The organism is Aeromonas popoffii, from assembly GCF_037818705.1.
Classification (GTDB): Bacteria; Pseudomonadota; Gammaproteobacteria; order Enterobacterales; family Aeromonadaceae; genus Aeromonas; species Aeromonas popoffii.
The window spans coordinates 642,672-699,880 of sequence record NZ_CP149129.1; the positions used below are offsets into that span (position 1 = coordinate 642,672).

General features: G+C 60.7%; 49 protein-coding genes, 1 pseudogene and 1 riboswitch (2 of these 51 cut by a window edge). Of the genes and pseudogenes, 28 read left to right on the forward strand and 22 right to left on the reverse strand.

Features of this window, described 5'->3' with window-relative positions; all coding sequences use genetic code 11:
• The 8 genes from WJM78_RS03055 to WJM78_RS03090 form a co-directional block, all read left to right on the forward strand.
• A protein-coding gene (locus WJM78_RS03055) for an N-acetylmuramoyl-L-alanine amidase (RefSeq protein WP_275929291.1) crosses the window boundary here: on the forward strand, positions 1 to 572 show its final stretch. The gene continues 970 nt to the left of window position 1, outside the view; only the last 572 of its 1,542 coding nucleotides appear in the window; its start codon lies off the left edge, out of view; the stop codon is at positions 570 to 572.
• A gap of 138 nt (positions 573 to 710) precedes the next feature.
• Complete coding sequence (gene mutL, locus WJM78_RS03060) at positions 711 to 2,594, forward strand: DNA mismatch repair endonuclease MutL (RefSeq protein WP_339013475.1); 1,884 nt, start codon at positions 711 to 713, stop codon at positions 2,592 to 2,594.
• A 98-nt stretch (positions 2,595 to 2,692) separates the two neighbouring features.
• Positions 2,693 to 3,610 (forward strand): tRNA (adenosine(37)-N6)-dimethylallyltransferase MiaA, encoded by a 918-nt coding sequence (gene miaA / locus WJM78_RS03065; RefSeq protein WP_084204585.1) that lies wholly within the window; start codon positions 2,693 to 2,695, stop codon positions 3,608 to 3,610.
• Between the two features lie 71 nt (positions 3,611 to 3,681).
• The gene (hfq, locus tag WJM78_RS03070; protein WP_005311664.1) at positions 3,682 to 3,945 is read left to right on the forward strand and encodes an RNA chaperone Hfq; all 264 of its coding nucleotides are present in this window, start codon (positions 3,682 to 3,684) and stop codon (positions 3,943 to 3,945) included.
• Between the two features lie 63 nt (positions 3,946 to 4,008).
• Entirely contained in the window at positions 4,009 to 5,295 is a 1,287-nt protein-coding gene (gene hflX / locus WJM78_RS03075) for a ribosome rescue GTPase HflX (protein ID WP_339013476.1), read from the forward strand.
• 92 nt (positions 5,296 to 5,387) lie between these two features.
• Positions 5,388 to 6,536 (forward strand): FtsH protease activity modulator HflK, encoded by a 1,149-nt coding sequence (gene hflK, locus WJM78_RS03080; RefSeq protein ID WP_042035138.1) that lies wholly within the window; start codon positions 5,388 to 5,390, stop codon positions 6,534 to 6,536.
• A 3-nt stretch (positions 6,537 to 6,539) separates the two neighbouring features.
• Positions 6,540 to 7,424 (forward strand): protease modulator HflC, encoded by an 885-nt coding sequence (gene hflC, locus WJM78_RS03085; RefSeq protein ID WP_042035123.1) that lies wholly within the window; start codon positions 6,540 to 6,542, stop codon positions 7,422 to 7,424.
• A gap of 100 nt (positions 7,425 to 7,524) precedes the next feature.
• Entirely contained in the window at positions 7,525 to 7,713 is a 189-nt protein-coding gene (locus WJM78_RS03090) for a DUF2065 domain-containing protein (protein ID WP_042035122.1), read from the forward strand.
• 89 nt (positions 7,714 to 7,802) lie between these two features.
• On the opposite strand, the gene ispB is transcribed toward WJM78_RS03090, so the two are convergent.
• Entirely contained in the window at positions 7,803 to 8,774 is a 972-nt protein-coding gene (ispB, locus tag WJM78_RS03095; protein ID WP_042035121.1) for an octaprenyl diphosphate synthase, read from the reverse strand.
• A gap of 242 nt (positions 8,775 to 9,016) precedes the next feature.
• Here ispB and rplU point away from each other — a divergent pair, with 242 nt between their 5' ends.
• The 5 genes from rplU (at position 9,017) to WJM78_RS03120 (ending at position 14,640) form a co-directional block, all read left to right on the forward strand.
• Entirely contained in the window at positions 9,017 to 9,328 is a 312-nt protein-coding gene (rplU, locus tag WJM78_RS03100; RefSeq protein WP_005304210.1) for a 50S ribosomal protein L21, read from the forward strand.
• A 17-nt stretch (positions 9,329 to 9,345) separates the two neighbouring features.
• On the forward strand, positions 9,346 to 9,603 hold the full coding sequence (gene rpmA, locus WJM78_RS03105; protein WP_005311678.1) for a 50S ribosomal protein L27: 258 nt from the start codon (positions 9,346 to 9,348) through the stop codon (positions 9,601 to 9,603).
• A gap of 192 nt (positions 9,604 to 9,795) precedes the next feature.
• Positions 9,796 to 11,001, forward strand: a complete 1,206-nt coding sequence (gene cgtA / locus WJM78_RS03110) for an Obg family GTPase CgtA (protein WP_042035118.1) — start codon at positions 9,796 to 9,798, stop codon at positions 10,999 to 11,001.
• A gap of 400 nt (positions 11,002 to 11,401) precedes the next feature.
• Positions 11,402 to 12,772 (forward strand): YjiH family protein, encoded by a 1,371-nt coding sequence (locus WJM78_RS03115; RefSeq protein WP_339013479.1) that lies wholly within the window; start codon positions 11,402 to 11,404, stop codon positions 12,770 to 12,772.
• A gap of 173 nt (positions 12,773 to 12,945) precedes the next feature.
• The gene (locus tag WJM78_RS03120) at positions 12,946 to 14,640 is read left to right on the forward strand and encodes an AMP-binding protein (protein WP_339013482.1); all 1,695 of its coding nucleotides are present in this window, start codon (positions 12,946 to 12,948) and stop codon (positions 14,638 to 14,640) included.
• Between the two features lie 59 nt (positions 14,641 to 14,699).
• On the opposite strand, the gene WJM78_RS03125 is transcribed toward WJM78_RS03120, so the two are convergent.
• Positions 14,700 to 15,044: a hypothetical protein gene (locus tag WJM78_RS03125; RefSeq protein ID WP_042035112.1), complete on the reverse strand. Its 345-nt coding sequence runs from the start codon at positions 15,042 to 15,044 to the stop codon at positions 14,700 to 14,702.
• A gap of 133 nt (positions 15,045 to 15,177) precedes the next feature.
• On the reverse strand, positions 15,178 to 18,150 hold the full coding sequence (locus WJM78_RS03130; RefSeq protein WP_339015737.1) for an HD domain-containing phosphohydrolase: 2,973 nt from the start codon (positions 18,148 to 18,150) through the stop codon (positions 15,178 to 15,180).
• Between the two features lie 294 nt (positions 18,151 to 18,444).
• Between WJM78_RS03130 and WJM78_RS03135 the strand changes: the two genes are divergently transcribed.
• The 3 genes from WJM78_RS03135 to WJM78_RS03145 all read left to right on the forward strand — a co-directional run bounded on the left by WJM78_RS03135 (position 18,445) and on the right by WJM78_RS03145 (position 20,508).
• Positions 18,445 to 19,434 (forward strand): luciferase-like monooxygenase, encoded by a 990-nt coding sequence (locus WJM78_RS03135; protein WP_339013486.1) that lies wholly within the window; start codon positions 18,445 to 18,447, stop codon positions 19,432 to 19,434.
• 3 nt (positions 19,435 to 19,437) lie between these two features.
• Positions 19,438 to 19,884 carry a VOC family protein gene (locus WJM78_RS03140; protein ID WP_339013489.1) on the forward strand — a complete coding sequence of 149 codons (447 nt, stop codon included), beginning with the start codon at positions 19,438 to 19,440 and terminating at the stop codon, positions 19,882 to 19,884.
• Positions 19,885 to 20,007: 123 nt separating this feature from the next.
• A complete protein-coding gene (locus WJM78_RS03145; protein ID WP_339013492.1) occupies positions 20,008 to 20,508 on the forward strand; it encodes a 2TM domain-containing protein in 501 nt (166 codons plus the stop codon).
• Positions 20,509 to 20,634: 126 nt separating this feature from the next.
• Here WJM78_RS03145 and WJM78_RS03150 read toward each other — a convergent pair whose 3' ends face one another.
• From WJM78_RS03150 to lptD, 6 genes are read right to left on the reverse strand one after another with little or no spacing between them, the layout of a single operon-like run.
• On the reverse strand, positions 20,635 to 21,456 hold the full coding sequence (locus tag WJM78_RS03150) for a symmetrical bis(5'-nucleosyl)-tetraphosphatase (protein WP_339013495.1): 822 nt from the start codon (positions 21,454 to 21,456) through the stop codon (positions 20,635 to 20,637).
• Positions 21,457 to 21,462: 6 nt separating this feature from the next.
• Entirely contained in the window at positions 21,463 to 21,825 is a 363-nt protein-coding gene (apaG, locus tag WJM78_RS03155; RefSeq protein ID WP_339013499.1) for a Co2+/Mg2+ efflux protein ApaG, read from the reverse strand.
• Positions 21,826 to 21,829: 4 nt separating this feature from the next.
• Positions 21,830 to 22,657: a 16S rRNA (adenine(1518)-N(6)/adenine(1519)-N(6))-dimethyltransferase RsmA gene (gene rsmA / locus WJM78_RS03160; RefSeq protein WP_339013502.1), complete on the reverse strand. Its 828-nt coding sequence runs from the start codon at positions 22,655 to 22,657 to the stop codon at positions 21,830 to 21,832.
• Positions 22,647 to 23,642, reverse strand: a complete 996-nt coding sequence (pdxA, locus tag WJM78_RS03165) for a 4-hydroxythreonine-4-phosphate dehydrogenase PdxA (RefSeq protein ID WP_042035090.1) — start codon at positions 23,640 to 23,642, stop codon at positions 22,647 to 22,649. Before pdxA ends, rsmA begins: the two co-directional genes overlap by 11 nt.
• The gene (surA, locus tag WJM78_RS03170) at positions 23,642 to 24,940 is read right to left on the reverse strand and encodes a peptidylprolyl isomerase SurA (protein WP_042035089.1); all 1,299 of its coding nucleotides are present in this window, start codon (positions 24,938 to 24,940) and stop codon (positions 23,642 to 23,644) included. The genes pdxA and surA overlap by 1 nt, the downstream gene beginning before the upstream one ends.
• 29 nt (positions 24,941 to 24,969) lie before the next feature.
• On the reverse strand, positions 24,970 to 27,429 hold the full coding sequence (gene lptD / locus WJM78_RS03175) for an LPS assembly protein LptD (RefSeq protein WP_339013507.1): 2,460 nt from the start codon (positions 27,427 to 27,429) through the stop codon (positions 24,970 to 24,972).
• A 174-nt stretch (positions 27,430 to 27,603) separates the two neighbouring features.
• Here lptD and WJM78_RS03180 point away from each other — a divergent pair, with 174 nt between their 5' ends.
• From WJM78_RS03180 to djlA, 3 genes are read left to right on the forward strand one after another with little or no spacing between them, the layout of a single operon-like run.
• Positions 27,604 to 28,614 carry an aminoglycoside phosphotransferase family protein gene (locus WJM78_RS03180; protein ID WP_339013510.1) on the forward strand — a complete coding sequence of 337 codons (1,011 nt, stop codon included), beginning with the start codon at positions 27,604 to 27,606 and terminating at the stop codon, positions 28,612 to 28,614.
• Entirely contained in the window at positions 28,611 to 29,279 is a 669-nt protein-coding gene (gene murU / locus WJM78_RS03185) for an N-acetylmuramate alpha-1-phosphate uridylyltransferase MurU (RefSeq protein ID WP_339013513.1), read from the forward strand. The genes WJM78_RS03180 and murU overlap by 4 nt, the downstream gene beginning before the upstream one ends.
• Before the next feature lie 19 nt (positions 29,280 to 29,298).
• Positions 29,299 to 30,135: a co-chaperone DjlA gene (gene djlA, locus WJM78_RS03190; protein WP_042035084.1), complete on the forward strand. Its 837-nt coding sequence runs from the start codon at positions 29,299 to 29,301 to the stop codon at positions 30,133 to 30,135.
• Positions 30,136 to 30,203: 68 nt separating this feature from the next.
• Here the strand turns inward: djlA and WJM78_RS03195 are convergent, their stop codons facing one another.
• The 3 genes from WJM78_RS03195 to ettA form a co-directional block, all read right to left on the reverse strand.
• Positions 30,204 to 31,547, reverse strand: coding sequence for an NCS2 family permease (locus WJM78_RS03195; RefSeq protein WP_339013518.1), 1,344 nt, complete (start codon positions 31,545 to 31,547; stop codon positions 30,204 to 30,206).
• A 273-nt stretch (positions 31,548 to 31,820) separates the two neighbouring features.
• Entirely contained in the window at positions 31,821 to 32,156 is a 336-nt protein-coding gene (locus WJM78_RS03200; protein WP_042035080.1) for a hypothetical protein, read from the reverse strand.
• A gap of 91 nt (positions 32,157 to 32,247) precedes the next feature.
• On the reverse strand, positions 32,248 to 33,915 hold the full coding sequence (gene ettA / locus WJM78_RS03205; RefSeq protein ID WP_275929304.1) for an energy-dependent translational throttle protein EttA: 1,668 nt from the start codon (positions 33,913 to 33,915) through the stop codon (positions 32,248 to 32,250).
• Positions 33,916 to 34,279: 364 nt separating this feature from the next.
• Here ettA and WJM78_RS03210 point away from each other — a divergent pair.
• A pseudogene (locus WJM78_RS03210) lies at positions 34,280 to 34,438 on the forward strand (YgjV family protein); the annotation flags it as partial.
• Between the two features lie 40 nt (positions 34,439 to 34,478).
• Here WJM78_RS03210 and WJM78_RS03215 read toward each other — a convergent pair.
• Entirely contained in the window at positions 34,479 to 35,339 is an 861-nt protein-coding gene (locus WJM78_RS03215) for a lytic transglycosylase domain-containing protein (RefSeq protein ID WP_339013523.1), read from the reverse strand.
• 583 nt (positions 35,340 to 35,922) lie between these two features.
• Positions 35,923 to 36,936, reverse strand: coding sequence for an NAD-dependent epimerase (locus tag WJM78_RS03220; RefSeq protein WP_339013526.1), 1,014 nt, complete (start codon positions 36,934 to 36,936; stop codon positions 35,923 to 35,925).
• Between the two features lie 337 nt (positions 36,937 to 37,273).
• Between WJM78_RS03220 and WJM78_RS03225 the strand changes: the two genes are divergently transcribed.
• Complete coding sequence (locus tag WJM78_RS03225) at positions 37,274 to 37,900, forward strand: YitT family protein (protein WP_339013528.1); 627 nt, start codon at positions 37,274 to 37,276, stop codon at positions 37,898 to 37,900.
• Positions 37,901 to 38,057: 157 nt separating this feature from the next.
• Here WJM78_RS03225 and WJM78_RS03230 read toward each other — a convergent pair whose 3' ends face one another.
• The 3 genes from WJM78_RS03230 to WJM78_RS03240 are packed head-to-tail and all read right to left on the reverse strand — an operon-like array spanning position 38,058 to position 40,727.
• Complete coding sequence (locus WJM78_RS03230; RefSeq protein WP_339013531.1) at positions 38,058 to 38,846, reverse strand: heme ABC transporter ATP-binding protein; 789 nt, start codon at positions 38,844 to 38,846, stop codon at positions 38,058 to 38,060.
• Positions 38,847 to 38,859: 13 nt separating this feature from the next.
• On the reverse strand, positions 38,860 to 39,891 hold the full coding sequence (locus tag WJM78_RS03235) for a FecCD family ABC transporter permease (RefSeq protein ID WP_212513804.1): 1,032 nt from the start codon (positions 39,889 to 39,891) through the stop codon (positions 38,860 to 38,862).
• Positions 39,888 to 40,727, reverse strand: a complete 840-nt coding sequence (locus tag WJM78_RS03240) for a heme/hemin ABC transporter substrate-binding protein (RefSeq protein ID WP_339013535.1) — start codon at positions 40,725 to 40,727, stop codon at positions 39,888 to 39,890. Before WJM78_RS03240 ends, WJM78_RS03235 begins: the two co-directional genes overlap by 4 nt.
• Before the next feature lie 168 nt (positions 40,728 to 40,895).
• Between WJM78_RS03240 and hutX the strand changes: the two genes are divergently transcribed.
• Positions 40,896 to 41,408, forward strand: coding sequence for a heme utilization cystosolic carrier protein HutX (gene hutX, locus WJM78_RS03245; RefSeq protein WP_042035068.1), 513 nt, complete (start codon positions 40,896 to 40,898; stop codon positions 41,406 to 41,408).
• Positions 41,405 to 41,962, forward strand: a complete 558-nt coding sequence (gene hutZ, locus WJM78_RS03250) for a heme utilization protein HutZ (RefSeq protein WP_108535762.1) — start codon at positions 41,405 to 41,407, stop codon at positions 41,960 to 41,962. Before hutX ends, hutZ begins: the two co-directional genes overlap by 4 nt.
• A 76-nt stretch (positions 41,963 to 42,038) precedes the next feature.
• On the opposite strand, the gene WJM78_RS03255 is transcribed toward hutZ, so the two are convergent.
• Genes WJM78_RS03255 through WJM78_RS03265 form a run of 3 tightly spaced genes read right to left on the reverse strand, consistent with a single transcriptional unit; the run spans position 42,039 to position 44,038 of the window.
• A complete protein-coding gene (locus tag WJM78_RS03255; RefSeq protein ID WP_108535761.1) occupies positions 42,039 to 42,443 on the reverse strand; it encodes a hypothetical protein in 405 nt (134 codons plus the stop codon).
• Positions 42,444 to 42,482: 39 nt separating this feature from the next.
• Positions 42,483 to 43,034: a cysteine hydrolase family protein gene (locus WJM78_RS03260; RefSeq protein WP_339013539.1), complete on the reverse strand. Its 552-nt coding sequence runs from the start codon at positions 43,032 to 43,034 to the stop codon at positions 42,483 to 42,485.
• Between the two features lie 20 nt (positions 43,035 to 43,054).
• Positions 43,055 to 44,038, reverse strand: a complete 984-nt coding sequence (locus tag WJM78_RS03265) for a ChaN family lipoprotein (RefSeq protein WP_339013542.1) — start codon at positions 44,036 to 44,038, stop codon at positions 43,055 to 43,057.
• Positions 44,039 to 44,226: 188 nt separating this feature from the next.
• Here WJM78_RS03265 and WJM78_RS03270 point away from each other — a divergent pair, with 188 nt between their 5' ends.
• Positions 44,227 to 46,320: a TonB-dependent hemoglobin/transferrin/lactoferrin family receptor gene (locus WJM78_RS03270; RefSeq protein ID WP_339013545.1), complete on the forward strand. Its 2,094-nt coding sequence runs from the start codon at positions 44,227 to 44,229 to the stop codon at positions 46,318 to 46,320.
• Positions 46,321 to 46,591: 271 nt separating this feature from the next.
• Positions 46,592 to 47,737 carry a 3-phenylpropionate MFS transporter gene (locus WJM78_RS03275; RefSeq protein ID WP_339013548.1) on the forward strand — a complete coding sequence of 382 codons (1,146 nt, stop codon included), beginning with the start codon at positions 46,592 to 46,594 and terminating at the stop codon, positions 47,735 to 47,737.
• Between the two features lie 138 nt (positions 47,738 to 47,875).
• On the opposite strand, the gene WJM78_RS03280 is transcribed toward WJM78_RS03275, so the two are convergent.
• Both WJM78_RS03280 and WJM78_RS03285 read right to left on the reverse strand, forming a co-directional pair.
• Positions 47,876 to 48,085 carry a helix-turn-helix domain-containing protein gene (locus WJM78_RS03280; RefSeq protein ID WP_042035054.1) on the reverse strand — a complete coding sequence of 70 codons (210 nt, stop codon included), beginning with the start codon at positions 48,083 to 48,085 and terminating at the stop codon, positions 47,876 to 47,878.
• Between the two features lie 7 nt (positions 48,086 to 48,092).
• Positions 48,093 to 48,713, reverse strand: a complete 621-nt coding sequence (locus WJM78_RS03285; RefSeq protein ID WP_339013553.1) for a DUF2975 domain-containing protein — start codon at positions 48,711 to 48,713, stop codon at positions 48,093 to 48,095.
• A gap of 222 nt (positions 48,714 to 48,935) precedes the next feature.
• Between WJM78_RS03285 and WJM78_RS03290 the strand changes: the two genes are divergently transcribed.
• The 3 genes from WJM78_RS03290 to WJM78_RS03300 all read left to right on the forward strand — a co-directional run.
• Positions 48,936 to 52,436 (forward strand): PAS domain-containing hybrid sensor histidine kinase/response regulator, encoded by a 3,501-nt coding sequence (locus WJM78_RS03290; protein WP_339013556.1) that lies wholly within the window; start codon positions 48,936 to 48,938, stop codon positions 52,434 to 52,436.
• A 173-nt stretch (positions 52,437 to 52,609) separates the two neighbouring features.
• A riboswitch (cyclic di-GMP riboswitch) is annotated at positions 52,610 to 52,697 on the forward strand.
• Between the two features lie 111 nt (positions 52,698 to 52,808).
• Positions 52,809 to 55,421: a glycosyl hydrolase family 18 protein gene (locus tag WJM78_RS03295; RefSeq protein WP_212513797.1), complete on the forward strand. Its 2,613-nt coding sequence runs from the start codon at positions 52,809 to 52,811 to the stop codon at positions 55,419 to 55,421.
• A gap of 75 nt (positions 55,422 to 55,496) precedes the next feature.
• Positions 55,497 to 57,209, forward strand: the 5' portion of a protein-coding gene (locus WJM78_RS03300) for a glycoside hydrolase family 19 protein (protein WP_339013558.1). It continues 204 nt past the right edge of the window; only the first 1,713 of its 1,917 coding nucleotides appear in the window; the start codon lies at positions 55,497 to 55,499; its stop codon lies off the right edge, out of view.

Below are 57,209 nucleotides of genomic sequence, written 5' to 3' on the forward strand. Positions count from 1 at the left end.
TGCTCAAAGCACCGGACATCCCCTCTGTACTGGTGGAGACAGGCTTTATCTCCAACCATGCGGAGGAGCAGCTGCTGGCTACCCCCGCTTATCAGGATCAGCTGGCTCGCGCCATCTTCGAGGGCATCCGCAACTACTACCGTGCCCACCCGACCAAGGGGGCCATGCTGACCGGCAAGGGGCAGGCCAGCAAGCCAGCTGCGGTCAGCAGACCTGTGGCGGTGAGCAAACCCGCGCAGGTGCAGTCGCAGCCCGTGATGACCAACCGGATGCCGGCCACAGAACCAAACCGCAGCCGCGATGGTGGTGCCCCGGTCAGCAGCGTCAGCAGCTCGTCCGGCGCCGGTGTGATCAAGCCGTATGTGGTGGCAGCCAAGGAGCCGAGCATGCCGGTCAGCAGCGTGCAGAGCAACGACAAGGCCAAGATGATCCGCCACGTGGTCACCCGTGGCCAGAGCCTCTCTCGCCTTGCCGAGAAGTTCGGGGTGAGCCAGGCGCGGCTGGTGGAGATCAACAAACTCAAATCACGGGATATCCAGATAGGGCAGGTGCTCTATATCCCCCAAAAATAGCAACCGGGAGCAGCCATACCGATCCCTGTTTTATCGCCTTTCCTGGCCAACCAGATTGCTGCCGGAGAGAGGGTGGATCGGTCCTGCTCAGTGGTAACAGTGTCTGGATCCCGCAAGACCAAAGGTCAGGAGTAAGCCATGCCGATCCGTATTTTACCGCCGATCCTGGCCAACCAGATTGCCGCAGGAGAGGTGGTGGAGCGGCCCTCTTCGGTCGTCAAGGAGCTGGTGGAAAACAGCCTGGACGCGGGTGCCGACCGGGTCGAGATTGACATCGACAAGGGCGGTGCCAAGCTGATCCGCATCCGTGACAACGGCTGCGGCGTCGCCAAAGACGAGCTGGTGCTGGCGTTGTCGCGTCACGCCACCTCCAAGGTGGCGACCCTGGATGATCTGGAAGGGATCTGCAGCCTGGGGTTTCGCGGCGAGGCGCTCGCCTCCATCAGCTCGGTTTCTCGTCTCACCTTCACCTCCCGCACCCTGGATCAGTCCGAGGCCTGGCAAGCCCAGGCGGAAGGGCGTGAGATGCAGGTCACCGTCAAGCCCGCGGCCCACCCGGTGGGGACCACAGTGGAAGTGGTGGATCTCTTCTTCAATACGCCCGCGCGGCGCAAATTCATGCGCAGCGAAAAGACCGAGTTTGCCCATATCGACGAGCTGGTGCGTCGCATCGCGCTCTCCCGTTTCGATGTCACCCTGATCCTGCGCCACAACGGCAAGGTGATGCGCCAGTACAAGGCTGCCAATACGGTACCTGAGCAGGAGCGCCGCCTGGCCGCTGTCTGTGGCACCCCCTTCATGCACCACGCGCTGGCGGTGGAAAGCGAGCACAGCGACGTGCGCCTGCGGGGCTGGCTGGCGACCCCTGAGGGGGCCAGACCGCAGAACGACCTGCAATACACCTATGTGAACGGCCGCATGATGCGCGACAAGCTCATCAATCACGCCATCCGCCAGGCCTATGACGAGCTGCTGCCTGCCGATCGCTTCGCCGCCTATGTGCTCTATATCGAGCTGGATCCCCATCAGGTGGATGTGAACGTCCATCCGGCCAAGCACGAGGTGCGTTTCCATCAGGCACGCCTCATCCACGACTTCATCTTCCAGGCGCTGTTCACAGCCCTGCACCGGGAGGCGGCCGCCAGAGCCGAACAGGGCGAACTGCTGGCCGAGACCCTGGTCGAGCTGCCGGTCAGCGGGCAGATTGAATACCCGGGCCAGGCGCCTCGTCCCGAGTGGTACGGCGCCGAGCACAATTATCGGACTCCGGCTGCGACGAATGAAGTGCGAGAAGGGGGCGTGGCTCGTGCCAGCAATTATCAGCCGCCCGAGCCGCCCAGCCGGGATGCGATGCGTGGCATGGGGGCGCTGCTCACCACCCTATCTGATGCGGGGTCCGCGTCTGTCGTACCCGCTACCCCGGTGGCGACCTCCAACGCAGCCGTTCAGGCCGCGCCCGGAGTCTGGCGGGCGCTCATCCTGGTGGAGCAGGCTTATCTGCTGCTGGCGCGAGATGGTCAACTGGCACTGCTCTCGCTGGTGCGGGCCGAGCGCCTGCTGCTGCGCAACTGGCTGCTGGAGGCCTGGGGGCAGGGACTGGCGGCGCAACCGCTGCTACTGCCGGTCTCCTTCAAGTTGCCCAAGAACTTGATAGCGCTGGTTGAAGAGCAGGAGCGTTTGCTCACCCGCATGGGACTGGAGTTGAAAAACGGGGGGCGCGACACCATGATCCTGACTCGGGTGCCAGCCTTGCTGCGTCAAACCGATCTGGTGCGGTTATTACCCGAATTATTGCAAATTATCGAGAGCGGATCTGACAGTGATGCTAGCCAGCTGGCTGAAGTATTATGCCAATGGTTGGTAGAGCAGGGGATAACTCGCGAAAAAGTATATGATTTTTCAACTGCCAGTCGTTTGCTGATGGAACTTGTGACCGATTTCAGTGACCAACTGGCAGACACGCGCATGGTGCGCCCTGTGTCGTTGGCAAGCGTGCTGGCCGAGTTTGCCGATGGCAACTGAGGGGCGGGATGGCCGCCTCTTTGACCAATAGATATGTTTTTTGCAGGTGTGCCCGCTCTGGTGGTGACCATGCAAGGGGAGTTTTTCACGTGGCTGACTTGCCGACTGCAATTTTTCTGATGGGGCCGACGGCCTCCGGCAAGACGGATCTCGCCATCAATCTGTGTCAGGCCCTGCCCTGCGACATCATCAGCGTGGACTCTGCGCTCATCTATCGCGGCATGGACATAGGTACCGCCAAGCCGACCGCCCACGAGCTGGCCCTGGCGCCCCATAAGCTGATCGACATGCTCGATCCTGCCTTGAGCTATTCTGCGGCAGATTTTTGCCGCGATGCCCTGCGGGAGATGGACGACATAGTGGCCCGTGGCCGCATTCCGCTGCTGGTGGGGGGGACAATGCTCTATTTCAAGGCGTTGTTGGAGGGGCTCTCGCCGCTACCATCCGCCGACCCTGTCATTCGTGCCGGGATTGAGGAAGAGGCGGCCCGCCTCGGCTGGCAGGCGCTGCACGAGGAGCTGGTGCGCATAGACCCGGTCGCCGGGGCGCGCATTCATCCCAATGACCCGCAGCGTCTGAGCCGGGCACTGGAGGTGTATCGTATCAGTGGCAAGACGCTCACTGAACTTACGCAAGTGCAGGGGGCGGGGCTGCCCTATCGGGTGCATCAGTTTGCCATCGCTCCGAGCGATCGCGCCCTGTTACACCAGCGTATCGAACAGCGCTTTGACAAGATGTTGCAAAGCGGGTTCGAGCAAGAGGTCAGGGCGCTCTATGAGCGCGGCGATCTCACCCCTGACCTGCCCGCTATTCGCTGCGTTGGCTACCGCCAAATGTGGGACTACCTGGCAGGGGAAGTGGAGTATGATGAGATGCGCTATCGCGGAATTGTTGCCACCCGCCAGTTGGCCAAGCGTCAAATGACCTGGTTGCGCGGTTGGCCTGAAATCACCTGGTTGGAATCTGGAGAGTCTGGCAATCTGGCAAGGGTCGTGGCCCGTGCCGGTGTGGCTTGACACTCCTGTATAATCAGGTTGTTATATTGATATCCGGTGTTTAAAAACAACAAACTATAAGGAAAAAGAAGATGGCTAAGGGGCAATCTCTCCAAGACCCGTTTTTGAATGCGCTGCGCCGTGAGCGGATTCCTGTTTCTATCTATTTGGTGAACGGCATCAAACTGCAGGGGCAGATCGAATCGTTTGACCAGTTTGTCATTTTGCTGAAGAACACCGTGAGCCAGATGGTCTACAAACACGCCATTTCCACCGTGGTGCCGGCCCGTGCCGTCAACCATCACCAGCACGTCCCTGGCGCAGCTGGCGAAGAACAGGGTGAAGCCGAGGCGTGATATCCCAGGGCGAGATGACTCGCCAACCCAGATTCATCATGATTCCTGTCAAGGAGCAAGCGCTTGTTTGACCGTTATGAAGCAGGCGAACAGGCCGTTCTGGTACATGTCAACTTCAGCGATGAGGGTGAGCGGGAGGATCTGGAAGAGCTCAAGATGTTGGTGAGATCGGCTGGGGTCAATGCGTTGGGGGTAGTCACCACCAACCGCAGTGCACCCAGCGCCAAATTTTTTGTCGGCAGCGGCAAGGCTGAAGAGATCGCGTCCCAGGTGCAAATGCTGGGCGCAGACGTGGTGATCTTCAACCATGCCCTGACTCCTGCCCAGGAGCGCAACCTGGAACGCCTGTTCCAGTGTCGGGTCGTTGACAGAACCGGCCTGATTCTGGATATCTTTGCCCAGCGCGCCCGTACCCACGAAGGCAAGTTGCAGGTCGAACTGGCCCAGCTACGCCATCTTTCTACTCGCCTGGTGCGAGGCTGGACTCACCTTGAGCGTCAGAAGGGCGGGATCGGTCTGCGCGGCCCGGGCGAAACCCAGCTTGAAACTGACCGTCGTCTGTTGCGTGAGCGCATCAAGGCGATTTTGCGCCGGCTCGACAAAGTGGCCAAGCAGCGGGAACAGGGCCGCCGTGCCCGCAACAGAAACGAAGTACCGACTGTATCGCTGGTGGGTTACACCAACGCCGGAAAGTCCACTTTGTTCAACCAACTTACAGCTGCCAGCGTGTATGCTGCCGACCAATTGTTCGCAACTCTGGATCCCACCCTGCGTAAATTGGTGATCCTGGATGTGGGTGATGTGATTTTGGCTGATACAGTTGGATTTATTCGACACTTGCCCCATGATCTGGTTGCGGCCTTCAAGGCGACCCTGCAGGAGACCCGTGAAGCGGATCTGCTGTTGCATGTGGTGGATTGTGCCGATGAGCAGATGCAGGAGAATATCGACTCCGTGCAGCAGGTGTTGGCCGAGATTGAAGCCGATGACAGACCCCAGCTGATGATCTGCAACAAGATCGACAAGCTGGTGGATCATCGGGTAGGTCTGGAACGGGATGATGAGGGACGTCCTGTGCGTCTCTGGTTGTCGGCCCAGACCGGGGAAGGCTGTGAATCCCTGTTTACGGCTCTGACCGAGTTGCTGGCCGGTTCCATGGTGCATCATACCCTGCAGTTGCCTCCTTCGGCCGCCAGATTGCGAAGTGTGCTCTATCGCCTTAAAGGCATTGAGCAGGAAGGTTTCAGCGAGGAGGGGGATTTTGTGTTGCAAGTTCGGCTGCAATTAGCCGATTGGAACCGCCTCGTGAAACAGGAAGGTGAGAATTTACAACGCTTTATCAGGCATTGAGTCGCGGATGAAGATGAATGCTTACCCGCTTCATCAACGATTGATGACCAGATAGAGATGATATCCATCCGCTTGTATTAATGGAGATGCTGATGGCTTGGAATGAGCCTGGAAACAACGGCAAAGACCGTGACCCTTGGGGGAACAACGGCAAGAATCAGGGACCCCCTGATCTGGACGAGATGCTGCGCAAGGTGAGCCGCCGTTTTGGCGGTTTGCTGGGGGGTGGCAAGTCAGGTGGTGAAATCGGACGTTTCGGTCTCTCTATCGTCTTGGTGATCGCTGTGGTGGTGTGGGTCCTCAGCGGCTTTTATACCATTCGTGAAGCTGAGCGAGGGGTGATTCTGCGGTTTGGTGCTTACTCTCACAACGTAGAGCCGGGCTTGCGCTGGAAGCCGACTTTTATCGATCGGGTCATACCGGTGGATGTGGAGTCTGTGCGTTCTCTGCCTGCTTCCGGCTTTATGCTGACTCAGGATGAAAACGTGGTGCGGGTCGAGATGGACGTGCAGTTTCGTGTTGTCAATCCGGAACAGTTCCTGTTCAGCGTCACCAATGCCGAGGAGAGTCTGAGCCAGGCTACCGATAGCGCTCTGCGCTATGTGGTGGGTCATACCCGGATGGATGATGTACTGACCACTGGTCGGGAAAGAGTCCGTCAGGAGACCTGGCAGGTGATCGATGACATCATAGAGCCATACCAAATGGGTCTGCAAATCGTCGACGTCAACTTCTTGCCGGCTCGTCCGCCGGAAGAGGTGAAAGATGCTTTTGATGACGCCATTTCCGCTCAGGAAGATGAACAGCGCTTCATTCGTGAAGCAGAAGCCTATGCTCGTGAAGTCGAGCCGAAGGCGCGTGGTTCAGTCAAGCGTCTGGAGCAGGAAGCGAAAGCTTACAAGTCCCAGGTCGTGTTGAGGGCTCAGGGTGAGGTTGCTCGTTTCAGCGCGCTGCTGCCCACGTATCAGGCGGCTCCTGAGCTGACCCGTAAGCGTATCTATCTGGAAACCATGGAAGAGCTCTATCAGCAAGCTAACAAGGTGGTGGTCGACATGCCGGCTGGCAACAACAGCATGATCTATCTGCCGCTCGACAAGCTCTCTGGCAAAGCAAATGCCGTACAACCGGCTCTTCCGGCTGGTACTCCGGAGGTTGAATCGATTCCTCCGTCCAACGAAGGGGCCAACTCTACACCGATCCCGCTGCGTAGTGGCGATCGTTTCAGCTCAGGGAGAAACTAATAGATGAAAAAAATAGCTATTGGTGTCATCGCTGTGGCCGCTATGATCGGCTTCTCCTCCATCTTTGTGATTGATGAAGGGCAGAAAGGGATAGTTGTGCAGTTTGGCAAGGTGAAGCGGGTTGAATCCGGTGAAGCGCGGCTTTTTGAGCCAGGACTGCACTTCAAGGTGCCCTTCATCGATCAGGTTCGCAAGATGGATGCTCGTATTCAGACCATCGACAGCCAGGCTGATCGCTTCGTCACCTCGGAGAAGAAAGACCTCATCATCGACTCCTATGTGAAGTGGAGGATTGAGGACTTTTCCCGGTTCTACCTGGCAACAGGTGGTGGCAATAAGATGCAGGCTGAAGACCTGCTCAAGCGCAAGATAAACAACGGTCTGCGCTCCGAGATAGGTAACCGCACCATCAGGGACATTGTTTCTGGTGAGCGCAGTACCGTGATGGAAGATGCACTGATGAGGATGGCGCGCTCCTCCGAGCTCGGCATCAAGGTGGTTGATGTGCGGATCAAGCAGATCAACCTGCCGGTCGAAGTCTCCAACTCCATCTTTCAGCGGATGCGTGCCGAGCGGACTGCGGTAGCCCGTGAGCATCGTTCACAGGGTCGTGAGCAGGCCGAAATCCTGCGTGCCAACATCAACCGCAAGGTGACCGTCATGATCGCTGACGCGGAGCGCAATGCGCGTCAGTTGCGTGGTGAAGGGGATGCGGAAGCCGCCAAGATCTATGCCGACAGCTACCAGAAAGACCCCGAGTTTTTCAGCTTCGTGCGTAGCATGGAGGCCTATCGCAAGAGCTTTGCCGGTGGCAACGAGCTGATGGTGCTCAAGCCAGATAGCGAGTTCTTCCGCTACTTCAGGTCGCCTAACGGCACCGAGCAGTAAGAGACAAGCAATAAGACCAAAGGGCCTGATGATTCAGGCCCTTTTGCTTTATGGCGCCAGCCCCCCGCCGATAGGGCGGCTTTTTGTGCAAGGAGCTGGGATGCTGACATCCATGTTGATGGGACTGGGGCTGCTATTGCTGTTTGAAGGGCTTGGCCCCCTGCTGATGCCGAGGGCCTGGCAGCAGATGCTGCGGCTGCTCAGTGATCAGTCACCTGAACACCTGCGCCGTATCGGTGGCTCGCTGGTGGTAGCGGGCGCCGTTATTATCTGGATGTTGAGCCATTGAGCCATCAGGCTGGATCAGCCTCTAACTAAAGCGCAGACCATAAAAAAGAGGCCCACGGGCCTCTTGTTCATCCAGCAGGAGTCGTTGACTCAGGCGCTACGCTGTACCGCCATTTGGGCCAGGGTTTCCAGCGCCTGCTTGTGCTGGGAGTCCGGCAGGACGGCGAGCGCTGCGATGGCCTTGTCGGCCTCTTGCCGGGCACGCATGCGGGAGTACTCCAGCGCACCTGTACGGTCGAGAATGGCCAGGATCTGGTCGAGATGTTCCATGCCGTTGCGGTGCGCTATGGCATCGCGCACCAGCTGACGCTCTTCGGGCGAGCCAACTTCCATGGCCCGCAGCAGTGGCAGGGTGGGCTTGCCTTCAGCCAGATCGTCACCAACGTTCTTGCCCATCTCATCGCTCTGGGAGCAGTAGTCCATCACGTCATCGATGATTTGGAAGGCGGTACCCAGATACTTGCCATAGTTGGTCATGGCCTGCTCGATGGGCTCGGGCTGATGGGTCAGCACGGCAGCGAGGCGGGTGGCGGCCTCGAACAGCTTGGCGGTCTTGCAGTAGATGACCGTCATGTAACTCTGTTCCGTGGTGTCCGGATCGTTGCAGTTCATCAACTGCAACACTTCGCCCTCGGCTATGGTGTTGGTGGCATCCGACAGTATCTCCATCACCTTCAGGTTGGAGAGTTCGCTCATCATCTGAAAGGAGCGACTATAGAGGTAGTCACCGACCAGGACGCTGGCGGCATTGCCAAACAGGGCGTTGGCGGTTTCCCGGCCGCGGCGCAGGTCGGATTCGTCGACCACGTCGTCGTGCAGCAGGGTAGAGGTGTGGATAAATTCTATGATGGCGGCGAGTTTGAGATGATCCTGACCTTCGTATCCCAGTGCGCGGGCGGCCATCACTGTCAGCATGGGGCGCATCCGTTTCCCGCCTGCACTGACAATATAGAAACCCAGCTGGTTGATCAGGCTGACATCGGATTGAAGTCTCGCCAGGATCAGTTCATTCACCGCCGTCATGTCGGCGGCACAGAGCGCACGGATAGTCTGTTGGTCCATAAGTCTCGTAACGTGACGGCAGCAATAACTGCGGTTTTAGTAATGGCGGGGATTCTACACGATTTCACAATGGGTTACAGTTAAGCGTTTATCCACGGCGGCAGATATGCGCACAAAATAAACTTTTTGCTAAATTGGCCTTGCCTGAGCAAATCGATTTGCGTAGAATGCCGGCCCATTGTTATAGGTTTTTGCGCGTGTCTGGCCTTGAGCAAAAGACACGCCTTTACGGAGTTAATCAAATGTACGCGGTATTCCAAAGCGGCGGAAAACAACACCGTGTGGCCGAAGGTCAAATCGTTCGTCTGGAAAAGCTGAACGTTGAGACTGGCGCTACTATCGACTTCAACGAAGTTCTGATGGTTGCTGCAGGCGACACTTTTAAAGTAGGTGCTCCTTTCGTTGAAGGTGGCAAGGTTGTAGCTGAAGTTGTGGCTCACGGCCGTGGCGAGAAAGTGACTATCGTCAAGTTCCGTCGTCGTAAGCACCATCGTAAGCAAGCGGGCCACCGTCAGTGGTTCACTGAAGTCAAAATCACTGGCATCAGCGCTTAATTAGAGGAGTCCGATAGATGGCACACAAAAAAGCTGGCGGTTCATCCCGCAACGGTCGCGATTCTGAAGCTAAACGCCTTGGCGTTAAGCGTTTCGGCGGCGAAACAGTTCTGGCAGGCAGCATCATCGTTCGTCAACGTGGTACCAAGTTCCACGCTGGCACCAACGTTGGTCTGGGCACCGATCACACCCTGTACGCGAAAGCGACTGGCAAGATCCTGTTCGAAGTTAAAGGTCCGCTGAATCGTAAGTACGTTAGCATAGTTGCTGAGTAATTACGGACCGCAAGGATCCGAAGCCCCGCCAACAGGCGGGGCTTTTGTTTTTCTGACGCAGTTTACGAAAAAACGGAACGCAGATGTGCCTGGTGTTGCGCGAGGCATTCATCGCTAAGATGCGTATCGCCCGCAGGGGCCTGTACCACTATAATTGCGTATCGGTTTTTCGAATTAAGGTGACGGTTACCTATGAAGTTTGTTGATGAAGTCCAGATTCGAGTCGATGCCGGTGACGGTGGTAACGGTTGTGTCAGTTTTCGTCGGGAGTTGTACGTTCCCAACGGCGGCCCGGATGGCGGAGACGGTGGCGATGGCGGCGATGTCTATCTGATTGCCGACGAAAACCTGAACACCCTGATCGATTACCGTTTCGAGCGCTTCCATGCGGCCGAGCGCGGTGAGAATGGTCGCAGTGCCAACTGTACTGGTCATCGTGGCAAAGACAAGGTGCTGCGCGTTCCTGTCGGAACCCGCGCCAGTGATGAAGATACCGGTGAGCGACTGGGCGACTTGACCAGCCATGGTCAGAAGTTGATGGTTGCCAAGGGGGGGTTCCACGGTCTGGGCAACACCCGCTTCAAGAGCTCCGTCAACCGGGCGCCACGCCAGAAGAGCAGCGGTACGCCGGGTGAAGTTCGTACCCTGAAGCTGGAACTGTTGCTGCTGGCCGACGTCGGCATGCTGGGTCTGCCCAACGCAGGCAAGTCTACCTTTATCCGCGCAGTGTCTGCCGCCCGACCCAAAGTGGCTGACTACCCCTTCACCACACTCGTGCCGAACCTGGGCGTAGTGCGTGGCGAGAACTCCCGCTCCTTCGTGATCGCCGACATTCCGGGTCTGATCGAGGGTGCCGCCGAAGGCGCAGGTCTGGGGATCCGCTTCCTCAAGCACCTGGAGCGTTGCCGCGTACTGCTCCACTTGGTGGATATCTGCCCGGTAGATGGCTCGGATCCGGCCGTGAATGCCGTGACGATTGTCAAGGAGCTGGAAAAATACAGCCCCGAGCTGGCGGGCAAGCCGCGCTGGCTGGTGTTCAACAAGATGGATCTGATCCTGGAAGAGGAAGCGGTCGAGGTGATGGAGCGCGTCAAGGCTGCGCTGGCCTACGAAGGCCCTGTCTACCAGATCACGGCCATCAGCAAGGAAGGCACCAAGAAGGTGTGCTATGACATCCTGGATCTGCTGGATACCATGCCGCGTACGCTGGTAGAAGATGCCAAGGATGCCATCGAGAAGGTGGAGTTCAAGTGGGACGATTACCACAAGAACCAGCTGGCCCAGGCCGAAGCGGAGGCTGCAGCGGCTTCCCTGGCCTTCGATGCGACCCTCGATGATGATGATGACTGGGATGATGACGACGAGGATGGCGTTGAAGTCATCTATGTTCGTGACTGATCTCTCGGTCCTGCCTGGCGTCTTCGCCCATTGGTGAGAAAAACCGGAGTCTGGTAACAGACTTCGGTTTTTTTATGGGGTCCATCCAGACTGGCTTGATCACCATGTAGATATATTTCTCATGTCACTTATTGCCTGCCAACTGCAACGGATTATACTGCGCACCTGAATGCAACCTAATTGAAACAATATGCTAACTATTTTTAGTGAATTGATATGCATGTCTGTTTGAGGTCATTCTTATGGAAGGTTTGCCTGTAAAAATATTTATGCTTGAAATGATCCGTTAAAGGCTTGTTTGTGCATTTTATTGGAGTATTCTTGCGCCCGTTTTGCTGGGTGAAAGCATGAATATGCAGGTTCGCCTGGCTAAGGAAAAGTAACATTAAGGCTGTAAACCATGCTGGAAAAGACTCTGCAAGCACCTGCGCTCAATACCCGCCGCAACGTGCTGATGTTCCTGATCCCGTCACTCATCGGGATCCTGCTGTTCATGACCCCCGTCATTTATGACGGTAATGTCACCATACCCGTCGCCGTGCTGGCGAAACTGGTGCAGACGGTATTTGCCGATTATCTGGTGGCCATGGTCAGTGCCATCATCACCACCACCATGTTGATGACGCTGATTGCCTGGTTGTTCAAGCCGGCCATCCTGGTGCAACGCCCTTTCCTCAACAGCCTGTTCAATGTGCCTCCCTTCTGGGCCTGCGTGCGGGTGCTGGGCGGTGTGTTCGTGCTGCTGACCTTCTTCGAGTTCGGGCCCGAGGTGCTGCGCTCCGATGCCACCGGTGGTCTGGTGCTGCACGATCTGTTGCCTGTGCTGTTCTCGGTGTTCATTTTCGCCGGCCTGCTGTTGCCCCTGCTGCTGGATTTCGGTCTGTTGGAGTTCGTCGGCACCATGATGACCCGCATCATGCGCCCCGTGTTTCGTCTGCCGGGCCGTTCCGCCGTGGATTGCTTCGCGTCCTGGCTGGGGGATGGCAGCGTCGGCATTCTGCTGACCAGCAAGCAGTACGAAGGCAAGTTCTACACCCAGCGTGAGGCTGCCGTCATAGGGACCACCTTCTCGGCAGTGTCCATCACCTTCTGTCTGGTGGTGATCTCCCAGGTGAGGCTGGAGCACATGTTCGTGCCCTTCTACCTGACCGTCTGCCTGGCTGGAGTGGTGGCTGCCATCGTGGTGCCGCGCCTGCCACCGCTCTCCTGGAAGAAGGATGTCTATGCCGATGGCAGCCCCCTGTGCCGCCAGCAGGAGTCCGTGCCTCATCAGCACAGCGTGCTGAGCTACGGCTATGAGCGGGCGCTGACCAAGGCCGAGAGCATGACGGACATGGGCGCGGTGGCGCGAGAAGGTGTGAAGAATGCACTCGACATGGTGTTTGGTGTGTTGCCGGTGGTGATGGCCATAGGGACTTGTGCCCTGATGCTGGCCGAGCACACCTCTATCTTCAACTGGCTGGGGGCGCCCTTTGTGCCCTTGCTGGAACTGCTGCAGCTACCGGAAGCCGAGGCGGCCTCCAAGACCATCATGGTGGGCTTCGCCGACATGTTCATCCCGGCCGTGCTGGCATCGACCATAGAGAGCGACATCACACGGTTCGTGATCGCCGCCATGTCGGTCACCCAGCTCATCTATATGTCGGAAGTGGGTGCCCTGCTGCTGGGCAGCAAGATCCCGGTCAAGCTGTGGGAGCTGTTTGTCATTTTCCTGCTGCGCACCCTGGTCACTTTGCCGGTCATCGCCGGTGTAGCACATCTGTTGTTCTAGGGCCCTTGCTCTGGATTCAAAACGGTCAACCTGGGTTGGCCGTTTTTTGTGGTCGGCATTAGACCAAAGTGAGTCTTTTTAATGGTGGGTAATTACATTAATGTAACAAGCTGAAAACAGCGTGCCAGCCGAGCAGTAGGCAATTCAAATCGAACGTGGCCAGGAGTCACCCCATGACCTCACTGCTCAGCTACCGGACCGGTCCCTGCGATCAGCCCCTGCTTCATCAGACCATAGGCGAATACCTGCAAGAGATAGCGGAACGCTTTCCCGAAAGGCCTGCTGTTGTGGTGCGTCACCAGCAGATCCGCTGGAGCTACCGCGAATACCTCACCCAGATAGACAGGTTGGCGCTGGGCTTGCTGGGGCTCGGCATCCAGCCGGGCGACAGGGTCGGCATCTGGTCACCAAACAACATAGAGTGGTGTCTGGTGCAGTTCGCCACCGCCCGCATCGGCGCCATCATGGTCTGTATCAATCCTGCCTACCGCAGCTACGAGCTGGAGTTTGCCATCAACAACGTGGGGTGCCGTGCCCTCATCTGTGCCAGTGCCTTCAAGGGCAGCGATTACCTCGCCATGCTCAATGAGCTGGCCCCGGAACTGGCCAGCTCGCCGCCCGGGCAGCTGGTCAGTGCCCGCCTGCCGAGCCTGGCGATGGTGATCCGGCTCGGGGAGGAGGCCACCGCCGGCATGCTCAACTTCGGTACCGTGCTGGCGCTGGGGGACGAGCAGGATCCGGACCGGCTTACCCGGGTGGCGGCGAGCCTCAAGCCGGACGATGCCATCAACATCCAGTTCACCTCGGGCACCACGGGCAACCCCAAGGGTGCGATCCTGAGCCACAGCAACATCCTCAACAACGGCCGCCAGGTGGCGCGTGGCATGGCGTTCAGCGAGCAGGACAAGCTCTGCATACCGGTGCCGCTCTATCACTGTTTCGGCATGGTACTCGGCAACCTGGTCTGCATCAGCGTGGGGGCCTGCGCCCTGTTTCCCTCGGAAGCGTTCGACCCTGTGGCAACTCTGCAGATGGTGAGCGAGGAGCGTTGCACCGCCATGCACGGCGTGCCGACCATGTTTATCGCCGAGCTGGAGCTGCCCGGCTTTGCCGAGTTTGATCTCTCCTCCCTGCGCACTGGCATCATGGCCGGGGCCATCTGCCCTGAGCCCTTGATGCGCAAGGTGCAGACCCTGATGCACATGACCGAGGTGACGATTGCCTACGGCCAGACAGAGTGCAGTCCCATCAACCACATGACCGCCATCGATGCGCCACTGCACAAGCGTGTTACCACGGTCGGCCGCGCCCTCGATCACACCGAGATCAAGCTGGTTGATCCGAGTGGCACATTGGTGCCCATCGGCGAGCGGGGGGAGATCTGTTGTCGTAGCAACGGGGTGATGAAGGGTTACTGGCAGGATCCTGCCAAGACGGCGGAGACCATCGACGAGGAGGGCTGGCTGCACTCGGGGGATATCGGCATCATGGATGAAGAGGGTTATGTGCAGATCGTCGGGCGCAGCAAGGAGCTGATCATCCGTGGTGGCGAGAACATCTATCCGCGAGAGATCGAGGAGCGACTCTACGCTCATCCAGCGGTGCAGGATGCGGCCGTGTTCGGTGTCGACAGCGAGCGTTACGGTGAGGAGGTGTGCGCCTGGGTCAAGCTCCGGCCGGATAAAGTGGTCAGTGAGGAGGAGATCAAGCATTTTCTCTCGGCCCGCATCGCCTACTTCAAGGTTCCCAGATACATCCGCTTTGTGGAGGAGTACCCCATGACGGTGACCGGCAAGCTGCAGAAGTTCAAGATGCGGGAGGCCATGAGCCGCGAACTGGTCCGCCAGCATGCCGAGGCGACGCGCTGAGACGGTTTTGCCGCTCTGGAAAAAGGGCCCGCGGGCCCTTTTTCGTTGCTTGCTGCTTGCTAGCGCGGCGTGATGCTCAAGTCCTTGGGGCACTGAATGGTCAGCGAATGGACCGTATTGGCAACGCGATATGGCTTGCCTGCCTTGTAGAGCTTCTTTTTCTCGTCATAGCTGCCCGTCGTGTACTGGGTGGAGTAGAGCGTCTGCTGACGGCGATCCGTCTCCTGGTAGCCCTGGGGGCAGGTCTGGTTGGCCTGCTGGAAACAGGCTGCCATGCTGCTGCACTCGATATAGAAGCCGTGCTGGCTGGCATCGGCCAGGTGCACCGGGGTGACGGTGGGTGGCGACAACAGGGCGCAGCCGGACAGCGCCAGTGCGCCCAGCACGATGAGATGTTTTGACATAGATAACCTGAACAGTGTGGTGTGACAAAGAGTGAGGGGGATTCTTTTGCTCCCCCTTCGCTATCGGGGCACCGTTATAACCAAGCCGGCGCTCTCAGACCAGTGCACAAATGTAAGAAAATATGACCCCGCCCTAGGTCAGCGCAGCCAGCAGGGCGTCGCTATCCACCTCGTCCAGCTGCTCTGGCGCCAGGAAACGCTCGGCATAGTCGCGCCAGATACCGCTGCCGACGAACAGGGCAAACAGGGCCGGATCTATGTGCTGCTCGCGCACCATGCTCTGCATGATGGCAAGAGACTGGGCCACTGTTTTACCCGACTTGTAGGGGCGATCGCTGGCGGTCAGCGCCTCGAAAATGTCGGCGATGGCCATGATGCGGGCCGGAATGCTCATCTGCTGCCCCAGCAGCTGGCGCGGGTAGCCCTTGCCGTCCATGCGCTCATGGTGACCGCCGGCGATCTCGGGCACGCTGCGCAGATGGCGCGGGAAGGGGAGCCGCTCCAGCATGCGGATGGTCTGGATGATGTGTTCGTTGATCTTGTAGCGCTCCTCCTCGGTGAGGGTGCCACGGCCTATGGCCAGGTTGTAACGCTCCCCCCGGTTGTAGAGATGGGTGGGCACCTTGACCTTGAAGCCCCAGGAATTGTGCTCATCCAGGCTGTCGTGGGGGGGGCGGGGAATGAGGTGGGCCGCCTTGTCGGCCAGCAGCGGTTCGGCGCAGGGCAGCTGCGTGGCGTGCTCGCTCTGGCGCAGCTTGAGTTCCTCCCGGCTGATGCCGAGTCTGTCATCCAGGGTGCGCTGCCAGGTGCGGCTGGCGATGGCATCCAGTCTGGCCAGTCTCTCCGGTGCCATCCACTCCCCCCCGAGGTTGCACTCGGCGACGAAGCCAAACTCCTCGTCCAGGGTGCTCCAGAGCGGGGCCACCTCCTCGCGGGCGGCGTGTCGCCCGGATTCCGACAGGCGGGTCGCCAGCGCCTCGATATAGGCGTCGCGCTTGAGCACCTCGAAGCGGGTGCGGATCTCGTGGATCCGGTCGTATAAGGTCTCCAGCTTGGTAGCCTTGTCGACCACGAATTCCGGCGTGGTGACCTTGCCACAGTCGTGCAGCCAGCTCGCGATATGGATGGCCTCCCACTCCTCCTCATTGAGCCGGAAATCGGCGAACGGGCCCTGCTGCTGGGCACAGGCCGCCTCGGTCAGCATCCGGGTCAGCTCGGGTACGCGCTGGCAGTGACCCCCTGTGTAGGGGCTCTTGGCATCGATCGCGCCGGCCATCAGCTCGATAAAGGAGTCCAGCAGCTGTTTCTGCTCTTCCAGCAGTCGCTGGTTCTCAATGGCGGAGGCCGAGGTGCCCGCCAGTGCCTCGATCAGACTGATGCGCGAGGCCAACTCGCGGGCAGAGCAGTCAGGCAGGATCAGCAGCAGGCAGCCGATCAGCTCCTGTCTCTGGTTGCGCAGGGGCTCGGCCACCAGCTGGCAGGGGCCGGGGAAGGGGCCCCAGCTCGCCAGATGCTGCTGCCAGCCATGCTCGTCGATGGGCAGGGTGAGCCGCTCGGTCTGGGCCAGTTTGCCGAACAGCGCCTCCTGCCAGGGGACTTGCCCGGCGGGCAGGGCTTGCTGTCGCCAGCTCGCCTGGACGGCCACCATGCTCTTCTCCTGCTCCAGGTAGAGGCAACCCCCCTGGGCCTGCACCGCGGCTATGGTCTCGTGCAGTATGCGGCTGAGCAGGGAGTCGAAGTGGTGCTCGGCCGCCAGTGCCCGCCCCATGTTCATGAAGTTGCCCAGGGTCAGCCGCATGCCGGACATGGTACGGGCCAGATCGTCGATCTCGCGGATCGCCGACTCAGGCGCCCGACTCTCGCCAAAGTCGAAGTGCTGGATCCGCTCCGCCTCCTGGGTCAGTGCCAGCAGCGGTGCGGCGGTGCGGCGGGAGACCAGCCAGATCACCGGCAGCAGCAATAGCAAGCCAGCCACCGTCCAGCCGAGATTGACCAGTGCCTCGTCACGGGCCTGCTGGTAGAGCAGATCGGCCGACACCAGCAGGGCGATATGGAAGGGGGAACCCTCGCCAAGGGGGGCGATGTTGACCAGCCAGTCGCTGTCATCGGCGGCGGTCAGGGTCAACTCCACCGGACTGCTCAGCAGAGCGGGCTGGCGGGTGATCTGCTGTTGCAGCCGGGTCAGCACAGGTTGGGACAGCGCCGACAGCATGGGCAGTTGGCTCAGCTGCTCGAAGCTGGGGAGAAGCTTGGGATCGGCGGCCAGCAGGGTGGCGTATTCGTCGAACAGGATCACCTTGCTCTGCGCTGGCAAGCGCAGCTTGCCGATCATGGCCGACAGTCCCTCGACGCTGGCATCCAGCCCGATCACCGCCCGTTTGTCATTGCTCTCCGCCGCCAGTGTCATGCCCGGCTCTTTGGTGGTGAAGAAGAGATAGGGATTGGTCGTGGCGATCCCCGCGTGCCCGCGTGCCTGTTTGTACCAGTCGCGGCTGCGGGGATCAAACTGGTACAGGGGCATGGCCCGGCGCTCGAGCAGGTTCAGCTGCTGATCGAAGTAGAGAAACTCCCCCTTGCCCTGATGCAGGCTCTGCACCAGCAGGGTGCTGGCGGCGGGCACCTTGTCCAGTTGGGCTCTGGCCCGTTCGGTCAGTTTGCGTACCAGGAAAAAGTCGCCATCCTCATAGCCGGCGTAGACGGCGCCATAGCTGGGGCTGTTGGCCAGCACTTCCGCCAGTTGCGGCAGGTAGTCCAGGCGAGCATCCAGGCTGGTCATGGCCGCCAGCTGGCCGCTACGCAGCAGGCTGAGGGACATGCGGGCCGGTCGCTCGTTCAGCTGGAGTGCAAGGGCCAGCTGCTCCCGGTATTGCAGAAAGTTCTGTCGCTCATGCTCCAACCCCTGTCGCGCCCCTTGCTGAAACTGCAGTGCGATGAGGGCGCTGCCCAGCAGGGTAAACAGCAGGATGAAAAGGGTGGCGATATGCACATAGAAGGGTTTACGACCTGGTCTGGCACTTGTCATGGACGCATCCTTGTCACATTGGCGATTGCAGAGATGATCAACCAGCAGTGTGCCAACAGGGTGACAAAAAACACAATAACTGATTGAGTGGTATCAGTATCTGGCCTCAGATGTGACGGCCCCCTGCGGGGCTGCCCTAGGTGGTCACCAGGATATGGCACAGCTTGGGCATGACAACCCCATGTAAGAAGGTGATGGGCGGAGCTTGCAACCAGACGACGAGCGACAGCATGCCAGCGTCTGTGACCGGAGAGGGTAACTGTGTCACTTGACGTTCTGCCAGGGCTGGCCTGGCGCCATCCCGGTGCGTGATTCATTCAGGTATCCCGTGCTACATTGCCCCACTTGTTACTGGTCTGTGAATCAATGGAGTGACCCATGTCTGCCATCCCCTATTCCGTACTCGATCTGGTGCCCGTCCCCGAAGGATCCCTGCCCGCCGAGTCATTCCGCCGTTCGCGCGAGTTGGCGCAACATGCCGAGCGCTGGGGCTACCAGCGTTATTGGCTGGCCGAGCACCACAACATGCCGGGCATTGCCAGTGCCGCCACCTCTGTGCTGATCGGCCACCTGGCAGGTGCCACCCACACCATGCGGATCGGCGCTGGCGGCATCATGCTGCCGAACCATACGCCGCTGGTCATTGCCGAGCAGTTTGGCACCTTGGCTTCGCTCTATCCTGACCGCATCGATCTGGGCCTTGGCCGGGCGCCCGGTACCGATCAGCGCACCATGCGGGCGCTGCGGCGCCTGCGTAGCGGTGAGGTGGATGATTTCCCGGCGGATGTGCGCGAGCTGATGAGCTACTTTGGCGACGAGATCGGCGCGGTGCAGGCGGTGCCGGGTCAGGGGCTTCACCTGCCCATCTGGCTGCTGGGCTCCAGCCTTTACAGTGCCCAGCTGGCTGCTGCGATGGGCTTGCCATTCGGCTTTGCCTCCCATTTTGCCCCCGCCTTGCTGTTGCAGGCGCTGGAGATCTACCGCAGCCAGTACCGCCCCTCGGTGCGCTGGCCCAAGCCCTATGCCGTGGTCTGCATCAATATGATTGCTGCCGACAGCGAGCGGGAGGCCCGCTTCCAGTTCACTACCGTGCAGCAGCAGTTCTTGCGTCTCCATCGCGGTGATGCGGGCAAGCTGCCCGCGCCGGTCGTCGAACTTGGTGACGAGTGGTCGCCCCGTGAGCTGATGGCGATGGAGCAGACGCTGGCTCGTTCTCTGGTGGGGGATCCGGATCAGGTGCGTCATGGCCTCAAGGCGCTACTGGCAGAGACCCGGGCCGATGAGCTGATGTTCAACGGCCCCATCGTCGAGCATCAGGCACGGCTGCGCTCCTTCGAGATCGCCGCCGAGTTGATGCAGAGCCTGTAAGCCATGACGGGTGCGAATGTCGAGGTGGATGAGGTGTATTGGAACCCCATGGTGCCGGAGCTGTCGGTCACCGATCTGGCTCGCTCTCTGGCGTTCTATCGCGGCTTGTTGGGCTTCTCAGTCCGCTATCGGCGCGATGACCCTCCTTTTGCTTATCTGGAGCAGCAACAGGTACAGCTGATGCTTGAACAGGTTCATCCAGAGGCTTGGCAGGTCGGGGAGCTGGAGGCACCGTTCGGCCGGGGGATAAATCTGCAGATGGAGCTGACCGACATCCAGCCGCTACTCGACCGGTTGCAGCGCGCCGGCATTACGCTTTTTCGGCAGCCCACTGAAGCCTGGTATCCGGTGGGAGATATGCTGGCTGGGCAGCGCGAATTTTTGCTGCAGGATCCCGATGGTTATTTGTTACGGTTTGTTCAATATCTGGGGGAACGACCGGCTGACTGACCAGGATCACAATTTAACCTATTGATTTTAAAGGATTGTCAGGTAGGTGTCGGCCATCTGTCGTGTCACCTTTCGCGGCGCAAGCCCTATGCTGGCCCTGTCAATTACCACAAGGAGTTCGAGATGATCGTCAGGAAGTTGAGATTGCAACGGGGTTGGTCCCAGGATCAGTTGGCGACGTTGACTGGTTTGAGTGTCCGCACTATTCAGCGGATCGAGCAGGGGCAGCAACCCGGATTGGAATCCCTCAAAGCCCTGGCCTCCGTCTTTGAACTCGATGTGGCTCAACTGGATGGGTCAGAGCAACAGGAGCGCGAGATGAGAGGGAATGAAATGACAGATAGAAGCGTGTTACAGGTATCGATGGAAGAGCAGGCAGCCATGCGTTATGTGGAGAGGCTCAAGGGCTTCTATTACCATGCTGTTAGTTATTTTTTGGTGATGTGCGGGCTATTTGTGATCAACTACCTGAGCAATCCGGAGTACATCTGGGCCTGGTGGTCAGCGCTGGGGTGGGGGTTAGGATTGGCATCCCATGGTATCAGTGTGTACCAACCCTTCAAGCTATTTGGCCCTGAGTGGGAGCGTTGCCAGATCGAGAGGCGACTGGGGCGCAAGCTGTAACGTACTCCTCCCATAAAACAGAGAACAGGGCACAAAAAACAGAAAGCCCGGCAGGTTGCCGGGCTTTGTTTCTGGTGCAGGTCTTCATAATCAGAGCCGTGCATACCGCCTGATTGCAGCGCCGCCCTAGCTGGCGTGAACCGGGCAGGGGGTGGCGATCAGGGCATCATCCTCGTAGCGCCACAGGGTGAGACTGTTGCCCCAGACGCAGCCGGTATCGAGCGCCTTGATATCCTGCTTGCCGGTGTTGCCCATCAGGGCCGCCCAGTGGCCGAACACCAGGATAGGGTCATCCACGTGGTGTTCACGTTGCTCGAACCAGGGACGCAGGCCGGGTGTGGACTCTCTAGGACCCTTCTTGCACTTGAACTCGAGCCGGCCGTCGAAATAGCAGAAGCGCATGCGGGTGAAGGTGTTGATGATGTAGCGATAGCGCTCTATCCCCACCAGATCGTCTGTCCAGCCATCGGGCTGATCACCATACATGTTGTGCAACAGCCACTGGTACTGGTCGCCGCGCAGCAAGCTCTCCACTTCACGGGCGCAGTTGCGGGCGGTGCGGGCGTCCCACGCCGGAGAGATGCCGGCATGCACCATCATGATGGGCAGGTCGGGAGACTCCGCCAGCAGGGGGCGATGGCGTAACCACGTCAGCAGCTCGTCCCGATCCGGGGCTTCCATCAGGGTTTGCAGCTTGTCTTTCTTCTTGAGCGGCGCGACACCATCGGCCACCGCCAGCAGATGAAGGTCGTGGTTGCCGAGCACGGTGACGGCGCGGTTTCCCAGTGACTTGACGAAGCGCAGTGTGTTGAGGGAGTCCGGGCCGCGGGCGACCAGGTCGCCGCAGAGCCAGAGCACGTCGTTGCCGGGATCGAACTTTGCGAGATCCAGCAGACGGCGCAAGTCGTCGTGGCAGCCTTGGATATCGCCAACAAAACAGTTCGCCATGAAACCTCAGTTAATAATGTGGGGGACGGCCAGGGTAAAAGGCGCTATGGGCGCCTCGAACGGCTGCCCTGATGCATCTTGCAGGGTATAGCTCCCTTCCATCACCCCAACGGGGGTGTCGAGCGGCACGCCGCTCTGATAGCGAAAGGTCTCCCCTTCCGCAATCAGGGGCTGCTCCCCGATGACGCCGGGGCCTTCGACTTCCAGCATCTTGCCATTGGCATCCGTGATGAGCCAGCGCCGGTGCAGCAGCTGCGCCGGGCCGGGCCCCAGGTTCTCAATTTCGATCAGATAGTGGAACTGGTAAGGGTCTTGGGTATCCGCCACATAACTGGGGTATGGGCGGATCACTATGTGCGGGTGTGCCACGGGATCAGGCCTGTTGCTGATCCGCCAGCCAGTTGGCGATCATGACGAACTGCTCCAGGGAGAGATTCTCCGGGCGCAGGTTGCCATCGATCCCAAGCTCGGTCAGCTGGGCGTCGGTAATGAAGTTGGCGAAGCTGTTGCGGATGGTCTTGCGACGCTGGCCAAAGCCTTCGGTACAGACGCGGCTCAGGCAGCGGATGTCTTTGGCGACTATGGTCGGGTTTTTGTGCGGCATCAGGCGCACTACGGCAGAGTCGACCTTGGGGGCGGGTTTGAAGGCGCCCGGGCCCACTTCCAGCACTGGCACTACCTGACAGTAGTACTGAACCATGACGCTCAGGCGGCCATAGGCTTTGCTGCCAGGACCGGCACACATCCGCAATACCACTTCTTTTTGCAGCATGAAGTGCATGTCTTCTACCCGGTCGGCGAACTCGCACAGGTGGAAGATCAGCGGCGTGGAGATGTTATAGGGCAGGTTGCCGAAGATGCGCAGCGGCCCCTTGCCTTCACCCATCAGGGTGCCGAAGTCGAAGCGCATGGCGTCGGCCTCGATCACGGTCAGCTTGTCCTTGAGGGTCGGATGCTCACGCAGGCGCGCGGCCAGATCCCGGTCAAGCTCGACCACGGTCATCTTGTCCATCTGGGAGACGACCGGTTCGGTCAGCGCGGCCAGACCCGGACCTATTTCCACCAGGTTCTGCCCCGGTTGCGGGTTGATGGCGGCGACTATCTGATCGATCACATAGCGGTCGTGCAAGAAGTTCTGACCGAAACGCTTACGGGCCGTGTGGCCCATGTGCACCTTGTTGCTCTGCACCTTACTGCTCATATCTTTTTTTCTCTACCATCTTGATGGCGTGGTTAATCGCGGTGATCAGACTGCCAGGATCCGCCAGGCCCTTGCCTGCGAGATCCAGCGCAGTGCCGTGATCCACCGAAGTGCGGATGAAAGGAAGTCCAAGGGTGATATTGACCGAACTGCCAAAGCCCTTGTATTTGAGCACGGGCAGTCCCTGGTCGTGGTACATGGCGAGTACCGCATCCGCATCCTTGAGGTATTTGTCCTGGAACAGGGTATCGGCTGGCAGAGGGCCGACCAGATCGATCCCCTCCTGGCGCAAGCCGGCCAGGGCGGGTTCGATCACGTCAATCTCTTCACGGCCGAGATGGCCCCCTTCCCCGGCGTGGGGATTGAGGCCGCAGACGTAAATTCGGGGGTTGGCGATGCCAAACTTGGTTTTGAGATCCGCATCCAGGATGCGGATCACCTTGCCGAGCCGATCTTCGGTGATCGCCATCGCCACGTAGGCCAGCGGGATGTGAGTGGTTGCCAGCGCCACCCGCAAGCCTTCCGTCGCCAGCAGCATCACCACATCGGCGGTGTCCGACTGCTGGGCGAAGAATTCGGTGTGACCACTGAACGAGACTCCCGCCTGGTTGATGATCCCCTTGTGTACCGGGCCGGTCACCACGGCGGAAAACTCGCCGCTGAGGTTGCCGTCACAGGCGCGCTGCAGGGTCGCCAGTACATAGGCGCCGTTGCCCTCATCGAGTTCACCCGCTGCCACGGGGGCACCCAGGGCCACAGGACAGAGGGTCAGGGTACCTGCTCGCTGCGGCTGGGCAGGGGTGTTGGCGTCATAGGGATTCAGTTCGATGGGCAGCCCCAGCAGGGCGGCCCGTTCGAGCATCAGAGCAGGATCGGCAATCACCACCAGCTGGTGGGGCCAATCCTGCTGGGCTATCTGCAGCACCAAGTCCGGGCCTATCCCGGCCGGTTCACCCGGCGTGACGGCGAGACGACGACAGCTCATCAGCTGCCGGCGCCTTCGATCTGGATGTAGGCCTCGTCACGCAGCTCGTCCAGCCAGGCTTGGGACTCTTCGGTGAAGCGACGGTTGTAGATCAGCTGATAGGCGCGCTGTTCCTGGGCTTTGTTGGTGGCATCCTGGCTGCGACGCTCTTCCAGCTGGACTATGTGCCAGCCGTGGGTGGTGCGGAAGGGGGCGCTCAGCTCACCCGGTTGGAGGCGGTTGACCATGTCGCGGAATTCCGGCACGTAGACATTGGGATCAGACCAGCCCAGCTCGCCGCCCTGCACCGCAGAGCCCGGATCTTCAGAGTGCTTCTCCGCCAGACTGGCGAAGCTGGCCTTGCCGCTCTTGATGTCGTGCAGTATGCCGTCCAGCATGCCCTTGGCCTTCTCTTCGCTCAAGATGATGGAGGGCTTGATCAGGATGTGGCGGGCGCGCACTTCGGTCTGTAAGACCTGCTGCTGACCCTTGGTATCGAATACCTTGATGATGTGCAGACCGGCGCCTGAGCGCAGCGGACCTACTATGTCATCCTTCTTGGCACCCTGTACCGCTTCGGCCATCAGGGTCGGCATCTCTTGCGGGCTCATCCAGCCCCAGTCACCCCCTTCCAGCGCCTTGGGACCATTGCTCTCGGCAATGGCCAGCTTGCGGAAGTCAGCCCCCTGCTTGAGGGCGGCCAGGATGCGTTCAATCTTGCTCTTGGCGGCGTTGAGCTGCTCGGCGCTCGGGTTGTCCGGCAGGGCAATCTGGATATGGCCGACATGGTACTGCTGTTGCTGCTGGCCCTGCTTGGCGAGGATGTCCACCACCTGCTTGACCTCCTGCTCCGAGATGTTGATGCGGCGGCGCACCTGGTTGCGGCGCACCTCGTTCATCAGTATCTCGCGGCGCACCTCTTCCCGGTACTGGGCATAGGTCAGCCCTTCGCGGGCCAGCTGGGCACGCAGCTGCTCCACCGTCATCTGGTTGTCGGCGGCTATGCTCTGGATGGCTTGTTCCAGCTGGGTGTCGCTGATCTTGAGGCCCTGACGATCCGCCAGTTGCAGCTGCAGGCTTTCCTGGATCAGGCGATCCAGTGCTTGCTTGCGCAGGGTGGCATCGTCAGGCAGGGATTGACCGCTTTCCTGGGCCGAGCTCTTCACTTTCTGTACCAGGGCTTCCTGCTGGCTGGCCAGAACCACGTCCTTGTTGACCACGGCAAGCACCTTGTCCAGCAGCTCGGGGGCGGCGAAGGCACCCTGGCTCATGGCTCCGAACAGGCCTGCAGTCAGCAGGGAAATCAACGTCTTCTTCATATCCATCTCTCAAGGCGTTTGCCAGACCGTTACTGGTCTCGCAGGTTAAACGGACGAATGTAAGGCAGTGCTTCGGTGTCCAGGGAGGTGCCCTTGCTACCGGTACCCACGCTACCCAATCCTTTCATTTCAAACTGAATGCCGAAGCTGCGTTCGGCTGTCGAAGTATTGCTCACGTTATCTGGCGTATTGACCCACTCCAGATTGAAGTTGATGCTCCAGCAGCAGGAGTCATATTTCAGACCCACCTTGCGATCAGATTTCACGTTCTGATTGAGCTCTTTGTAGTAGCCACCGTAAAGGCGCCACTGCTCATTGAGCGGAGTGGTCAACAACAAACCGATCTGGTTGAGGTCGGTGATCTCATTATTCGTGTTTGGGACAATGTTGGCATCGCGCACGAAGCGATGGTTCAGCTGGCTGATCAGCTTCTCATGGCGATACTCGATGGCGCTGTTGGCGGAGCTGATCTGGCTCTGGTCCATATCATATTGCGCACCGGCATGGGCAAACCACTGTTCGTTGATCTTGGCATCCCCCTCGAGCGAGAGCGGGGAGCGGGTGTTGGTGGTCAGGGATTCGCTGGAGTAGAGCTTGACCCTGGGCGCAACAAAATCGAAAGCTTGGGCAACGGCCAGCCGAATTCGTTCATCGCCCGCATCATCGTATATCCGGTTGGTGACACCGACCGACACGCGATTTGAGTCGCTGATGCGATCCAGACCGGCGTAGCGGCGGTCGCTGAACAGGCTGTAGTAGTCCTGACGCATGGTGGTGGAGTCGTAGACACCTATGTTGTCCTGATTTTTGTAGGGCACATAGAGGTACTGGAACTCAGGCTCCAGGGTCTGGTTGGCATCGCCGCCAAACCAGCTCTGGTTGCGCTCGAAGGTCATGCCGCCCTTGAGGCGGAAGGAGGGCAGGGTCCGGCTGATGATGCCTTCGTCCAGCGTGACGTTTTCTTGTCTGCCTGTTCCTGTGTTAGCGCCTTTGGAACTGGGATCAAATCTGTCACGGAAGGTCTGGCTCATGTTGTCCGGCACTTCCTGATCGTAACGGGTGTACATCAACCTGTACTGGCTGTCGAGGTAGTAGCCCGCCTCGTTGATCAGCGGTATGGTCAGGGTCGGGGCCGTGTAGACCCGGGTGCCGGTATAGGCCTCCCCCAGGTTTTGCGCGGAGGACTGGGTGTTGTTGTAACCAAACCGGGTCACTTCGTTATTCCAGGCCAGATCATACCAGCTGCCCTGATGGTAGTAGTTGTGATCGATACGTGGCATCAGCTCGTGGGGCTGCTGGGCACTGGCCAGCAGGATCTGGTAGGTCCGCACCTCGGTGTTGATGTTCCAGCTGGGCTGGAAGTAGCCAGCCATCAGGGATTGCTGCAACTGGTTCTCGACCCAGGTACCCACCTTGGGGGAGAAGTCGTTGAAGTAGTTGTAATCCCGATCCCGGACCTTGGTGTAGTCGATCGTTGCTCGCATGGCATTATCGGCAAACATAGAGGTGTGACGTGCATTGAGCAGATAGCGATGCCCGTCAGACAGCTTTTGATTCAGGCTGGGTGTTTCATCATATTGTTTGTCGTCTGCCAGATTCTCGAAATAGAGGCTGCCCACATGGGCCGGATCCGGCATGTAGCGGAACTCGACCTGCGCCATCAGGCCCCGTCTGTCCATGAAACGGGAGGTGATGGTGGCATCGTAGTTGGGCGCTATGTTCCAGTAAAACGGTTGGGTGATGTCCATGCCGTTCTTGGAACTTTGGGTAAAACCCGGGTAGAGCAGACCGGTTTTACGCTCATCCTTGATGGGGAAGTTGATATACGGGAAGTAGAACACCGGATAGTCATAGAGCCAGAGGCTGGCGTTCCAGGCTTCCCCGAACACCTCTGTCTGGTCTATGTCGATGCTGCCTGCTTTCAGGGTCCATACTTCCTGGCCCGGTGGGCAGGTGGTGTACTGGGCACCTTCCAGAGTGATGTTCTGGTTGTTGTTGGTCATGGTGACCCGCTCGGCGGAGCCGCGTACCGGTGAGCCATGGACCTGATACTTGCCCTCTTCCAGCTCGGAATTTTTGGTATCCAGGTTGGATTTCAGGGTCTTGTCACTGGTGACTGTGATCTGGCCATCGTTGTAATAGATGTTGCCGATGGCGATGACATCCCGGCTCTTCTGATCGAGCTCGGCATAATCCGAGTCAAATTTGCGCACCCCCTGGCGGAGCTTGACATCCCCCTGATAGATGGCGGTGCCGCCCTGTTTAGCCTCGAGCCGATTGGCATCCACTTCGACCAGTTGGGCGTTGGCATCCTGCCCGGGGGCCAGTTTTTCTACCTTGGGTACATAGTCATAGCAGAGCCCGTCCAGGATCCCGGTAGCGGGAGGCGGCGTCATCGGTGCTGCCTGCACTCTGGCCGGTGTCAGGGCTGGAACAAGGCTGATGGTCAGGGCGATGTGAAATGAGTACCCCAGTGTCCATTTTGTCATGTGAAAGACTCGCGCAATCCGTGGTAGCTACGGCTGATTCAAGACATGCATTTTACGACAGGATTCATCGAGTTGACATTGCATGTCATTGCTTTATGTTAGCCGGCAATGATAAAGCATTATTGCGGCCAGGGCTAACAGCCAAGTGCTGCTTTCCAATTTGGTCCCCGACTTATGTACGATCGCGATTCCCTGCTATTGCAATGGGCGCGCCGGATCTCCGGTGATGCCCACCTTCAGTTGACCCTGATTTCCGGTGACGCCAGTTTTCGCCGTTACCACCGTGGCGCTGGCCTGGTGTGGGTGGATGCCAATCCAAAAACTGAAAAAAATCATGAGTTTGTCCGTAATGCAGCCGCCCTGCAGACAATGGGGTTGCTGGCGCCCGAGGTCAGGGCTGTGGATTATGAGCATGGCCTGCTGGCTGTGACAGATCTGGGGGATACCCAGCTTATCGGCTGTCTGGATGCGCACAATGTGTTGGCCTGGTATGACAAGGCCATAGTGCTGCTGCCCCGGCTGGGGTCAGTGGATCTGGTACTGGAGCCCTTCGACGCCGCCTTCATGGCCCGTGAAAACAGCATATTCCCCGAGTGGTTGCTGGGCCATCACCTGCAATTTCAGCTCAGCGAAGCCGAGCAACGGCTACTGGATGACACCTTTGCCTGCCTCACCGCCAACAACCTGGCCCAGCCGCAGGGGGTGATGCACCGTGATTTTCACAGCCGCAACCTGATGGTGTGTGGGGGTGACACGCCAGATGGCAGCCAGCTGGCCATCATCGACTTTCAGGACATGGTCATCGGCCCCCTGAGTTATGACCTGGTCTCGCTGCTGAAAGATTGTTACGTGCGCTGGCCTGATGCGGTGATCGAGCAGGGCATGCGACAGGGCTTCGATACCCTGCAGCAGGCAGGGCTGCTTGGTGGGCTCGACTATGCCAGTTTCCGTCGTCATGTTGATCTGACCGGCATGCAGCGCCACCTGAAGGCGGCGGGCATCTTCACCCGTCTCTACCATCGCGATGGCAAATCCGGCTACCTCAAGGACATTCCCCGCACCCTGGGCTATGTGGTGGACGTGTGCCACCAGCATGGCGCCACGTATCCCGTGTTGGCCCGTTTTGGCCAGTGGCTGGAGCAGGTGGTGCTGCCGGGGATAACCCGTGCGGGGATGAAACCATGAAGGCGATGATCCTGGCCGCCGGCCGTGGCGAGCGCATGCGCCCGCTCACCGACAGCCTGCCCAAGCCGCTGCTGGCGGTGGGGGGCAAGCCGCTTATAGTGCACCATATCGAAAAGCTCGCGGCGGCCGGGGTGACCGAACTGGTCATCAATCACGCCTGGCTCGGCCACAAGCTGGTCGAGGCGCTCGGTGACGGCAGTGCGTTCGGGGTGAGTATCCACTGGTCGGCCGAGGAGAGTGCGCTGGAAACCGCCGGTGGCATAGTGCAGGCGCTGCCGCTGCTCGGCCCGGCGCCTTTTCTGGTGATCAACGGCGATACCTGGCTCAGTCTGGACTATCGCTCTCTGGTGACCCAGCCACAGGGGGAGGATCTGGCCCATCTATGGCTGGCGCCCAATCCACCCCAGCATCCCGTCGGGGATTTTTCTCTGCACGCGGGTCGGGTACAGGATGCGCCGGCCCTTACTTTCAGCGGTGTCGGGCTCTATGACCCCGCCGCCTTTGCCGATTTGCCGCCGGGTGCGCGCAAGCTGGCCCCCCTGCTACGCGACTGGATGGCGCAAGGCCGGGTCGGCGGTGCCATGCTGGCCGGCGAATGGCGCGACATTGGCACAGTTGAGCGGTTGCGCGAGCTGGACGAACAGCTGCTGGCCCGCACTCATTAACATCACGAGGTCTTGAACCATGCGTATTTGGGGTAAGGTGCTTGGCGCCTTCTTCGGTTTTCTGCTCGGCAACATCTTTGGTGCCCTGCTTGGCCTCTGGATCGGACACCGTTTCGATCGGGGCATGGGTATTCGGGGGGCGTTCCAGCGTGGCCCCAGTCAGCAACAGCAGGCGGTCTTCTTTCACGCCACCTTCGCCGTCATGGGCCATATCGCCAAGGCGAGCGGTCAAGTCACGGAGCAGGAGATCCGGGTTGCCTCCAACCTGATGGATCGGATGCGGCTGGTGGGGGATCAGCGGGCCCGCGCCCAGGAGTCGTTCCGGCTGGGCAAGGAGGCCGAGTTCCCGCTGCGGGAAACCCTGGCTGAATTCCGCCGTGCCAGTCTGGGGCAGCGCGACATACTGCGCTTCTTCCTGGAGGTGCAACTGCAGGCAGCCTTTGCCGATGGCAAGGTCGAAGACAACGAGCGCGCCATCCTGCACACCATCGCCGATGAGCTGGGTTTCAGCCGCATCGAGCTGGCCCGTATCCTGGCCATGGCCGAGGCGCAGATGAACTTCTTCAACCGGGCGCACGGCGGGCACTATCAGGACGGTGGGCACGGCGGGCAGCAGTACCGGCAGGAAGCGCCGTCAGCGGATCGCCTCAAGGATGCCTACCAGTTGCTCGGGGTGAGCGAGAGCGACAGCGATCAGGACATCAAGCGCGCCTACCGCAAGGAGATGAGCAAGCATCACCCGGACAAGCTGGCCGCCAAGGGGCTGCCACCGGAGATGATGGAGATGGCGAAGGAGAAGACCCAGGAGATACAGCAGGCCTGGGAGTGGATCCGCGAGGCTCGCGGTATCCGTTGAGTGCCGTCCTCTGCCAGCCATAAAAAATGCCCGTCGATGACGGGCATTTTTGTGTGCGATAGCCTGGCTTAGTGGCTGTCGACCCAGACGAACTTGAGCACGAACAGCAGGGCGACCACCAGCACGCAGGGGTTGATCTCGCGCCAGCGGCCTGTGCCTGCCTTCATCACGCAGTAGGAGATGAAGCCCACGGCGATCCCCTCTGTGATGGAGAAGCTGAACGGCATCATCACCGCGGTCATGAAGGCCGGTACCGCTTCGGTCAGATCTTCCCACTTCACCCGGGTCAGCTCGGAGCACATCAGCACACCCACATAGATGAGAGCGCCAGCGGCGGCATAGGCTGGCACCATGGCGGCGACGGGAGAGAAGAAGATCGCCAGCAGGAACAGCAGGCCGACCACGATGGCGGTCAGGCCGGTGCGGCCGCCGACCGCAACGCCTGAGCTGCTCTCGATAAAGGCGGTGACCGAGGAGGTACCCATGAAGGCGCCGCCGACCGAGCTCACGCTATCGACCAGCAGTGCCTGCTTCATGCGCGGGAAGTGGCCCTTGTCGTCCGCCAGCTTGGCGCGGTTGGTGACGCCAATCAGGGTGCCGGAAGAGTCGAACAGGTTGACCAGCATAAAGGAGAAGATGATCCCTGCCAGGCCGATGTCGAGCGACCCCATCAGATCCAGCTGGCCGAACACTGGCGCTATGCTGGGGGGCATAGAGACGAACCCCTTGAAGGTGACATCGCCAAACAGCCAGCCCAGACCCGTGGTGACCACGATGGCGATCAGTACCGCAGAGTGGACGCCACGGGCGGAGAAGATACAGATGATAAAGAAGCCAAGCAGCCCCAGCAGGCAGGGCAGGGAGGTGAGGTTGCCCACCGTCACCATGGTGGCCGGGCTTGCTACTACGATACCGGCGTTGTGCAGGCCGAGCAGGGCGATCAGGAGACCGATACCGGCGGTGATGCCGACCCGCAGGGTGAGCGGGATGTTGGCGATCAGCCAGTAGCGTACCCGCAACAGGGTCAGGATCAGCAGGCCCAGCGCGCCCCAGAAGATGGTGCCCATGCCGACTTGCCAGGAGTAACCCATGCCCGCCACCACCACGAAGGCGAAGAACGCATTCAGCCCCATGGCGGGGGCCAGGGCGATGGGCAGGTTGGCCAACAGGCCCATCAGTATGCTGCCGATACCGGCAATGAGGCAGGTAGTGACGAACACGGCCTGGGTGTCCATGCCCGCAGCGGAGAGGATCTGCGGGTTGACGAACACTATGTAGACCATGGTCAGGAAGGTGGTGATACCGGCGATCACTTCGGTGCGGGCGGTAGTGCCATGGCCTTGCAGGGCAAACAGGCGCTCAAGCAATCCTTGCCCGGCGGCCTGGTTGGCGGCTTGGTGTTGTTGGTTCATGTTGGATTCCAATAGGTGACGTGAAATAAGCAGCAGGAGAGTCGGCACCCCATCCATGCGTGGGCAAGGGGGCTATTTTTCTGGTGACTAAGTGACCAGACTCGTCCTGATACCGTGACAGCGGGCACATTTTCACACAGGCGGCGGCGTTTACAAACCCCGGATCTGCGAAGCGGATCAATGAATAGTGGAAAAATTCAAACGTTTGCTATTTGCGCAATAAAAAAGGTTCTCGCCAGAGAACCTTTATGGTGAACCCATTGAGAATACGGCTTAGAGGGTCTTGAAGTAGCGCTCCACCAGCTGGGCCAGCACCGAGTCGAGTCTGTCCAGCACCTCGCCGAGCTCTCGCCCGAGACGGCGCAGAAACAGGCTGGCCTGCTCCTCGGTCAGCTTGCGTCCCTCGATGAAGAACTCCTGTTCCGGCAACTGCTTGTCGTAGCGCGGGATCAGCACCCAGCTCACCAGTTCAGGATCGATGACAGAGAAAATCTTGGCAGCGGCGACACAGAAGGTCTCGATGTGTTCCTTGCCATCTGGCCCGAGGCAGCCGGGCTCGACCCGGATCTGGATGGTGAGTTTCTTCTCTATGGGGGGCTGGGTCGTCATCTTGCTACATCCATGCAAAGGCATACGCCTTCGATTGTAAGTCAAAGGCAATCGAAAGGGGAGCCTGAGCTCCCCTTGTGACGCCGCACCCTTATTTGGTGATGCGCTTGTATTTGGCCCGGTGTGGCTGGATCGCCTCGGCGCCGTAGGTCTTCTTCTTCCACTCTTCGTATTCGGTAAAGTTACCTTCGAAGAACGCAATATTGCCCTCGTCCTGGTAGTCCAAGATGTGGGTGGCAATACGGTCGAGGAACCAGCGATCGTGGGAGATGACCATGGCACAACCCGGGAACTCCAGCAGGGCGTTCTCGAGGGCGCGCAGGGTTTCGATGTCCAGATCGTTGGTCGGTTCATCCAGCAGCAGTACGTTGCCGCCGGTCTGCAACAGCTTGGCCAGGTGCAGACGACCACGCTCACCACCGGAGAGTTCGCCAACCCGCTTCTGCTGATCGGACCCCTTGAAGTTGAAGCGGCCGATATAGGCGCGGCTCGGGAACTCGTAGTTGCCGATGCGCAGGATATCCTGACCGTCGGCGACCTCTTCGAACACCGTCTTCTTGTCGTCCATGCTGTCGCGGAACTGATCGACAGAGGCCAGCACCACGGTTTCACCTAGCGTGATGGTGCCGGAATCCGGCTGCTCCTGACCCGACATCATGCGGAACAGGGTGGATTTACCGGCACCGTTCGGACCTATGATGCCGACGATGGCCCCCTTCGGAATGGCAAACGACAGATCGTCGATCAGCACCCGATCACCGTAGGATTTGCGCAGGTTGGCCACTTCCAGCACCTTGTCGCCGAGGCGGGGTCCGGGCGGAATGAACAGCTCGTTGGTCTCGTTGCGCTTCTGGTAGTCGTTGGTGTTGAGCTCTTCGAAGCGAGCCATACGGGCCTTGGACTTGGCCTGACGGCCTTTCGGGTTCTGACGAACCCACTCCAGCTCTTTCTCGATGGACTTGCGACGAGCCGCTTCGGAGCTGGCTTCCTGCGCCAGACGGGCGTCCTTTTGCTCCAGCCAGGAGGAGTAGTTGCCTTCCCACGGGATGCCTTCGCCGCGGTCCAGCTCCAGGATCCAGCCTGCCACGTTGTCGAGGAAGTAACGGTCGTGGGTGATGGCCACCACTGTGCCTTCGTAGTCGTGCAGGAAGCGCTCCAGCCAGGCCACGGATTCCGCATCCAGGTGGTTGGTCGGTTCGTCCAGCAGCAGCATGTCCGGCTTTTCCAGCAGCAGGCGGCACAGCGCCACGCGGCGGCGCTCACCACCGGAGAGGTGCTGGATCTTGGCGTCCCAGGCTGGCAGGCGCAGGGCATCGGCCGCGCGCTCCAGCTGGTTTTCCATGTTGTGGCCACCCTGGGCCTGGATGATGGCTTCCAGCTCGCCCTGTTCGCGGGCCAGCTTGTCAAAATCTGCATCCGGATCGGCGTAAGCGGCATAGACCTCGTCGAGACGGGCCATGGCGCGCTTCACCTCGCCAACGGCCTCTTCGACCGCTTCGCGCACTGTCTGCTCGGGATCCAGCTTCGGCTCCTGGGGCAGGTAGCCAATCTTGATGCCGGGTTGCGGACGGGCTTCCCCTTCGATCTCGGTATCTATACCCGCCATGATGCGCAGCAGGGTGGATTTACCGGCACCGTTCAGGCCCAGTACGCCTATCTTGGCGCCCGGGAAGAAGCTCAAGGAGATGTTCTTGAGGATATGACGCTTGGGCGGCACTACCTTGCCGACCCTGTTCATGGTGTAAATAAATTGAGCCATTGGCTAACTCTCTTCCTTTTCAGCAGGTTAATGTCTTGGCACTAACGGACTGATGTCGTGGTGGGGCCAGATTGGCACGCCGCCAACCCGGTTCCAAAAAACCCGTCGATTGTAAACCAATGGACAGGGGGGGGCAAAGGCGGCGCCCGGTTGGCGCCCCCCTTTGCCGTAGTGGTTACGTCTTGCTGCATCAGCCGTGCAAGCTTGCCATGATGTGGGCGCCTGTTCTGTCCCGGAGCCGTCATGATCCCATCCCCTCAGGCACCCTCACTGGCCGCCTTTCTCTGCGCAATGGACTTGGACGCCGCGATGGGCGAAGCCCTTTGCCTGTGGATGCCACGGCTGACGTTGAACGCTGGTCGGGATCTGCTGGCTGGTCAACAAGCTGCGGGTGGGCTCACCGGTCGCCGCGCTGATGGAGGGGCTGTTGCTGGTCAGCAATCTGGTGGGTTACTACCGCCACTATGGCTTTGAACAATGCGGGACTGGTCGCCATTTCCTTGACCGTCGCAAGGTGAGGTAGCCGCATTCCTGTCGGCGATACTCTGATTGCCCGCTCAGGGCTACTTGTGGCCCGCAAAGTAGAGGACTCGCCGCACATATTGCTGGGTCTCCTGATAAGGGGGGATGCCCCCGTATTGTTCCACCGATTTCTCGCCAGCGTTGTAGGCTGCCGACATCAGGGTCCAGTTGCCGTCAAAGTGGGTGTGCAGCCACTTGAGGTAGGCCACTCCCCCCTTGATGTTCTGCTCGGGATCGAAGGGGCGGGTAACGCCGAAGCGTTGCTGGGTCTCAGGTATGAGCTGCATCAGTCCCTGGGCGTTCTTGGGAGATACGGCGCGGCTGTCGAGATTGGATTCGGCGATGGCGATGGCCAGCACCAGCCGCTCGTCGATGTGGTGATGCTTGGCGGCGCTGCGCAGCATGATAACCAGCTTCTGCTTGGCTGGGGACTGGCGGGCCAGATAGGCCTCCAGGTTGAAAGGGGTATTGGGGATCTCGGCGAAGTAGCTGCCGCCCCCGCCGACCGCGACGCCGACGCCGACGCCACAATGATCCCCCATGACGGCATTGCCAATACGGGCGTTGTAGTAGCTAGTGGCCTGCTGGTTGCCAAGGCGCATCGCCATGGCGAGGTAGGCGTTGGCCATCCTGGGGTTGCGCACTGAGCCCGGGCCTGTGGCAAGCAGGCGACCGATGCGGAAGTAACCTTCCGGGTTACCCGTCGTGGCGGCGGCGCAGTAGAAGTGGATGGCTTGGGTCAGGTTGCCCTGACTCTGTGCCACCTGGCCTTTTTTCAGTGCGCTGAGCGCCTTGGGCGCCTGTCTGAAATCCCTGCTTTGTGCCGTTGCCTGCACGGTACCGGCCAGCAACAACGATAAAAAAAGCAGCAAGAACAGCCTGTTTTCGCTGAGGCTCGACATGGATTCTCTCCTGTTGGGGTACAGAAGATATAGGGGAACATGGTCCGCTCCGCCATTAATCCAGTGGATCCTGTTGTTATGGATCCACTCATCCAGAGATCAAAACGGTATGGAACCTGTGTGAAATGCAGGTACGAATGCGCATACGGCGGGATCTGTGGCTGTGCCATCCAATCGTTATGGGGAGAAAAAGAGAGATGCAGACACGGCTTACCTGGTTAGCAGCAGCCCCATAGGCTCCATTGACCCCGCCATTATCACTTGCGGGCGGCAGTGGCCGAGTAACGTTCAGGGTGGCATAGGTTGTCAGTGTCGTTGCGGCGAGATGTCGAGATGATAGGTCTGCTCATCTTCCCCGGCAGTTGGCGGTACATCAGACGGAGTTTACTCACCACTCAGGTCGAGAGCAGGGGATAGCTCTGTTGTCAGCAGTGGTCTGTCTACCCCAGCCGGGGGAAGGTAAACCGCCAGCCTGCTCACACCTTCCCCTCCTCATGGGGCGTGCTTTTTTTGGGGGGGGGTGACCATGTTGGTGATGGTGTATGGATAGGTCAGGACCCGCTCCGGCAGGTTCTGAGCGGGTTCACTCGGCAATCTGGTGGTAGGCCAGATACCAGCGCACAAACTCGGCGACACCCTGCCTGAGCGGGGTGGCGGGGCGGGTGCCCGTGAGGGTGTGGAGGGGGTCGCTGTCGGCCCAGGTGACGTGCATGTCACCGGCCTGCATCGGTAGCATCCGCTTGATGGCAGGCTTGTTTAGCGCCTGCTCCAGTGCCTCGATGAAGTCGAGCAGCCGCACCGGCTGGCCGTTGCCTATGTTAAGGATGCGGTAGGGGGCGGCACTTTCGGCCTGACTGTCGTGGCTGGCGTGCCAGTGCGGATTGGCGCGCGGTGGCCGTTCGGCGACGGCGAGTATGCCGTCCACTATGTCGTCTATGTAGGTAAAGTCGCGGCTGAGCAAGCCCTGGTTGTACACATCGATGGGTTCGCCGGCCAGGATGGCGCGGGTGAACTTGGCGATGGCCATGTCGGGGCGACCCCAGGGACCGTAGACGGTGAAAAAGCGCAGCCCGGTGGTGGGCAGGCCGTAGAGCGCCGAGTAGGCGTGGGCCATCAGCTCGCCGCTCTTCTTGGTGGCGGCATAGAGGGAGACGGGGTGATCCGCCGGCTGCTCGGTGGAGAAGGGCATCTGATCGCTCAGGCCATAGACGGAGCTGGAGGAGGCGTAGATCAGATGGTTTATGCCGTGCTGGCGACACCCCTCCAGCACGGTCAGCATGCCGGTGAGGTTGCTGTCGGCGTAGGCAAACGGGTTCTCCAGCGAATGGCGCACCCCCGCCTGGGCCCCCAGGTGGATCACCCGCTCGAACCCGCTCTCGGCAAACAAGGCAGCCATGCTGTCCCGATCTGCCAGTTCTCGCTGTTCGAAGCGAAAATGGGAAAAGGGGACCAGCCGGGCCAGTCTGGCCCGTTTCAGGCTCACCTCGTAGTAGTCGTTGAGGTTGTCGAGCCCCACCACCTGATGGCCCGCCTCGCACAGCTGCCTGGCAACGTGAAAGCCGATAAAACCGGCGGCGCCTGTCACCAGATACTTCATACGTGTTGTCCTGTGCTGATCATGGGCCTGTGGTCCTGAGTGGGGGCTGAAAAAGGGCTGGGCGCTTTGTACCAGCGCGCGGGCCCCGGCGCCACATGGAGGCGGCGCCATAGTGGATGAGGGCTGGCTCGTCAGGCGCGGCATGCTGCATCTTGGTGCACTGGCTGTCAATGGAGAATGACAGGCACCAACATGGGGCGTTCCCCGTGACTATTGTGATCCTGGTCGCAAAAAATAGACTGGACCCCATAACTAAGCCCTGCGGACAGGGCTCGCGTCCGCCCTGGCGGGCACAAGACACTCTTTTCACTTTTCACTTCGCTATTGGATACAGGTTATGGACAACACCCCAGGCTCTGCGCGCTCAGCCCGTTCTGCGCATCCCCTCTATGAAGATGTACTCGCCCTGCTGACCGCTGCCGGTTTCGTTTCCCTCGGTATCTTCCTGTTTCATCAGGTTGGCCTGCTCACCGGCGGCACCGCCGGGCTGGCGCTGCTGCTGCAACAGGTAACGGGGCTGAGCTTCGGCCTGCTGTTCTTCGGCATGAACCTGCCGTTTTACGCCCTGGCCTGGCTCAGGATGGGGCCGCGCTTCACCCTCAACACCTTCGTTTCTGTGGCGGCCGTCTCCTTCATGACGGATCACCTCAACGCCGTGCTACAGATAGGCAAGATAGAACCTGTCTATGCGGCCCTGATCGGCGGCACCCTGATCGGCATGGGGCTGCTCATCATGTTCCGCCACAAATCCAGTCTGGGTGGCTTCAACATACTGACGCTGTTTATTCAGGACCGCTTCGGCATCCGCGCCGGTAAGCTGCAAATGGGGCTTGATTGCACCATAGTCATCGCCTCCTGCTTCGTGGTGCAGCCCTGGATCCTGGCGCTCTCGGTGGTGGCGGCCATCATCTGTAACCTGGTGTTGACACTTAATCACAAGCCGGGCCGCTATCAGATAGCTTGATGCATCACTTCTCTCACAATCAAAAAGAGCGCCTGATGGCGCTCTTTTGCTATCCGGGAGCCTGACCCCTCTCACACCACCATGGGCAGACCGGTTTCTGGATGGTGGAGTACCCGAACCGGGTAGTCGTGCTACCGGAAGGGAGATGAGCCTTGCGTCACACCACCATGGGCAGACCGGTTTCTGGATGGTGGATCACCTGGGCCGGGTAGTCATACAGGCGATCGATCAGGGCCGGGGTCAGCACCTCAGCCGGGCTGCCGTCGGCCATCAGCCTGCCCTGCTCCAGCATCACCAGCCGGTCGGCGTAACGCGCCGCCAGGTTGAGATCGTGCAGCACCACCAGCACGGCGGTGTTGCGCGCGGCCAGGGCGCGGGCCATGGTGAGCAGTTGGTGCTGGTACTTGAGGTCGAGCGCCGAGGTGGGTTCGTCCAGCAGCAGCAGGCGCGGCTGCTGGGGCTCGTCCGGTGCCTGCCAGATCTGGGCCAGTACCCGGGCGAACTGCACCCGCTGCCGCTCCCCCCCGGAGAGGCCGGGATAGAGGCGGCCAGCCAGGTGCTCAACCCCGGCATGGGTCATGGCGGCCCGCACTATCTCGTCGCGCCGGCTGGCGGGTTCGCTGTGGGGCAGGCGCCCCATGGCCACCACCTCTTCGCACAGAAATGGAAAGTTGAGGGACGAGCTCTGCGGCAGCACGCCGACGCGGTGGGCCAGCGTTATGCCGGGCCAGGCTTGCCGCTCCCGGCCAAACAGGCTTATCTCCCCCTCGTGTTCCAGCTCGCCGGTCAGGCACTTGAGCAGCGAGCTCTTGCCTGCGCCGTTCGGGCCCAGCAGGGCGGTGAGCGTGCCGGCCTGCAGGCTGAGGTCGAGCCTGTCCAGGATGGGGCGGCCAGCGCGGGTGAGGCTGAGCTGGTGACAGCGCAGCAGGGGCGTTGATGCAGGCAAGATAGACCTCCGGTTAAAGCGTCCGGCGGCCCTTGAGCAGCAGCCAGATGAAGAAGGGGGCGCCCAGCAGGGCTGTGATGATGCCCACCGGCAGCTCGGCCGGTGCCAGCAGGGTGCGGGCCAGCATGTCGGCGCCCAGCAGCAGGGCGGCGCCGAGCAGGGCAGAGAGCGGCAGCAGCCTGACATGGTTGGGGCCGGCCAGCAGCCGCACCAGATGGGGCACCACCAGACCGACGAAGCCGATCATGCCCGCCACGGCGACGGCCACGCCAACCCCGGCGGCGGTGAGCAGGATGAGGCGCCGCTTGAGGGATTGCACATTGACCCCCAGATGACGGGCCTCCCCTTCCCCCAGCAACAGAGCGTTGAGGGGATTGGCATCGCGCATGAACAACAGTAGCAAGGTGACCAGGGTGGCCAGTGCCAGCGCCACGTCCACCGGTTTGCCCGCCGCCAGAGTGCCCATCTGCCACAGACTCAGGTTGCGCAGCATCTGGTCGTCGGCCAGGTAGGTGAGCAGGCCTATCACGGCGCCGGACAGTGCCGTGATGGCCACCCCCGCCAGCAGCATGACGGTGACGGAGGTGCCCCCTTCCCGGGTGCCCAGCAGATATACCAGCGTGGTGGTGAGCGCGCCGCCAAGGAAGGCGAGCAGAGGCAGCAAGCCTATGCCGAGCAGGCTCTGCCACTGCTGGCCGAGAGGGGCCAGCAGCACTATGGCCAGTGCAGCGCCGAGGGCCGCCCCGCCGGAGACACCTATGATGCCGGGGTCGGCCAGCGGATTACGAAACAGCCCCTGCATGACAGCGCCACAGAGGCCGAGTATGCCCCCCACGGCGATGCAGAGCAGGGTACGTGGCAGGCGGATCTCCTGCACTATCAGCAGCTTGTGGGCTTCAATGCCGCTCTCCTGCCCGGCGAACAGGGCACGCAGGCTCTCGCCGAGGGAGAGGGTCATGGGGCCGGTCGCCAGCGACCCGACCAGCAGCAGCGCCAACGCGCCGCCGGTGAGCGCGACCAGCCAGGGCAGTGGCAGGCGTCTCATGAAGCCAGCTTAATCCACTTGGCTATCTGGTTCGCCTGCTGCAGCGAGGTGAGGCTGAGGCCTCCTTGCAAGGCGTGGCCGTCGATGGCGTGGATGGCCCGGTTTTTACCCGCCGGGGTCGCTTCGAGCGCGGGTACCTGACTCAGCACGGTTTGTGGATCCTGATACTGCTGCCAGTCGCGACCGCTTACCAGTACCAGATCTGGTTGCAGCTCGATCAGGGATTCGGCAGAGACAGGCTTGTAGTCGCTCAACTGGGCCACCGGATTGATGCCGCCCGCCAGGGTGAGCAGGGCGCTGGCGGTGGTATTGCCACCGGCTATGCTGGTGGGCTGCCCCTTGTGCAGCAGCAGGAAGGCGACCTTGAGCGGCTTGGTCTGCTTCGCCTGCGTCGCCAGCTGCGCGGTCTGGGCCTGGATCTCGGCTTTTAATCGCGTGCCAGCGGCCGGATCGTTGAGCAGGCCGGCCAGGGTGTCGATGCGCTGGTTGAGGTTGGCGAGGGTCGGTGCCGTCGGCAGCATGTTGACCTCGACCCCGGCGCGGCGCAGCTGCTCCAGCACCGGGGCAGGCCCCATCTCGTCGCTGCCGATCAGCCGGGTCGGTGCCAGGCTGAGGATCCCCTCGGCGGCGAGGGCGCGGTGATAACCGACCCGGGGCAGATTTTTCGGTTCCGTGCTGCTGATGTCGGTGGCGATCAGGCTGGGTTCACCGCCCAGAGCCAGAATGAGCTCTGTGGTGGCCGGGCCTATGCTGACGATACGTTCCTGTGCGGCAGCTGACAGGGAAAGGGCTGAGCAGCCGATCAGGCTGAGTACGAGGGCAAAACAACGGCCCATGCTAACCTCCGAAGGGTGAATGAAGTTGGGTTGCCGCCGAGAATATCAAGCCGGTGAAAAAAAAGCACTGAGAATGAAAGCAATTATCAATTGCATTGGATCGGGTGCTTTATTAGAGTATTCGCCATGACAGGAGAGGGATGCAGCGCGCATCCCAAGGGAGAACCTATGAGCATTGCACAACGCATTCATGAGCTGCTGGCGCAAGACCCCAGCGCCCATCCTTCCACCATTGCCAGCCAGCTGGCGGTCAGCGAGTGGGAGGTGGTACGCCACCTGCCGGCCGAGCTGGTGACCCTGGTGCCTGGCGAGCGGGCCGAAGCCCTGCTGGCAGATCTGGCAGATTGGGGTCAGGTGACCACCATCGTCGAATCCGATGGTTCCATCTTCGAGGTGAAGGCGCCGTTTCCCAAGGGCAAGAGTGCGCGTGGCTATTACAACCTGATGGGGCGTGACGGCGAGATGCATGGCCACCTCAAGCTCGACAACGTGGCTGGCATGGCGCTGGTCAGCAAGCTGTTCATGGGCAAGGAGGGGCACTCCTTCCAGTTTTTCGGCCACAGCGGCCGCTGTATTTTCAAGGTCTATCTGGGACGTGACGAGCAGCGCAAGCTGCTGCCTGCCCAGGTGGAGCGCTTCATGGCCTTGCGCCACCAGTATCAAGAGGAAGTGAAAGCATGAGTGAACGTCAGGAGCGTCTGCAGAATCGCCTGCAACCGGAGATCCGCGAGTTTCGCGACGGTTGCCGCACCCTGCAGTTGGCAACGGTGGACAGTGAAGGCAACCCCAATGCCAGCTATGCCCCCTTCGTGCTGCAGGAGGATGGCTATTATGTGCTCATCTCCGAGATTGCCCGCCACGCCCGCAACCTGCAACAGGTGCCCAAGGTGTCGCTGATGCTGATCGAGGATGAGACCGGTGCCCGCGAGCTGTTTGCCCGCAAGCGGCTTACCTTCGATGCGCTGGCCGAAGTGGTGACTCGCGACGACGTGCGCTGGGGCCAGGCGATTGCCGCATTGGAAGGGCGCTTCGGCGACATCGTCAAGGGGCTCTCCAACCTCAAGGATTTCGTGCTGTTCCGGCTCAAGCCCGAGCAGGGGCTGTTCGTCAAGGGCTTCGGTCAGGCGTTTCGCGTCTCAGGTGACGAGCTGGTGGACTTCGTCCATCTGGTGGAAGGGCACAAGCGGGTCGACAACGGTGTTGAGCTGACCAGCCCGGCTGATGCGCCAGTCTGATGGCGGCCATATCGCATAAAAAACGGGCAGCTTTGGCTGCCCGTTTTTTTTATTGCGTGTCACGCCTGAGCGCAAGCTAGTCCTGCCAGGAGGCCTTGTTGGGGAAGGCATCCCGATCGGCCTGATTGGCCGTCTCGTTGCATTCGCCCCGGATCTTCCAGGAGGTTTGGCTGAGAACGATATAGCCATCGCGGCAATACTTCTGCTCGGCCAGGGTCTGGGTCAACTGTGCATCCTGTAGGGCATCACGCCGTTCCAGCAGACTCTTGCTGCGGCTGATACGACTGCCGTCGTTCTCTTGCAGCCGGGTGGGCAGGGTGTCGAGCGGCGCAGCTTCGAAGGTGAAGCGCTTGCTCCCCTCTTCGTTGATATGAGTTCGAAACAGGGGGGCCGGGCCATCCGGCTGTAGCCCCGGCAAACCGGAGCAGGCAGTGATTACCGGTAACAACAGCATGAATGCAACGGCAGACAGTAGACGCACACAAGACTCCAATCAGGTGATCACTTCAAGAGAGGCAGATTAACACGCCAGCTCGGGCTGGATGGCCTCAAGCAGCTGATCCGTGCTGAGCAGGGTCACGACTCTGCCTTTTGGCAGGCTCAGATGCTGCCACATCCAGTGGTGGTGTTCGATGATCTTCTCCGCGCTCAGGTGAGGGCGATCCGCCGTGGTGTGGGCATCTGTCACCGCAAACACGTCGAACCCATGGGCTGCGGCGCTGCGCAGCGTGGTGTCGACGCAAAAATCGGTGGCACAGCCGCTGATCAGCAGCCTGTCCACCGCCTGCTCTGCCAGCAGGAAGCCGAGCTCGGTATCGAGGAAGCTGTCGCAGGCGGTCTTGCGCACCCGGCTGTCGCCGCGGCCCGGGGTGAGATCGGCGTGAAGCTGCCAGCCTGCACTGCTGGGTTCCAGTTCAGAACCCGGTGCGTCATGTTGCACATAGATGACACGCCCCTGGTTGGCCCGCACGCTGTCTGCCAAGCGATTAATGTTGGCGATGACCTGCGCGTCCTGATGGCGGGGGTCAGTAAACAACCCCTGTTGCATGTCGATGACCAGTAACACATCCATATGAAATCCTTAGGCAATTTTCAGGGTTGCAGCCACTGGCTGCAGTCACGGCTTCGGGATTGATGCAGTGCAATCATATCTTGCTTCATTTCATCGGCATTTAGCCAGCGTTCTGGCAGGGGGCTGATCCGTACCCGGATGTCGGCGGTCCGCCCGGAGGTGGCGTGCGCATCGCGCTGCGCTTCTGTCTCTGGCACGACCAGCGCCACTTTGAGCGCCGGGTTGCGGCTGGCGATGCGGCTGGCGAGCCCCAGCCCCCCCTCGACGTGGAAGTTGCCGGCGATGTGCATGATGCGTTGGCCCGGGTGGCTGCGCAGGTAGTCCACCATGCTCTCGGCCATGGTGTCGTCCCAGCTGGTCTGAGCGGCGAAGCGGCGGGCATTGTCGTCGGCATCACCATGGTGGAGCGAGGCCATGAATTTCTGGCGGTAAGGATCGTCGGTCAGCGTGAGTTCGCGGGCGAGCTGGCTGCGGCGATGGGCGGGGAGCTTGTCCAGCCAGGCGGGCCCTTCCTGGCCGACACAGCTCACCAGCGGTTTGGGGGCGTTGGCGGCAATGACGGGCAGGTGCTGCTGTCTGGCGAACTCCACCAGCGGACGATAGTCGCTCTGGTAGTTGGGCCAGGCGTTGCCATCGCGAATGAGGGCTGCTTCACCTGTGCGTCCGGCGAGGTAGGCGTCCAGCACCGGCTGATCGGCGCGGCTGAACTGCTCCATGGAGAGCGCCAGACCGCGGCCATCGGCCCGGGAGGTATTCGCCAACCCCGCCAACAGGCGGGCCTGCAGCAGGTGCACGGCCGGGTGGGTGTGCAGCTCGCCCACCAGCACTATGTCGGCGTCCGCCACCCGCTCCACCGCCTGGGTCAGCGTCAGTTCACTTTGGTTGGCATCGGGCTGGCTCGCGCTGAGCCGATAGTGGTAGAGGGTGCCGGCATCGTCATCGGGCACTGTCGTGCAGGCGGCCAGTAGCAGGGGAAGGGTGAGCAGGGACAGTAATCGAGTCATGGTATCTCACAACGAAGCAGGGCCAGAGTCATAACAATGGCAGCATGGCGAGCCGGAAAACAGAGGGTAATAGTGTAGAACCTAATCACGACAAAAGAAAATGAGAATGATTCCCTTTATTGTTGATATTTGTTGCGAGCTGAGTAATATGCCTGCTGTTTGATAACAGTTCTCAATAAGGATTCGCAGTGGCCCATAACAACACCCTATCTCTGGTTGCCCTTGCTGTGGCGGCCGGTCTCGCTTCCCCGGTCTTCGCGACGAACAAGCAAGCAGATGAAGTCATGGTCGTCAGTGGCTCACGGATGGAGCAACGACTGGAGGATGTCTCCGGCCCCATCTCGGTGATCACGGCTGAACAGATTGAAGAGCAGGTGGTGAGCAACGTCGCCGACCTGTTCCGTTACGAGCCGGGCGTCACTGTCCTTGGCGGCGCCGGCGATGCCCAGACCTTCATCATCCGCGGCATGGGTGAGAACCGGGTCAAGATAGTGCGTGACGGCGTACGCCAGAACGATGCCTACAAGAACGGCGGGGTGGGCCAGAGCTATTTCGACACCGACATGATCAAGCAGATTGAGGTGGCCAAGGGACCCGCCTCTGCGGCTTATGGATCCGATGCGCTGGGGGGCGTCATCGTCATCACCACCAAGGACGCAGGCGACTTCTTGAAGGGGCGCGACAGCTATCTGGACGCCACCACCGGCTATGCTTCCAGCAGCCACCAGAACATGGCCGGTTTCACCGGTGCCCTGCGTAGCGGTGAGTTCGAGAACCTGCTGCGTTACACCTGGCGTGACGGTGGTGTGACCCAGAACTACGACAGTGACAAGAGTGAGTTCGACATCGTCAGCCAGGCCGTGCTGTTCAAGAGCCAGTGGCACTTGAGCGAAGATCAGTTCCTCAAGCTGACCGTCGACTACTTCAGCGAAGGGCAGGATCCGGATGCCGTTGATCTCACCAAGGTTGCCTCCGTCTTCAATCAGCCGATCACCGACAAGGACACGGACAACCTCTCCCTGGTGCTGGATCACGGCATCACCCTGAACGCGCCCTGGGTCGATCGCATCGACAGCAAGCTCTACTACGCCCGTACCAAGCAGACCCTGGATCAGTACGCTTCCTCCAAGTACCCGGTCAAGCCGACCAACCCTTATGTGACCAAGAACTCGCTGGACAGCAACGGCTTCGAGCAGAAGAGCCTGGGCGCCCAGGTCAAGTTCAGCAAAGCGCTGGCCAGCCAGCGTCTGGCCTGGGGTCTGGAGTATGAGCACACCGATAACGAGCGGAGCCGCTTCAAGGCGCCGACCGTGCCGGGGGATTTCATCGGCTACAGCGAGCTGAGCTTCCCCCCCACCACCAGCGAGCACAGCGCGCTGTGGGCCTTCGACGAGATCAAGTTTGGCGAGCGCTGGGTGCTGACCCCGGGCGCCCGTTACGACTACTACCAGATGACGCCTGATGAGGATCCCGCCTACACGGGCGAGAAGCTCCAGCAGTTCTCCGAAGGGGAGTTCTCGCCCAAGCTGGGGCTGGTGTTCAAGGCGCACGAGGCTGCCAACCTGTTCGCCCAGTACAGCCACGGTTTCAAGGCGCCCATGTATGACAACGCCTTCTCCACCCTTAACCATCAGGCGTATGGTTATCGCATCGAGCCGAACCCGGATCTCAAGTCCGAGAGCAGTAACGGCATCGATCTGGGTATACGCGGCAGTGCCGGTGGCTTTAGCTACGAAGTGGCGACCTTCTACAACAAGTTCGATGACTTCATCGAGCTGGCCCAGATCGGCACCGAGGGCCGCACTAAGGTGTATCAGTACCAGAACCTGGACAAAGCGACCACCAAAGGGGGCGAGGCCAAGGCGGATTACTGGCTAAATGATCAGGTCAACGTCTGGGGCAACCTGGGCTACATCGAAGGCAAAGATGGCAACGGCAACTACATCAATAGCCTGAGCCCGCTCAACGGCAGCCTGGGTGTGCGGCTGGAACAGCCCAACTGGAACATCAACACGGCGCTGCGCTTTGCCGACGACATGGACAAGGTGGGCAAGGATGCCAGAGGTAACGACAACATCAAGAGCGCAGGTTGGGGCGTGGTGGATCTTTATGCCCAGTTCAAGCCGATGCAGGATCTGCAGCTCAACGTGGGTGTCTTCAACCTGTTTGACAAGGAGTACGTCAGCTACGAGAGCATCACGGGGCTGAGTGCCACGACCAACACCAGCAACCAGACCGAGCCGGGCCGCAACCTGAGCGCACGGGTCAAGTACATATTCTGATACCGCAGTAGAGCAGGACATTGACCAAGGGGCCGTCAGGCCCCTTTTCTGTGGGCGGAAAGCGGCTTGTTGCCGCCAAAAAGAAACCCGCCAGAAGCGGGTGGAAGGATTGCAACACTAACCAGGAAGTGGTGTTACTCAATAGACACCATCCTTACGGTAATCGTTCAATTTTATTGTTGTTTTGCATTTCGGCTTGCGCCTGGCTCGCAGGATCCTCGTCCTAAAATCGGTTATCATTTGTGCCCCTTCTTTTCGTTGTCGAGGATCTATGCCCGCCTTCTCCTGGTTAGCCCTGTTCTTTGGCGCCTTTTACTTCGTCTATGGCGCCTACCTGCCGTTCTGGTCGCTCTGGCTGGAGGGCATAGGAGTGAGCGCCGAGATGATAGGTCTGCTGCTGGGCGTCGGGATGGCGATCCGCTTTGCCGGCAACCTGTTGGTGATGGGGCAGATCAAGGGGGCCGGGCACCTGCTGCCCGTTACCCGTCTGCTCTGCCTGCTGAGCCTGCTGGCCTTTCTCGGCTTTTATCTCAGTCACGGCCTCTGGTGGCTGGTGGGGCTGACCCTGGTGGCGAACTTCATCTATCCGACCCTGATGCCAGTGGGGGAGGCACTCGCCACCCGCATGGTGGTGCAGGTGCACCTCGACTACGGCAAAGTGCGGCTGTTCGGCTCCTTGGCCTTCATAGTGGCGTCGACCCTGGTGGGGGCCCTGGTGGGGAATTTTGGCAGCGACTGGGTGCTGCATACCATGGTGGCAGGGCTGGTGCTGATGTTGTTGCTCAGCTGGCTGCCGTTGCATCCGGCGCCCCGGGACATCCAGGGGGAGCGGGCGAAAGCCTCCCTGCTCGATACCCTGAAGTCCCCCCTGGTGCGCCGCTTCCTGCTGATCTCGGCCCTGCTGCAGGGCAGTCATGCCGCGTACTACGGTTTCAGCGCCATGCACTGGAAGGCGGCGGGTTACAGCGGCACCACCATAGGCTATTTGTGGGCGCTGGGGGTGGTGGCGGAGATCGGCATGTTCGCCGCCGACAAGCGCTTTCTCAACCGGTTTGGCGCCCAGACCCTGTTTCTGGTGGGGGCGCTGGGCTGCGTGGTGCGCTGGATCCTGCTCGGCGCCTCCACCGAGATCCTGGTGCTGGTGGCGGGCCAGCTGCTCCATGCGGTCACCTTCTGCGTCAGCCATCTCGGCGCCGTGCGCTTCATGACCCGCCAGCTGCCGGCCGAGCAGCTGATCCCCACTCAGGCGCTCTACGCCGCGCTGGGCCTCGGGATGACGGTCGCCGCCCTGATGATGCTGTGCGGCCTGCTGTTCGAGCCGCTGGGCGGCGGCATCTTCTTCATCATGGTGCTGGTGGTGGTACCAGTCTTCTTCCTGCGGCTGCACCCTGACGAGGCTGCATCCCTTCCGGGGTGACGCGAACCAGCAGGGGGGCGGGTCTGGCCATGAGCTGGTCGCTTGGGCCCGGGGCGCCTTCGGCGGCCGCTCCCCACAAGGGGAGCTGCAACAGACTCTGGATGGCGGGATCAAGGGTCATGACGGGGTTCCTGCGGGTTAGCGTGCTTGCTCATAGCCCAGCAGGTCGCCCGGCTGGCAGCCCAGCTCGCGGCAGATGGCTTCCAGGGTGGAGAAGCGGACCGCCTTGGCATGACCGTTTTTGAGAATGGAGAGGTTGGCCTCTGTGATGTCGACCCGCTGGGCCAGCTCACGGGCTGTCATTTTGCGCTCGGCCAGCAGGGCGTCGAGCCGGATTATGATGGGCATGGGATCCTCACACCGTCAGTTGTTGTTCATCGGCCAGCTGTTTGGCCTCGCGCATCACCAGTGCCAGTGCCGAGACAATCAAGCCGGCCAGCAGCAACTGAAAGTCCGATGAGCTGATTTTGATAGTGCCGTGCAGCTCGGGGCCTGGCAGGGTGAGCACTATGTGCAGCAGCGGGGTCGTGATGATCTCGGTGATGAAGCTGGCACACAGCAGCAAGCCGATCAACCGGTAGCGGCGGATCTGACTGAAGGTGAACAGCATAGCGTGCCGATAGCCGCGAAACAGCTGGTGCAGTTGCCACAGGATCAGCATGAACACCAGATCCGGCAGCAGCATGACCAGGGTGGCCAGCAGGCGAGTGCCAAGCCCAAGCGGATAGTCGCTAACCGATGTGGCGGGTGCAGCCTGTTGGGTGGCGGTAGCCTCCCCCATGGTCAGTGGCACGCCATTGAGCACCTTGTCACCCTCCAGGGCCAGCGCATTGATCAGCTGATCCTGCAGGTAGTCGCTGCCGCCAAGCAGATGGGACCAAGTACCCAGCACCGTCATGATTGGTGTGGCCAGCAGGGCGAACAGCAGGATCCATTCGATCAGGCTGCTCATGCGTTCGAGCTTGTTGTATTTCATCCTATACCTCGTGATAGACGCCATGGGCCGCACAATACGGCATTTGCTTACTGTTTATCGATAACTTGACGCCAGTGTTTATCGTTTTTCGATATTTCGTCAAGGTTTTTTTATTGAAAAACGATAAGGTTTGACTGGCAAGAAGGAGATGACATTTTTCGGGCACCTCTCTAGACTGCCAGCTGCCGCGCTTAAATATTCAACATGGACAAGGGGTTATCGATGCACCAGGGATGGCTGCTGATCGGGTTGTCACTCGCCTATCTGGGGCTGCTATTTCTGATCGCCTATGTGGCTGACAAGAGCAAGCGCCGTCGCCTCAAGGGGCAACCCCTGCTCTACAGCCTGTCGCTGGCCGTCTACTGCACCTCCTGGACCTTCTTCGGTACCGTCGGTCAGGCCAGCGAATCTCCCTGGTCGCCGGTGCCCATCTACCTGGGCCCCATGCTGGTGTTCCTGTTTGGCTGGCGACTGCTGGCCCGCCTTATCCTGGTGGCCAAGCGTGAGCACATCACCTCCATCGCCGACTTCATCGCCGCCCGCTATGGCAAGTCCCAGCGTCTCGCCATGGTCATAGCACTGATCGCCATCATGGGCATACTCCCGTATCTGGTTTTGCAACTGAAGGCCATAGTGACCGGGCTGGATCTCTTGATGGCCAACTCAGTGTCTGCCGGCCCCACTGGCAATACTGCCGGACTGGCCCTCGGCGTGGCCCTGTTGCTGGCGCTGTTCAGCATACTGTTCGGCACCCGCAACCTGGATGCCACCGAGCACCACAGAGGCATGGTGGTGGCCATCGCCTTCGAATCGGTCGTCAAGTTGCTCGCCTTCGTGACTGTGGGGGGCTTCGCGCTATGGCTTATCCTGAGCAAGCCGAGCCAGGCTCGCACCCTGGTGGCCAGCGACTTTCTCGATGCCGTGGTGGCGGTGACGCCGGGCGGTTTGCTGGAGCTCACCATCTACACCCTGGTCGCCATGTGCGCCGTCATCTGCCTGCCGCGCCAGTTCCATGTGACTGTGGTGGAGAACAACCAGGGCCAGGATCTGCATTGGGCGCGCTGGCTGTTCCCGCTCTATCTGTTCGTGATGGGGCTCTTCGTCTGGCCGCTGGCGCTGGCGGGCAAACAGTGGGTGGGGGCCGACATGGCCTCTGATACCTATGTGATAAGCCTGCCTATGTCACTCGGTTTCGACGGCATGGCGATGCTGGCGTTTCTTGGCGGCACCTCGGCGGCCACCGGCATGGTGATCGTCTCTACCATAGCCCTGGCCATCATGGTCAGCAACGATCTGGTGCTGCCTGTGCTGCTGCGCCGCTTCTGGCAGCAGGGGCGGGACGAGCGGCTGGTGCGCCTGCTGCTGCAGGTACGCCGGGGTGCCATCCTGCTGATCCTGCTGGCGGCCTGGGGGCTCTATCTCTGGCTTGGGGATCTCACCAGCCTGTCGCGCATCGGCTATCTGTCGTTCGGCGCCGTGGCCCAGTTCGCACCGGCCCTGCTGCTCGGCCTCTACTGGCGGCACGGCAATCGCAAGGGGGTCTATCTTGGCCTCGCCCTCGGGGTCAGCCTCTGGTTTGCGACCCTGCTGGCAGAGAGCGGCCTGCTGGCCGGCTCGCCGCTGGAAGCCCTGCTGGCGCCGCCGGACTGGCCTGCCTTCCGCGATCTGAGCCTGGGGACCTGGTGCATCTTTCTGAGCCTCTTGCTCAACCTGCTCGGCTATGTGATGGGCTCCCTGTTGTCGCGGGCGGCGGTGAGTGAGCGGTTGCAGGCGGCTAACTTCGTCGGCAAGCCGAGCCGCGATACCACGGCCCTCTATCAGGCGCGGGTCTCGGTCAAGGAGCTGGAGATGCTGGCGGCCCGCTTCGTCGGCTCGAGCCGGGTCAAGCGGGCCTTCGGTCGCTTCGCCGGCGAGCGGGGCGGCACACTGGCGCCCCAGATGCAGGCGTCGGCCGAACTCATTGCTCACACGGAGCGGCTGCTGGCGGGGGTGTTCGGCACCTCGTCCGCCCGGCTGGTGCTGGCCTCGGCCCTGCAGGGGCGTAACATGCAGCTGGAGGAGATAGCCACCATAGTGGACGAAGCCTCAGATGTGTTTCGCTTCAACCGTGGCCTGCTGCAGGGGGCCATAGAACACATGGGGCAGGGGATCTCGGTCGTGGACAGAGAGCTCAAGCTGGTGGCCTGGAACCGGCGCTACATAGATCTGTTTCACTATCCGCCGGGGCTTATTCAGGCAGGGCGTTCCATCGAGGAGATTATCCGTTACAACGCCGAGCAGGGGCTGTGCGGCCCGGGAGATATCGAGGCCCATGTGGCGCGGCGGGTCGCCTTCATGCTGCGTGGCAGCCCCCACATCTCGGCGCGGGAGCGACCCGATGGCCGGGTGATCGAGATGCAGGGCAACCCCATGCCAGCTGGCGGTTTCGTCATGACCTTTACCGACATTACCCCGTTTCGCGACGCCGAGCGGGTGCTGCGCGAAGCCAACGAACACCTGGAGGCGCGGGTGGCTGAACGCACTCACGAGCTCTCCGAACTCAACCGTCAGCTGCTGCTGGTGAACCAGCAGGTGGAGCGGGCCAACCACTCCAAAAGCCGCTTCCTGGCGGCGGTGAGCCACGATCTGACCCAGCCGCTCAACGCCGCCAGGCTGTTCACCTCTTCCTTGCTGGAGATGTTGCCGCCCCGGGATGAGACGGCCCGCATCGCCCGTCACATCGACGATGCGCTGGGGGCGACCGAGGATCTCATCACGGATCTGCTCGATATCTCGCGCCTCGAAGCAGGCAAGTTCAAGGCCAGGAAGCTGGATTTCGCCTTGCACGACGTGCTTGCCAACCTCAAGGCGGAGTTCGGGGTGCTGGCCCAGGCGGGGGGCATACAGTTCTCGGTGGTGGAGAGCAAGCTGGCCGTGTACAGCGATGTGCGCCTGCTGCGCCGGGTGCTGCAAAACTTCCTCACCAATGCGTTTCGCTACAACCCGGGCGGCCGTGTGTTGCTCGGTTGCCGCCGGATGGGGGACAAGGTGAGCATCGAGGTGTGGGACAACGGCCCCGGCATTCCGGCCGACAAGCAGGAGGACATTTTCGACGAGTTCTCCCGTCTCGATCACTCCCGCACCGCCAAGGAGCAGGGATTGGGGCTGGGGCTCGCCATCGCCCGCGGTATCGCCCTGGTGCTGGGCCACAACCTGACTCTGCGCAGCTGGCCGGGGAGGGGATCCGTGTTTGCCATCACCCTCAACCTGGCGACCCGTCCTGTCGCAACGACGCAGGTGGCGGCCCCCGCCCTGCGGGACAGCCAGCTGGAGGGGGTCCGGGTGCTCTGTATCGACAACGAGAGCGATATCCTCATCGCCATGCACTCCCTGCTGGGGCGCTGGGGCTGCGAGGTGGTCTGCGCCCAGAGCCTGGTTCAGGCTGAGGATCTCATCGCCGGTGGCTTCCTGCCGCAGCTGGTGTTGTCCGATTACCACCTGGATGACGGCAAGACAGGCTTGCAGGCGCTGCACATGCTGCGCCTCGCCCATGGCAACGACATCGGCGGCATCATCATCAGCGCGGATCGCAAGAGCGGGTTGCAGGCACAGATCCGTGAACACGGTTACGGCTATATCAGTAAACCGGTCAAACCGCTCAAGTTGCGGGCGCTGATGAACAGCATATTGCGGCCGGCCAAACTTGATGATGATCACGAAACAAGTAATTCGTCTTATTTTTAATCGCGACCTTGAGGGGGTAGGGTTGGTGTTTTTTTGCTCAATGAGGCGCTGTTTCTTCTCTTTTGAGGCTCTTTATCGATCACATGTGGTCTATTAATAACCGGTCGTTGGTTTGCCCTTCCTTATTTAACTTCTTATAGTCAACTGGCGATTATTTTTTGTCGCAAATCAAGTTGTGCCAAAGGCAAACCGGACGAAAGTTCGGGACGCAAAGCTTCCGGTCTAAGGGTCAGCAGTACCTAAGATAGCGGGGCCACCACAGGTTGTTTCGCCCATGGGCCAAGCCATGGTGCGATGTTGTCTACGTGACCTGTCAGGTTGGCGTTGCCTTTTTCGTTGTTTATTCCAAGAACGAAATAAGGATATTCAACTATGTTAAGTCCAAAACCCTCATTACTGGCATTGTTGGTCGGGGGCCTGTGTGCCTCCTCCGCGTTCGCAGCCGCACCCGGCAAACCCACCATAGGCTGGGGCGAAACCAAGTTCGCCATCGTCGAAGTGGATCAAGCCGCCACCTCCTACAACAAGCTGGTGACTGTCCACAAGGATGGCGCCCAGGTCAGCGTGAGCTGGAACCTCTGGTCCGGTGACGTTGGCCAGACGGCCAAGGTGTTACTCGATGGCAAGGAGGTGTGGTCCGGTGCCGCATCCGCCGCCGGCACCGCCAATTTCAAGGTGACCAAGGGGGGCCGCTACCAGATGCAGGTGGCCCTGTGTAACGCCGACGGTTGCACTCTCTCCGACAAAAAAGCGATCCTGGTGGCGGACACCGACGGCAGCCACCTGGTGCCGCTCAAGGCACCGCTGCAGGAGAACAACAAGCCTTACGCCAACAAGTCCGGCAAGGTGGTGGGGGCCTACTACGTGGAGTGGGGTGTCTATGGCCGCAAGTTCACCGTGGACAAGGTTCCGGCCCAGAACCTGACTCACATACTCTATGGCTTTACTCCCATCTGCGGCGGCAATGGCATCAACGACAGCCTGAAAGAGATCGCGGGCAGTTTCGAGGCGCTGCAACGATCCTGCGCCGGGCGTGAGGATTTCAAGGTCTCCATCCACGATCCTTGGGCGGCCATCCAGATGCCGCAAGGCAGCCTTACCGCCCATGACGAGCCCTACAAGGGCAACTTCGGCAACCTGATGGCGCTCAAGAAGGCCTATCCTGACCTGAAAATTCTCCCCTCCATCGGCGGGTGGACCCTCTCCGACCCCTTCTTCTTCTTCGGTGACAAGACCAAACGCGACACCTTCGTCGCTTCGGTGAAAGAGTATTTACAGACCTGGAAATTCTTCGACGGGGTGGATATCGACTGGGAGTTCCCGGGGGGGCAGGGGGCCAACCCCAAACTGGGCAGCGCCTCTGATGGCGAGACTTATGTGCTGCTGATGAAGGAGCTGCGCGCCATGCTCGATGAGCTGAGCGCAGAGACGGGCCGCACCTACGAGCTCACCTCCGCCATCAGCGCTGGCGGTGACAAGATTGCCAAGGTGGACTATCGCGCTGCCCAGCAATACATGAATCATCTCTTCCTGATGAGCTACGACTTCAACGGTGCCTGGACCAACACAGGGCTGGGCCACCAGACCGCGCTCTATGAGGCGAGCTGGGATCCCAACACCAAGTACACCACCGACAAGGGGGTGAAGGCGCTGCTGGGCCAGGGCGTGGATCCGGGCAAAGTCGTGGTAGGCGCGGCCATGTATGGCCGTGGCTGGACCGGTGTCAGCGGCTATCAGGGCAACAACCCCTTCACCGGCACCGCCACCGGCCCGATTGCGGGCAGCGAGGCGGAAGGGATCTGGGAGAAGGGGGTCATCGATTATCGCGGCATCGCCAAGGGCAAGATGGCCGGGGACTGGCAGTACAGCTACGACGAGGCGGCCGAGGCGCCCTATGTGTTCAAGGCCTCCACCGGCGAGCTCATCACCTTCGATGACGAGCGTTCAGTCAAGGCCAAGGGGCAATATGTGCTGGCCAACCAGCTCGGCGGCATGTTCGCTTGGGAAATCGATGCCGACAATGGCGACATTCTCAATGCCATGCACGAGGGGCTGGGCAACGGGGAAGGCACAACACCGCCGGTCAACAAGCCGCCGGTGGCCAGTGCAGGCAATGATATCGTCGTGACGGGCCCGGCCGAGCTGGTGCTGGATGGTTCTGCTTCCCGCGATCCGGAAGGGGCCGTGCTGAACTACAGCTGGACCCAGATCTCCGGTCCCAAGGCGACCCTGAGCGATGCCAACCAGGCCAAGGCCAAGGTGAGCGTCGACGCGGTCAGCCAGGACGTGAATCTGGTGTTCGAACTGACGGTGACCGACGATCACAACCTCAGTGCCAAGGATCGGCTGGTAGTGACCAACAAGGCGCCGCAACCCAACCTGCCGCCTGTGGTGACGGTGCAGGACAAGGTCTCGGTAGAGGCCGGCAAGCAGGTGGCCATCACCGCCAACGCCAGCGATCCCAACGGCGACACCCTGAGCTATCAGTGGATCGTCCCGGCCGGGTTGACCACCAGCGGTCAGAACAGCAAGACCCTGGTGGTGACAGGCCCCAACGTGACCGTGGAGGCCGGTTATGACCTCACGGTCACCGTGACCGACGGCGCGCTGGATGCCCAGGCCAAGACCCGCCTCACCGTGACCCCGGTCAGCGGTGGCGGTGACTGCAATGCCACCGATCCCGATGCCGCCAACTGGCCTGCCTGGAAGGCCACGACCACCTACAGCGGTGGCGAGAAGGTGAGCCACAACCAGCTGGTATGGCGCGCCAAGTATTGGAGCCGAGGCAATGAGCCCACCCCAGGGGCCGATCAGTGGCAGCTCGAGAGCAAGGTCGAGCTGGGCTGGGATACCGCAGCTGCCTATAACGGCGGCGATCTGGTCAATCACGGTGGTCGCCGCTGGCAGGCCAAATGGTGGAATCAGGGCAATGAGCCTGGCAAGTCCGGCGTCTGGCTTGATATCGGGGTCGCCAGCTGCCCGTAAGGGGGCAGCCCCAGACATGATGGCGGGGCTGGTCTGGCCCCGTCCCTTTTCGAAGAAAACCGGAGAACAACAATAATGAACAGAAATCGTACGACACTTCTGTTTGCCAGCCTGATGCTGAGCGGACACCTCTGGGCGGCTGACGTCTACAACATCAATCAGGGTTACAGTGGCGGCAGCCAGGTCAGTTTCAACGGCAAGATCTACGAAGCCAAGTGGTATGCCAATCCGGGCCAGAGCCCGGCGCTGCAGGTCGCCAATGAATGGGACTCTCCGTGGACCCTGCTGGGTGACGGCGAGGCGACCCCGTCCGATGGCGGCGGGGGCATCACACCGCCAGTGGAGGGGGGGAGCGGTGCGACCGAAGGCGCCCCCGTCTACCTGAGCCAGAGCGAGCTGGATGCCAGGGAGCAGACACTCACCGACTTCCCGGCCATGGCGGCAGTCAAGGCCTCCATCGCGACCCGTGACAATGCCGTGGTCGAGGCGGTGGCCCCCGGCCTGCCGCTCAACCCCGCCAACGTCAAGCGGGTCGAGGGGGTGATCAGCGAGTCGCAGTTCAACTTCCTGTTCCCGCTGCGGGCCCCGGAATACACCTACCGCGGCTTCCTGCAGGCGGTGGCCAAGTTCCCGGCTTTTTGCGGCGACTACAGCGACGGACGCAATGCCGAGGCTATCTGCCGCAAGTCGCTGGCCACCATGTTTGCCCACTTCGCCCAGGAAACCGGCGGTCACGAGAGCTGGCGACCCGAGCCCGAGTGGCGCCAGGGGCTGGTCTGGGTGCGGGAGATGGGCTGGACCGAGCAGATGCGCGGCGGCTACAACGCCGAGTGCCGGCCGGATGTGTGGCAAGGCCAGCAGTGGCCGTGCGGCAAGTTCGAGAACGGCGAGTTCAAGAGCTATTTCGGCCGTGGCGCCAAGCAGCTGTCGTACAACTACAACTACGGCCCCTTCTCCGAGGCCATGTTCGGCACAGTGCGCACCCTGCTGGATAACCCGGAGAGAGTGGCGGACACCTGGCTCAACCTCGCCAGCGCCGTCTTCTTCTTCGTCTATCCACAGCCGCCCAAGCCCTCCATGCTGCACGTGATCGACGGCACCTGGCAGCCCAATGCCCACGACCGGCAGAACGGGCTGGTGCCGGGCTTCGGGGTCACGACCCAGATCATCAACGGCGGGGTGGAGTGCGGCGGCGCGGCCGAGCATGCCCAGTCCCAGAACCGCATCACCTACTACCAGGCCCAGGCCCAGTATCTGGGAGTGCCAGTGCCGGCAGACGAGGTGCTTGGTTGCAAGAACATGAAGTACTTTGACGAGGCGGGTGCGGGCGCCTTGCCTATCTATTGGGAGAATGACTGGAGCTATGTGCCGGGCAACCCCAATGGCGGCAAGAGCTATGCCTGCAAGCTGGTGGGTTACCAGACCCGTTTCAGCGCCTTCAAGGCGCGGGATTACAGCCAGTGCGTGCAGCACTTCTTCCCCGAGGTGGTGATCGAGGACAACAGCGGTGGCAGCAACCTGCCGCCGGTAGCCAATATCAGCGGCCCGAGCGAGGCGTTGGGCGGTGCGACCGTGCTGCTGTCCGGCCAGGGGTCGAGCGATCCGGAAGGCAAGCCGCTCGACTACGCCTGGACCCTGCCCGCTGGCGCCACGGCGTCGGATCTGACCCAGCCCACCCTGAGTACCACCCTGCCAGCTACGCCGGTCAGCGATACCCGCTACGGTTTCGTGCTCAAGGTAACCGACGAGAAGGGGCTCAGTCGCAGTGTGACCCATGAGATCCTGATC

Bases quoted from the DNA above. Each gene is read 5' to 3' on its own strand.
- mutL (WP_339013475.1), top strand. From the start codon at position 711: ATGCCGATCCGTATTTTACCGCCGATCCTGGCCAACCAGATTGCCGCA.
- hfq (WP_005311664.1), top strand. From the start codon at position 3,682: ATGGCTAAGGGGCAATCTCTCCAAGACCCGTTTTTGAATGCGCTGCGC.
- hflK (WP_042035138.1), top strand. From the start codon at position 5,388: ATGGCTTGGAATGAGCCTGGAAACAACGGCAAAGACCGTGACCCTTGG.
- hflC (WP_042035123.1), top strand. From the start codon at position 6,540: ATGAAAAAAATAGCTATTGGTGTCATCGCTGTGGCCGCTATGATCGGC.
- WJM78_RS03090 (WP_042035122.1), top strand. From the start codon at position 7,525: ATGCTGACATCCATGTTGATGGGACTGGGGCTGCTATTGCTGTTTGAA.
- ispB (WP_042035121.1), bottom strand. From the start codon at position 8,774: ATGGACCAACAGACTATCCGTGCGCTCTGTGCCGCCGACATGACGGCG.
- rplU (WP_005304210.1), top strand. From the start codon at position 9,017: ATGTACGCGGTATTCCAAAGCGGCGGAAAACAACACCGTGTGGCCGAA.
- rpmA (WP_005311678.1), top strand. From the start codon at position 9,346: ATGGCACACAAAAAAGCTGGCGGTTCATCCCGCAACGGTCGCGATTCT.
- cgtA (WP_042035118.1), top strand. From the start codon at position 9,796: ATGAAGTTTGTTGATGAAGTCCAGATTCGAGTCGATGCCGGTGACGGT.
- WJM78_RS03115 (WP_339013479.1), top strand. From the start codon at position 11,402: ATGCTGGAAAAGACTCTGCAAGCACCTGCGCTCAATACCCGCCGCAAC.
- WJM78_RS03120 (WP_339013482.1), top strand. From the start codon at position 12,946: ATGACCTCACTGCTCAGCTACCGGACCGGTCCCTGCGATCAGCCCCTG.
- WJM78_RS03125 (WP_042035112.1), bottom strand. From the start codon at position 15,044: ATGTCAAAACATCTCATCGTGCTGGGCGCACTGGCGCTGTCCGGCTGC.
- WJM78_RS03135 (WP_339013486.1), top strand. From the start codon at position 18,445: ATGTCTGCCATCCCCTATTCCGTACTCGATCTGGTGCCCGTCCCCGAA.
- WJM78_RS03140 (WP_339013489.1), top strand. From the start codon at position 19,438: ATGACGGGTGCGAATGTCGAGGTGGATGAGGTGTATTGGAACCCCATG.
- WJM78_RS03145 (WP_339013492.1), top strand. From the start codon at position 20,008: ATGATCGTCAGGAAGTTGAGATTGCAACGGGGTTGGTCCCAGGATCAG.
- WJM78_RS03150 (WP_339013495.1), bottom strand. From the start codon at position 21,456: ATGGCGAACTGTTTTGTTGGCGATATCCAAGGCTGCCACGACGACTTG.
- rsmA (WP_339013502.1), bottom strand. From the start codon at position 22,657: ATGAGCAGTAAGGTGCAGAGCAACAAGGTGCACATGGGCCACACGGCC.
- pdxA (WP_042035090.1), bottom strand. From the start codon at position 23,642: ATGAGCTGTCGTCGTCTCGCCGTCACGCCGGGTGAACCGGCCGGGATA.
- surA (WP_042035089.1), bottom strand. From the start codon at position 24,940: ATGAAGAAGACGTTGATTTCCCTGCTGACTGCAGGCCTGTTCGGAGCC.
- lptD (WP_339013507.1), bottom strand. From the start codon at position 27,429: ATGACAAAATGGACACTGGGGTACTCATTTCACATCGCCCTGACCATC.
- WJM78_RS03180 (WP_339013510.1), top strand. From the start codon at position 27,604: ATGTACGATCGCGATTCCCTGCTATTGCAATGGGCGCGCCGGATCTCC.
- murU (WP_339013513.1), top strand. From the start codon at position 28,611: ATGAAGGCGATGATCCTGGCCGCCGGCCGTGGCGAGCGCATGCGCCCG.
- djlA (WP_042035084.1), top strand. From the start codon at position 29,299: ATGCGTATTTGGGGTAAGGTGCTTGGCGCCTTCTTCGGTTTTCTGCTC.
- WJM78_RS03195 (WP_339013518.1), bottom strand. From the start codon at position 31,547: ATGAACCAACAACACCAAGCCGCCAACCAGGCCGCCGGGCAAGGATTG.
- WJM78_RS03200 (WP_042035080.1), bottom strand. From the start codon at position 32,156: ATGACGACCCAGCCCCCCATAGAGAAGAAACTCACCATCCAGATCCGG.
- ettA (WP_275929304.1), bottom strand. From the start codon at position 33,915: ATGGCTCAATTTATTTACACCATGAACAGGGTCGGCAAGGTAGTGCCG.
- WJM78_RS03215 (WP_339013523.1), bottom strand. From the start codon at position 35,339: ATGTCGAGCCTCAGCGAAAACAGGCTGTTCTTGCTGCTTTTTTTATCG.
- WJM78_RS03220 (WP_339013526.1), bottom strand. From the start codon at position 36,936: ATGAAGTATCTGGTGACAGGCGCCGCCGGTTTTATCGGCTTTCACGTT.
- WJM78_RS03225 (WP_339013528.1), top strand. From the start codon at position 37,274: ATGGACAACACCCCAGGCTCTGCGCGCTCAGCCCGTTCTGCGCATCCC.
- WJM78_RS03235 (WP_212513804.1), bottom strand. From the start codon at position 39,891: ATGAGACGCCTGCCACTGCCCTGGCTGGTCGCGCTCACCGGCGGCGCG.
- WJM78_RS03240 (WP_339013535.1), bottom strand. From the start codon at position 40,727: ATGGGCCGTTGTTTTGCCCTCGTACTCAGCCTGATCGGCTGCTCAGCC.
- hutX (WP_042035068.1), top strand. From the start codon at position 40,896: ATGAGCATTGCACAACGCATTCATGAGCTGCTGGCGCAAGACCCCAGC.
- hutZ (WP_108535762.1), top strand. From the start codon at position 41,405: ATGAGTGAACGTCAGGAGCGTCTGCAGAATCGCCTGCAACCGGAGATC.
- WJM78_RS03260 (WP_339013539.1), bottom strand. From the start codon at position 43,034: ATGGATGTGTTACTGGTCATCGACATGCAACAGGGGTTGTTTACTGAC.
- WJM78_RS03265 (WP_339013542.1), bottom strand. From the start codon at position 44,038: ATGACTCGATTACTGTCCCTGCTCACCCTTCCCCTGCTACTGGCCGCC.
- WJM78_RS03275 (WP_339013548.1), top strand. From the start codon at position 46,592: ATGCCCGCCTTCTCCTGGTTAGCCCTGTTCTTTGGCGCCTTTTACTTC.
- WJM78_RS03280 (WP_042035054.1), bottom strand. From the start codon at position 48,085: ATGCCCATCATAATCCGGCTCGACGCCCTGCTGGCCGAGCGCAAAATG.
- WJM78_RS03285 (WP_339013553.1), bottom strand. From the start codon at position 48,713: ATGAAATACAACAAGCTCGAACGCATGAGCAGCCTGATCGAATGGATC.
- WJM78_RS03290 (WP_339013556.1), top strand. From the start codon at position 48,936: ATGCACCAGGGATGGCTGCTGATCGGGTTGTCACTCGCCTATCTGGGG.
- WJM78_RS03295 (WP_212513797.1), top strand. From the start codon at position 52,809: ATGTTAAGTCCAAAACCCTCATTACTGGCATTGTTGGTCGGGGGCCTG.